The sequence below is a fragment of the Niveispirillum sp. FG148 genome, from assembly GCF_057809655.1.
This window is the reverse complement of record NZ_JBMDKJ010000002.1, coordinates 344228-389348: the sequence shown is the minus strand read 5'-3', so window position 1 is coordinate 389348 and position 45121 is coordinate 344228. Positions and strand designations below refer to the sequence as shown.

Genomic DNA, 45121 nt, shown 5'->3' with positions numbered 1-45121 from the left:
CGGTCGCTATCACCGCTTCGCCGCCCGACACGTCGGCGTTGGAAATGATCAGGCCGGAGTTGGTGATGCTGTTGCCCTGGTTGTGGATGGTCACGTTGCTTCCTTCGGAGCCCGTCACAACATTGTTGAGCTGACCGGTCGCTATCACCGCTTCGCCGCCCGACACGTCGGCGTTGGAAATGATCAGGCCCGAGTTGACCACCTCATTGGCCTGGTTGGTGATCTTGACGTCCGCCGCCGCCGGACCGACCGCAGCGACCGCAGCGACCGCAGCGACCGCAGCGACCGCAGCGACCATCGCACCAGCGATGCGCGAATTTACATAGCGAAACATTGCTTGATCCCTTTCGGCTCAAAGCGACATGAGCGTCGCTTATGACCAAAAGGTGCCGGCCTTCCGGGGTTTATACAAATTGTAAAGGAGCCATTTATGTCGAAAGGGAACGTCGGCTGAAGTGTCCGCTTTGTAAAATGGATTACCATCCTATGTATGCGTGATATTTCCTTGGCTTAGTGAGAAAAGCGTCGGCGAGAAAGTTAAGTTAACCATATATAAACCACACAGGGGCACTCTATAGGGCGCTCGGCCTCATGGATACAGCTTACCTGTTGATTTCCACGCGGAACTGACCCGGGATTTCCATCGAGAAATGACCCACCACTGAGTTATGAGGCGGATTTCATAATTGGGTCAAGGCATGTGGATTTGCCTTTCTCTTGCGGGATGTGATGGCAGTGTTGGTGAACTGGCCCCCGTTTAGACCGGACATTCAGGCCTAGCCAGGGAGGCTTGGGGATATCCCTGAGCATGTGCTTATGCCTGAGATCGAGATCATCACGGATGGCGGTCGCCGTCGCCGCTGGACGGCATCGGAGAGAGCTGGTCCCCTGTGATCGGACAGTTTTTGCTCGGCGTTAAGCTTGGTCCTGTTCAGTTTACGCCGCCAAGCACAGTCTTTCCGCCCCTCGCCTGTACGCCTCGTCGGGTGTTTGTCCTGCGAGCGCGAAATGAGGGCGTTGGGTATTGTAGTAATCGATCCAGCGTCCGATCCCGGCCCCGGCCTGGCTGCCGGTCTCGAAAGCGTGGAGATAGACGCATTCGTATTTCAGGGAGCGCCAGAGCCGTTCGATGAACACATTGTCCATCCAGCGGCCCCTTCCATCCATGGAAACCTTGATACCGGCATCGGTCAAGATGCCGGTGAACCTCGGGCTGGTGAATTGGCCACCCTGGTCGGTGTTGAAGATTTCGGGCTTGCCGTGGCGGGCCATGGCATCCTGCAGGGCCTCCAGGCAGAAATCGATATCCATGCAATTGGACAGTTTCCAGGCCAGCACCTTACGCGATGCCCAGTCCATCACGGCGATCAGGTACAGGAAGCCCCGTCGCATGGGAATGTAGGTGATGTCCGTACACCAGACATGGTCCGGCCTGTTGATGGTCAGGTCCCGCAGCAGGTAGGGCCAGATCTTGTGCTCGGGATGGGGAACGCTGGTCTTCGGCCGCTGATAGATGGCGGCCAACCCCATCCGGCCCATCAACCGGCGCACCCGCTTGCGATTGACGACATGACCCTGGCGCCGCAGATGGTGGGTCATCTGCCGACTGCCGTACCAGGGCGTCTCCAGGAACTGGGCGTCGATCACCCGCATCAGCGCCAGGTTCTCCGCGCTCTCGCCCCGTACCGGCCCGTAATAATGTGACCGGCTGATCGACAGCAGCGCGCATTGCCGGACAACCGACAAGCTGGGATGGGATCGATCCACCATCTCCCGCCTCTGACCGGCGCTCATCGACCGGAGGCCTTGCGCAAAAAATCCCGCTCAACCACCAACTGCCCGATCTTGGCGTGCAGCCGGTCGATCTCGGCGCCATCAACCAGCGGCGCAGCCTCGGCCTTGCCGGAAAACGAGGCGGCCATTCCCTTGTATGTCGGATGGTGCTGAACCGTGCGATGGTTTGGCTTTCGGCGGGTGAGCCTGCAATTCCCTTTTTCCTCTGAGTTCGGGACTGAGATGAGGCCCCCGCCGACTTTGCCGCGTGGAGACCGTACGGTATCGGAGGCCCCTTTGCCGGTGAGCCTGGATGCACAAGGATGGTCGTCGAACGCGGCGCATCTGTTGAGCGGCGGAGGGGACAATGGCGGGTTTCCTGGGTATCGATATTGCCAAATACGAGTTTGATGCGGTGCTGCTGACGGGTTCGGGTAAGCGGCACCGGGTGTTCGACAACACGGAAAGCGGGTTTGCGTCTCTGGTGGTCTGGCTGGGCGAGGACGCATCTGGTGTTCATGCCTGCATGGAGGCGACGGACGGGTTTGGTGACGAACTGGCGCTGTTCCTGCCCGCGCGGGGCATCGCGGTCAGCATTGTCAATCCGTTGCAGATCAAGGCCTTTGGCCAGAGCGAGCTGGTGCGGACCAAGACCGACAAGGTGGATGCGGGTGTCATCGCCCGCTTCTGCCGTAGCCAGGGTCCTGCCCATTGGCAGCCCCCATCGGCCCGCGCCCGGGGACTATCGGGAATTCCGTGGTCGGCTGGGCGGTTTGAAATCAGGCGTTCATCGCCTTTGTGAACCTGTCGCCGAACAGGACGGCCATCTGAGCCTTGGCCGCCGTCCATTCACGTGCGGGCATTTTCCACTCTTTCTCGGCCCTGTTCAAGACCAGGAACAGCAGTTTCAGCGCGGCTTCGTCATTGGGGAAATGCCCCCTTGCCCGGACGGCGCGGCGGAGCTTTGAATTCAGGGCCTCGATGGCATTTGTTGTATAGAGTATGCGTCTGACCTCGCGGGGAAAGGCAAAGAACGGGATGACTTCCTGCCAGGCCCGGCGCCAGGCCTTGCCGATGGCCTCATATTTCTGGCCCCAGGGGCCTTGCTCGAATGCCGTCAGGGCCTTCTCCGCCTCCTTGTCGTCCAGGGCGTCGTAAACCTGCTTGAGCGCGGCGGCGACCGGTTTGCGGTCCTTCCAGGACGCGAATTCCATGCTGTGGCGCAGGAGATGGACGATGCAAGTCTGTACGCTCGTTTCCGGAAAGGCGGCGGCGATGGCTTCCGGAAAGCCCTTCAGCCCATCGACCACGGCCAGCAGGATGTCCTCAACGCCTCGGTTCTTCAACTCGTTCAGAACCCGCAGCCAGAATTTTGCCCCCTCATTCTGTTCGATCCATAGGCCCAGCACCTCCTTGGTGCCGTCCACCCGCACGCCGATGGCGATGTGGATCGCCTTGTTCCGGACCAGGCTCTCGTCCCGGATCTTGACCCGCAGCGCGTCCAGGAAAACCAGCGGATAGACGGCCTCCAAGGGCCGGGTCTGCCAGGCCGCCACCTCGTCCAGCACTGCGTCCGTCACCGCCGAGATCAGGTCCGCCGACACCTCGATCCCGTACAGTTCCCGCAGGTGGCCGGTGATTTCCCGCGTCGACATGCCCCGCGCATACATCGAGATAATCTTCTCGTCGAACCCGGGGAACCGCCGCTGGTACTTGCCGATCAGCTGCGGATCAAACGTTGAGGCCCGGTCGCGCGGGATCGACAGTTCCACCGACCCCGTATCCGTCAGCACCGTCTTGCGGCCATAGCCGTTGCGCCGGTTGCCACTCTCATCGCCGGCAAGATGGTGATCCATCTCCGCCTTCAATACCCGCTCGGCCAGCGCCTTCTTCAACTGATCAAGCAGGCCATTCTGGTCAAAGGCCGCTTTCGCGTCCCCGCCAGCCAGCAGCTGGTCCAGAAGCGCATCGGGGATAATCGGGTCCTTGCGTCGTGCCATCGTGAAGCTCCTTTCCCATCACTATGGCCCAGCCGAGCACGAAATTCCCGATAGTCCCGGCCGTGGCCCGTGGCCCCTATTGCGCCTGCCGCGTCACGAAATCGAACACGGCCTTGTTGAAGGCGTCATTGGCATCGCCGGCGACCATATGGTGGGCGTCGGCGATGTCCACATGTTCGGCCTGCGGGACCAGGGCCAGGAATTCCCGCGCCCCTTCGTCCGACACGATGCGGCTGCGTCCGCCGCGCAGCAGCAGGGTGGGGACGGTCAGCGCGCGGGCGGCGGCCTCCAGCCGGGCCGGGGCGTCCTTTCGCTGTTGCGCATTCTCCCCCATTTTCATGAAGGCGGGGTCCCAGTGCCAGTAATAGCGGCCATTGCGCAGCCGCAGGTTCCGCTCCAGGCCCCGCGTGTCCTTGGGCCGTTCGCGGTGCGGCAGATAGGCGGCGACGGCATCCGCTACCGCGTCCAGGCTGGCGAAACCATCCAGGCCGCTGCCCATGAAATCCATCACCTCTCGTGTGCCGTCGAATTCGATGCGTGACGTGATATCGACCAGCACCAGGGCCCGCAGCAGGTCCGGCGTGCGGGCCGCCGTCAGCATGCCCGCAAGCCCGCCCAACGATGCGCCAACCACGACGGGCGCCGCCGCAAAACCGCGCAGCACTGCGGCCAGATCGTCGGCGAACAGGCCCAGCTCATAATGGCCATCGGGTGACCATTCGCTGTCGCCATGCCCGCGCAGGTCCATGGCGATGGTCCGGAACCCCTGCCGTGCGCCCTCATTCAGGGCCTTGCCCCAGCTTTGCCGCGTCTGGCCGCTGCCATGCAGGAACAGGATGGGCAGGCCGTTTTCCGGTCCGGAAATATCGGCGGCCAGTGTCACGCCGGCGCCCTGAAAATGGGTCCGTTGGCTCGCGGACATGGTTGGAACCCCTGCGCTGTAAATGATGCGGATCAAGCAATAGGCAGGGTGGGGCCCCTCGTAAAGCGGCGGCGCCAAAACCCCGCCGCAGCGATATCGGCGTTGGCGTGCCGCCGCTTGCTTTCCATCGGCGGGCCCCCGGCCTAGGTTTCAGCAACCCCCGGACATGCTGGAACGGAGCCGTCTCCATGAATGAAATCAGCAAGGTCAGCCGCGCCCTCAGTGAACGCCCGACCATCATCGATATTGCCGCCTATACCTGCCCCGACTATGCCAAGGCGGAGGACGGAAAGCTGTGGGCCAAGGTCTGGCAGGTCGCCTGCCGGGCGGAGGAACTCGCCAAGGTCGGCGACTATGTCACCTACGACATTCTGGATGAAAGCATCATTGTCGCGCGCGTGGCGGAAGATCGCATCGCCGCCTATTACAATGTCTGCCTGCATCGCGGCCGCCGTCTGACGGAAGGCTGCGGCCATACCAAGCGCTTCTTCTGCAAGTTCCATGGCTGGAAATGGGATCTGGAAGGGCGCAATGTCGATTGTCTGTCGCGCGACGATTGGGAAGGCGCGCTGACGGACGAGAACCTGACCATGAAGCAGGTCAAGGTCGACACCTGGGGTGGCTGGGTCTTCATCAATATGGACCCCGACGCCGAACCGCTGCGCCAGTATCTGGGTGTGGCGGCCGACATGCTGGAACCGTTCGAACTGGACAAGATGCGCTATCGCTGGCGCCAGTGGCTGACCTTCCCCTGCAACTGGAAGGTCGCCATCGAGGCGTTCATTGAGGGCTATCACGTCCCCGGCACTCATCCGCAGCTGACCAAATACGGCGCCAAATCCACCTGGAGCCAGGCGCATGGTCGCCACAGCGTCTTTGGTCCCGCCGCGCAGAAGGGCTTTGGCGGGGCGTCCGGGGGTGTGTCGGGCGATATCGACATGCGCGTGGCCCTGGCCGATGTGATCGGCCAATTGTGGGAGGAGGTGAACGCCACCACCACCCAGACCATCGTCAATGCCGCTAGGCGATTGGTGGACGAACTGCCGCCGGAAACGCCGCCCATGCAGGTGCAGGCGCATCTGATGATGCAGGCGGCCAAGGATGATGCGGCGCGCGGTGTGCAGTGGCCCCGCATCGACCCGGCCCATTTCGCCAAGGCCGGCACTGTCTGGCACCTGTTCCCCAATACCATCATCATCCAGGGCCCGACCTTCGCGCTCTGCTACCGCGCACGGCCCAACGGCTTTGATCCCAACAGCTGCATCTTTGAAGTCTATGTGATCGAACGGTTCCCGGAAGGGCAGGAGCCCAAGCCCGAAAACCTGTTCAAGCCGACGCAGGACGAGGCGACATGGCGCAAGGTTCTGTGCCAGGACTTCGCCAATATGGGGGAGGTGCAGAAGGGCATGAAATCCCGGGGTTTCCCGGGCTCGCGCCCCAATCCGGTGCAGGAACGCACCGTGACCAACTTCCATCGCGTGCTGGCGGACTATATGGGCACGGGCGCGCCGGTCCCGCTCGACTGACGGGACGGGGGATGAAGCATCGCCCGCGCGATGCCCTTGCCCCTTGCGGTTTTGCCCCCGAACCGTGCAGCCTGAACGCAAAAAATGACTATGTGAAATGGGGAGTTGAGATGGCCAAGACCATTGTGATCACGGGCGCCGGCAGCGGGCTGGGCCGCGAGGTGGCGCGCGAACTGGCTGCCGACGGGCATGTGCTGGTGCTGCTGGGCCGCACATTGGCCAAGCTGGACAAGGTGGTGGCGGAAATCGGCAAGGGTGCCTATGCGCTGGCCTGCGATGTCGGCGAGGCCGGGTCCGTGCGGGAGGCCTTTGCCCAGATCGCCCAACGGTCGGGCCGGGTCGACGTGCTGATCAACAATGCCGCTGTCTATCAGCCCTTCCTGGTGAAGGATGCCACCGACGACCAGATCCTGTCGGCCGTGCAGACCAACTATATCGGCCCCATCTTCTGTGCCCGGTCGGCCATCCCGCTGATGGGCAAGGGCGGGCACATCGTCAACGTATCCAGTGAATCCGTCGGCCTGCCATTCCCGATGTTCTCGCTTTATCAAAGCAGTAAGGCGGCCCTGGAGCGGTTTTCCCAGGCGCTGTCGGCCGAACTGGCGGCCGATGGCATCCGGGTGACGACGGTCCGGGCCGGACAGATGATGGGCGAGGACATGACCTGGAACATATCGCCGGAAGTGGCGGCGAAGTTCGGGGCGGCCTGCATGAAGGCGGGTCTGGACCTGCGGTCGCGGCCGATTTCGCACTTCTCCTCGCCCGCGAAAATCTTCCGCACCCTGATCAATCTGCCCGACGATCTGAACATCGAACATCTGGATCTGCAGGCACGGCACCGCTGACGGGGCCGAAATCCATACAATCGGATCCATACACTCTCCATACAATCCCCGATCGGGGGTCCATACAAGGAACAGATCCCGTGTCCATGCTGCCGGAAGCCAAGCTCTATATTGACGGTGTCGTGCGCGCCGCCGAGGGGAACAGGACCTTCGACGTGATCAATCCCTGGACGGGGGCCGTCGCCGGCCAGGCGGCCGACGCCTCGGCTGCCGATGTGGATGCCGCCATCGCCGCCGCCCGCCGCGCCTTTGACACCACCGACTGGTCGACCAACCCTGCCAAACGCCTGGAACTGGTGACGAAGCTGCGCGCCCTGTTCCAGGAAAACCGCGACCGTCTGGTGGCGCTGGCCCGTTTTGAGGCGGGATCGGCCCTGGGTGCGGTGGACAAGGCCCAGGTGGGCACGGCCCTGTCCGGCTGGGACGACCTGCTGCGCGTCTTCCCGCAGGTGAAATGGGAAAAGGATTATGGCGAGGCGCAGGGCTTCGGCTTCACCTCCCGGCGCAAGGTCGTCTATGACGCGGCCGGCGTGGTGGGGGCGATCACGCCCTGGAACGTGCCGCTGTATGTCAATGTCGGCAAGGTGGTCTCCGCCCTGCTGGCCGGCTGCACAATCGTGCTGAAGCCGGCCCCCGATACGCCGGGCATGGGCGCAATTTTCGGGGAGTTGGCGGCCCAGGCCGGGTTCCCGCCGGGTGTGCTGAACGTGGTGACGGGCAGCGATCCGGTCCTGGCCGGGGAGATGCTGGTCACCGACCCGCGCGTCGATGTCATCAGCTTCACCGGTTCCACCGGTGTGGGCAAGCGCATCATGGAAAAGGGGGCGGCCACGCTGAAGCGCCTGTTCCTGGAACTGGGCGGCAAGTCGGCCAAGATCGTCCTGGACGACGCGCCCAACTTCGCCATGGAAGTGATGATGTCGCTGCTGGTCTTCCATGCCGGCCAGGGCTGCGCGGTGCAATCGCGCCTGCTGGTGCCGAAAAGCCGGTATGAGGAGGCGGTGGGCGCCCTGAAGATGGCCTATGCCGGGTTCGCCGCCAAATGGGGCGATCCGGAGGACCCGGCGCAGGTCATGGGGCCCGTCGTGTCGAAGAAGCAGTTCGACCGTGTTCTGTCCTATGTCGAACTGGGCAAGCAGGAGGGTGCGACCCTGTTGGCCGGCGGCAATGCGCGGCCCGACAAGGGCGACGGCTTCTTCATCGAGCCCACCTGCTTCGTGAATGTCACCAACGACATGCGCATCGCGCGGGAGGAGATTTTCGGCCCCGTGCTGGTCGTCATCGCCTATGAGGATGACGAGGATGCCATCCGCATTGCCAATGACAGCGAATATGGCTTATCTGGCGGCGTCGCCGGTTCGGAAGAACGCGCGATGCGTGTCGCGCGCCGTATCCGCACCGGGTCCGTCAGTGTCAATGGTGGCCTGTGCATCGCCGGCGATCTGCCGTTCGGTGGTTACAAGTCCAGCGGCGTCGGCCGTGAATGGGGTGTCGAAGGCATCGAGGAATTCCTGGAATCGAAGGTCATTGCGATCCGGGCGTAATCCACGGAGTTGAAGGTCAGGGGCATGGGGACTGAACAGCAACGACCGGCCGATGGCGATGGGGTACCCAGGCGGCGGGGGCGCAAGCCCGCCGCCGCGCCGGTCATCACCGCCACGGGGGATGAGGACAGTTTCAACCTGAACGGCCAGCGGCTTGGCCGCAAGGGGCGGGAGACGCGGGAGCGGATCATCGCGGCCGCGCAGAAACTTCTGGCCGGCCCCCCATCCACCCCGATCAGCCTGAGCGCGGTTGCGCGTGAAGCTGACCTGAAAATGACGACGCTCTATCTCTACTTCAAGGATCTGACGGAACTGCTGCTGGCCACGCTGGAACCGGTGATGGAGACGGCGGAGGACGCCTATATGGCGCTGGCGCGGGATCGGTGGCCCGATGAGGATCTGAACGGCTGCTGCCTGCGGTTCGTGAATGCCTATCTGGCCTTCTGGCGCAAACATTCCTTCCTGCTGCACCTTCGTAACAGCATGGCCGACCAGCATGATGAACGCATGATGGTCCACCGCGTCCATTCCGCCCGGCCGATGATCAGCATGCTGGTGCGGCAGATGGATTGCGCATCACCCGCACCGGACAGCCCGGCACTCAGCATGGCGACCGTGCTGCTGACCGGCGTGGAGCGTGTCGTCACCATCGTGACCGATACGATCCTGGTGAATTTCTTCGGCGCCTCGATGAGCGAGCAGATGACGCTCCGCCGTATCGAGGCGGAGGCCAAGCTGATGGAGTTGGGCATCGCCGAGATCAGGCGGCAGATGCGGGCAGGTTAGGGAAAGCGGGAGGCATCAACCTCCCTTTCCCACCTTCGCGATATAGGCTTCCAGCTTGTCCAGATAGGCCGGGTTCAGCATCAAGGCGCTGTTGGCCAGACGCTCGACCTGGCGCGCCTGGTCGCGGCCAACCTCATAGGCCAGTTCGATGGCGATCTTGGCCGCACCCATCTGTTCGGCATTCTGTTTGGCCAGATGGCGACAGAAATCCAGCGCGGCGAGGTCCAGCCCGTCATCGGGATGAACCTCGTGGACCAGTCCCATCATCAGGGCGCGCTGGGCATCCGCCGGCTTGTTGGCCATGATCAGATAACGCGCCCAGTGCGGACCGCAGAGCCGGGTCAGGCGGCTGACGCCATTGGAGGCCGGCAGCACGCCCATCAATCCCTCCGGAAAGGCGAAAGACGCACCGACGGCGGCCAGCCGGAAGTCACAGGACAACGCCATTTCCAGTCCACCGCCCACACAGGGGCCCTGGATGGCCGCGACGATGGGCTTTTCCACATGCTCCATCTCGTCATAGATCCGCTGCATGCCGTGCAGGCGCAGGCGGTGGTTCTCCCGGATGGCGGTGGCGGAACGCAGGGGGGCGGGCGGGCTGTCGCTGCGATCGCGCAGATCGGCGCCGGCGCAGAAATAGCGACCGGTGGCACGGATCAGCATGACCCGCAAAGAAGGATCATCCCGGAATCGGTGCAGTGCCTGTTCAAACAGGCGCATGGTCTGGCCCGACAGGGCGTTCAACTTCTCCGGGCGGTTCAGGGTGGCCACCAGGATGCCGTCGACATCCTCTGTCAGCAGGTGGGGGGCTTCATCGGACATGTTTTCCCCCTCAGGCGCGGGTGCGCGGCAGGCCCAGACCGCGCTCGGCGATCAAGGAACGGTGGATTTCGCTGGTGCCGCCATAGATCGTGGTGCCCTGGGCGTGGCGATAGCCCTGATTGATCAGGGCTGCCGCCCCCGGCCGCTTTGACAGGGACAGTGGTGCCGTCAGATCCAGAAGGTCGCGTGCGTCGGACAGGAATTTTTCGGACGAAAACATCTTGGCCATGGGGCCATAGGCCAGGTTCGGCTTCTTTTCGACGCTGGCCCACAGCGACCGCCAGGTCAGCAGATCGGAGACCATGACATTGGCGGCGGTGCGGGCCAGCCGCATCTGTGCCTGGCTCTGTGCGATCAGCGGACGGCCGTCCTGCATAATCTCCCGTGCCAGAGTCTCGGCCGCGTGCAGCAAGGCGCGCTGCACCTTGGCAAAGCCACCGCCATGTTCCAGTTCCAGCCCGACACTCATGGTGCGCACGCCACCGTCGACATCACCCAGCCGATAGCTGTCGGGAATGCGGACCCCGTCATAGAAGGTGATATTGGTCCGTTCATCCTGGAACGTATAGACCGGCTGTACCGTCACGCCCGGCGTCTTCAGCGGCACGATGAACATGGTCAGGCCCTTGTGCTTGGGCACATCGGGATTGGTGCGCGTCAGCATCAGCACGTAATCGGTCAGGTTGGCGCCCGATGTGAACATCTTGGTGCCGTCAATGCGCCAGCCATCACCATCACGCACGGCCTTGCACTGGGCCGCGAACACGTCGGAGCCCGATTGCGGTTCTGAATAGCCCAGCGAGGCGATGGCTTCGCCCGCCAGGATCGGTTCCAGCACCTCGCGCTTGACCTCCGGACTGCCGAACCGATGGATCATGGCACCGACCAGACCCGCGACATTGGCCACGGGATTGTTCCAGCCATGATGTTCGAAAGCCTCCATCGCGGCGTTGCGGGCATAGGCGGAGAAGCCGCGCCCGCCCATATCCTTGGACCAGCCCAGGAACAGCAGGCCGGCATCGGCCAGCTTTTTGTGAAAGGCGGGGTTGTGGCCTTCCCAGGAATAATGGGCGTTGGCCCGGATCTCCGGTGTCATGTTCTGTTCGAAGAAGGCATCGATTTCCGCCACCAGGGCGCGGGCTTCCTCGCCATGGTCGAAATCAATCGGCACCTCGCCCACCGGGGGCAGGCTTGTCCCCTCACCCCCATAAAGACGGCGGCCGGCTTCTTCCAGCCACAGGCGCGGATCCCCGAAGACCAGCGGCCAGGCCTTGGCCCGCAGATTATAGAGGTGGATGTCATATTCGGTGGTCAGGCCGTAGCCGCCGAACGTGTGCAGGGCCTGCGCCACCGTGCGGGCGGCGGCATCGGCATTCCACCAGGCGGCAATGGCGATGGCGGCGCCGGCATCGGGCGCACCATCGGCGATATCGCGCAGGGCCTTCCAGATCAGGAACTTGCCGCCATCGACATCGCACAGAAGGTCGGCCAGCGGATGCGATATGGCCTGATAGGCGCCGATCAACTGATCGAATTGCTTGCGCTCACAGGCATAAGCGGCGGCCAGCGACAGCGCCTGCCGCGACAGGCCGGCCAGGCCGGCGGCGATCAGCAGCTTCCATTCCTCCACGCCGGCCTGAAAGGTGGCGATAGCGTCCGGGCCGCTGGCGATGATGGTGCCGGGCAGGGCCGCAAAGTCGATTTCCGCCAGCGGCGTGGCGGCCAGCGTGGGCTCTGCCCTGGCCGGTTGGGCGGACAGGTCGAACAGCAGCACATCCGATCCGCGACGTGCCAGGATGGCCTGCGCCACGCTGCCACCCGCCACCCATTGCCGGGGCTGGATCGCCAGATCATGCAGGGCCAGCGTCGCCACCACCGCGCCGGTGGTCACATCCGCCAGCAAGGACGGGTCCCATTCGGCCAGCAGGCGGGCAGCAACCAGCGCTTCGGCCAGCGGACCGGACACCAGCGTGCGGCCGGCCTCCTCTATCAGCATGGTGGCGACGATCAGCCCCAGGCCCAACCCGTCCTTTTCCTCCGGCACGCGGATGGAGAAAGCGCCCAGTTCCGCCAGCCCGTGCCAGAGATCGGCATCGAAGCCCGTCGCCTGGGCGGCGCGCACGCGCTCCATGCTGCTGTGCTTGTCCAGGAAGCGCGCGAACTGGTCGCGCATCATTTCCTGATCTTCGGTCAGATCGAAATTCATGGGCTGGCCCTGCATAAGGCAAAGAAATGGCGTGGCCGTCCGCAAGGGCGGGATGGCTGATCTTCCAATTCATCACCATCCAGGCCTTCGCCCGAATGGTGATGAAACCACAGCGTTGACCTGGGCGGCGCTTATCCCGCCCGGCGCATCATGGCCGACATGTCGACCTGGCCCGTGGCCACACCGCCCATGAAGCCGCCATCGACCGGCAGGACCACGCCATTGATGAAGCCGGCCAGGTCGCTGTTCAGCAGCACCAGGGCCGCGGCCTGTTCCGCCGGGGTGGAGCGGCGGCCGATGGGCTGGGTTGCGGCCTCCAGCACCTCCGCCGGGGTCGCCGCCTCGAACGCCGCCATCATCGGGGTCTGGGTGGGGCTGGGCATGGTGGCGTTGATGCGGATGCCCTTCTTGATCAGGTGCGCACCGGACAGCATGGTCCAGACATTCACGGCTTCCTTGGAGAAAGCGTAACCCTCCGCCACCGTCTCCTTGTTGGCTTCCGCCCAGTCGATGGCGGCCTGGTAGCCGCGCGTGGCGATGATGCCCATGATGACGGGCACGCGCCGGCTCCACCCCATGCCGCCGATGGAGGAGATATTGGCGATGGCACCGCCGGCCGCCATCAGGGGCAGCACCTGTTCCGTCAGGTGGCGGGTGCCGATGAAGTTCACCTTCATCACATCCATGGGCGGCGCTGTCTGCGGCAGGCCGGCGCAATTGAACAGCGCATCCACCTTGCCGCCGATGGCCGCCACGCCCGCCTCGATCGAGGTGGGGTCGCGCAGGTCCACCTTGTTGAAGGAAGCCAGCGGCAGGGTGCTGTCCTTGAAATCCAGGCCGTGCACGTCCGCGCCCAGGTCCAGCAGCAGCCTGGCCGTCGCCTCCCCCATGCCGGAGAAACAGCCGCTGACGATGACGCGCTTGCCTTTATAGCCGAGATTGTCTGACATTTTGTTTTCTACTCGTTGGCGGTGGGGAAGGGTGTGGCGGGCGTCCGCCGGTCAGGCCTTGTCGTCTTCGATGATGGTGATGATGCGTTCCGGGCAGGCCCGCGCGCCGCGCCGGGCCAGTTGTTCCATGCCCGGCGGCACCACCACCTCGTCGGTGGCGATGTACCCTTCATCATCCAGCTTGAACAGCACCTCCGATACCGCCGCGCAGCGGGCATTGCCCACGCAGGCGGACTTCTGGATGCGGATTTTCATCGGATACGCTCCTGTCAAAACGGGCGTCCGGAACAATGTTCGACGCCCGGCCGCAGCCCAATAAACATGACCGCGCAGGGCCGATCAACCGGCGCCGAACCTTGATCGCGGGGGCGATGCCGGCCCCGCCACCGTCAATCGCCGCCGCGATATGTCGGGCCATTGCCGGTCCCCGCGTTGCCTTCCCCTGGGGCGGACGACAACATGATTTCCAAATCTCACCGCCTTCATCGGAGAACTGGACATGACGCCGGACCAATCGGGGCCCCGCGGGAGCCGCAGGCCATGACCGTACCACGGCCGCGTCCACGGCTGGACGCCGACAATCGTGCATTCTGGATCGGCGGATCGGAAGGCCGCCTCAACATCACCTGCTGCGCCGACTGTGGCGGATACAGCCATCCGCCGCGTTCCGTCTGCCGTCACTGCCGGTCGGAAGCCGTGGCGCCGACGGCTGTGGCCGGTACCGGCATCATCGACAGCTTCACCATCAACCACCAGCCCTGGATGCCGGGCCTGGAAGTGCCGTTCGTCATCGCCCGCGTCGCCCTGGATGACGCGCCCGGTGTCTATCTGACCACCAACATCGTGGGCTGCCCGGTCGAGGATGTCGATATCGGCGACCGGGTGCGGGTGCGGTTCGAGGAACAGGACGGCGTCTGGTTTCCCCTGTTCGAGAAGGCGATATGAGCATGGCCAAGGGTGAAGCCTATATCACCGGGATCGGCCTGTCGGAGGTGGGTGTGCGGCTGGCGCGCCCCCCCCTGGGCCTGACCCTCGATGCCGTGCGGGCAGCGCTGGCCGATGCGGGCCTGGGTTTTGACCAGATCGATGGCGTCGCGACATATCCGGGCCGAATGCCAACCTTCCTGGGCTTCTCCCCCGTCGGCACGGACGAGGTGATCGACGCGCTGGGCCTGAAGACGCGCTGGCATGCCGGCGGCGGCGAACTGACGGCGCAACTGGGTTCCGTCGCCCTGGCGGCGGCGGCGGTACAGGCGGGGCACGCCCGGCACATCCTCTGCTTCCGCACCGTCTATGAGGCGGCGGCACTGTCGCGGCCAGACGAATTTCCGCCCCTGCGTCGCCGGGAAGTGGACGGAGCGTCGCAATGGACCGCGCCGTTCTTCGCCATCTCGGCCGCCAACTGGACCGCGCAATACGCCACACGGCACATGAAGCGCTACGGCCTGACCCGTGAACAGCTGGCGCAGGTGGCGCTGAACGACCATGCCAATGCCGCGCTGAACCCCAAGGCGCTGGTGAAGAAGCCGCTGACCATGGACGAGTACATGGCGGCGCGCATGATCTCCACGCCCTTCTGCCTTTATGACTGTGACCGCTTCACCGATGCCTCCACCGTGCTGATCGTGTCGGCCGGCGATGCGCTGGACGAGGTGGCATCAACGCCTGTGCGCATCGCGGCCACGGCCGGGTCGGTCGACCGCTATAGCTGGGATCAGGCGGAATGGGCCGGGGCCTATGCCACGGGGCGCGACCTGTGGCGCCACACCGATTACCGGCCCGGCGATGTCGATCTGGTGCAGTTCTACGACGGCTTCGCCTTCCAGCCCATCACCTGGCTGGAAGGGCTGGGCTTCTGTGACATTGGCGAGGGTGGCCGCTTCCTGGAAGGGGGACGGCGCATCGCCCGGGATGGCGAGCTTCCCATGAATACCGGCGGCGGCCAGTTGGGCGCCGGGCGGCTGCACGGCTTCGGCATGGCGCACGAAGCCGTGGTGCAACTGCGCGGGCAGGGCGGGGATCGCCAGGTGCCCGGAACGCCGCGCGTGGCCATTGCCACGTCGGGCGGCGGTCCCATGGCGGCGGCACTTCTGCTCGCCAGGGACTGACAGATACTATACAAGGTTAGTAAAATCAGAGGAGACGCACGATGCAAATGAACGACATGATCCTGATCAGTGTCGACGACCATATCAGCGAACCGCCCGATATGTTCGAACGGCACCTGAAGGGTGACGCGCTGGCCAGCGCGCCGAAATTCTGCGTGGCCGACAATGGCACCAGCTATTGGGCCTATCAGGGAATGTATCTGCCCTCGGTGGGGCTGAACGCTGTCGTCGGCCGGCCGCTGGAGGAATATGGCATGGAGCCGACCTCGCTGGAGCAGCTGCGCGCCGGCTGTTACGACGTGCATGCCCGCATCGACGACATGAATGTCAACGGCATTGCCGCCTCGCTGAATTTCGGCTCCTGCGTCGGGTTTGACGGCAACCGCTTCCACAAGGCGGCGGACAAGGAGGCGGCCCTGCTGCATCTGCGGGCCTATAATGACTGGCACATCCTGGACTGGTGCGGTGCCTATCCCGGCCGTTTCATCCCCTGCGGCCTGCTGCCGACCTGGAACATGGATGCCACGGTGGCGGAGATCAGCCGTATTGCCGCCATGGGCTGTACCGCCGTGTCGATCAGCGACAACCCTACCTCCCAGGGGCTGCCCAGCATCCATAACGACTATTGGGCGCCGTTCTGGAAGGCCATCGTCGAGCACGACATCACCATCTGCACCCATATCGGCGCCGGCAACCCGGCGCCGCATGCCTCCATGGAAACCCCCATCGAGGCGTGGATCACCACCATGCCCATGTCGATTTCCACGGGGGCGGCCGACTGGCTGCAGCTGAAGGCGCTGCATGATTATCCAACCCTGCGCGTGGCGCTGTCGGAAGGCGGGATCGGCTGGGTGCCCTATTTCATGGAACGGGCCGATTTCTCCAACTGGCGTCACCGCGCCTGGACCAATTCGGTGTACCAGGGGCAGATGAAGCCCAGCGACATCTTCAAGCGCCACTTCCTGAACTGCTTCATTGATGACCGTTTCGGGCTGAAGAACCTGGACGCCATCGGCGAGGACAATGTGGCCTATGAATGCGACTATCCGCATTCCGACAGCCTGTGGCCGGAAGTGCCGGAGCATCTGTGGGACAGCATCAAGCACCTGACCCCGGCGCAGATCGACAAGGTCACCTATCAGAACGCCGCCCGCTTCTTCCGCTTCGATCCCTTCAAGCATCACAAGCGCGAGGATCTGACCGTCGGTGCCCTGCGCGCGGCCGCTGCCGCCAAGGGTGTGGATGTCACCCCGCGGTCGTCCGGCGGCGCCAAGCCGGTGGATGATGGCGTCAGCCGGCCCATCACATCGGGCGACCTGATGAAGATGTTCAAGCATCACGCGACCAAGCAGACGGCGGCCTGACCGGTCACAGTTAAAGGCCCCCGTCCATACCGGGCGGGGGCTTTTTCAGGGGAAATGCGATTGGCGCAACAGGTCAAAAAAAATGACGGGCGATCCGAAGACCGCCCGTCAGTGCTTGCCATCCGCCCCGTGATGGGGCGGCGACGACACATGGGATCACACCGCCATCCGTTCAGGTTCGGCGGCAAGACCCATGCGGGAGGTCCGTACGAAGGAAAGCGGGGCCGGGGTATTGTCCAGTTCGACATGGGCCGTGATGGCGTCGCGCAGGCACCGCAGCAGGCTTGCCTCCTCAATCGCGGCGCTGGCGTCGTAGACGAAGCCGATGGCGAGCGGGCGGCCTTCCGGCTGGCCCGGCAGCAGCACGGCGGTCACCTGCGCGTTGGAGCCACAGCCGACAGGGCCCGTGGCGTGTCCACGATCACGGCAGGCGCCGATGCGGCCCGACATGTCGGCGAAACTGGGCTTGGTCTCCTCCTGCATGTCCGCCAGCAGGCGACGGACCATGCCGTCGCGGCGCGGCTGGGCAATGGTCGACAGCAGCAGCCAGCCGGCAGCGGAATCCGTCAGCCGTTCCTGCACACCGCCGTAAAGCGATGCCGGGCCGGACATCTGTCCCGCCACACCGGTGCGCCAGGAGAAGATCTGCGAACGCACGCCGACAATGCCGAAGGTCGCCACGTTCAGACCCGTCTGCACCACCAGCCGGTCGATCATATGGGTCAGCCGGCCGTCACGGACGATGGCGGGCTGACAGCCCGACCCCAGCATGGCAGCACGCTGCGACAGGGTATAGGTACGGGAGAACGGGTTTTTGTAAAGAAGGCCAAGGTCAACCAAGCTGGCGAGAAGTTCTGATGTCGATGATTGCGGCCAGTCGTAACGGCGCACAATATCCATCACGGTGACTTCCCGATTTTCTTCGTCGATGAATTCGAAAATTTCGACAACGCGTTTGGCGATTTTTGCCTTGTTACTGCTCTGGGCGCTAGACATCGTGAACTCCTCCCATGCTTTTTCTGGATATTCGTCTGGTTTCGGATAGCTGTCAATAAAAAATGATACACTCTCATTTTTTGGTGCGACGCAAAAAAAGCCGACCGACGGGTGCGTGAAAGCCGGATGGGCGGGACGGGTTTGCAAATGGCTGGCGCCAAACGATTATTCTTCGCTGCCGCTCAGAATGCGCCGCACGCAAGCGCGGTCGATTTTGTGCGACACGGTGTGCGGCAAGGCGGGGCGGAACCGCCAGACAGCGGGCAGATGGGTGGCGGGCAGCAGCTGCCGCAGGTGGGATTCGAGTGCGGATACCTCAGGCAGCATCTGGCCGTCGCGCACGACCAGAAGCGCGCCCGGCACTTCCCCCAGCCTTTGATCGGGCATGCCGATCACGGCCGCCTCTTTAATCAAGGGATGGCGCAGCAGGGCGTCTTCGATGGTTTCGGGCAGCAGTTTGAAGCCACCCCGCATGATGGCCCCGTCGGCGCGGCCGCGATGGAACAGGAACCCGTCGCCATCGATCACCGCCAGATCCGAAGTCCGCAGCCAGTCCGGTCCGATGCGCGGCGACATCACTTCCAGCAGGCCTTCCGTATCGGGCGGCTGTTCCACCCCCGTCACGGCGTCCACGATGCGCAGGCGCACACCGGGTAGGGGACGGCCGACGCTGCCGAACTTGCGCTGGCCCCATTCGTGGTGCAGGTCCAGGGTCATGGCCGTGACCGGCCCCCCGAATTCCGTCGCGCCATAGGACAGCAGGATGGGGATGCCATAGCGTTCTTCGAACCGCCGATGGATATCCGCAGGCAGGGGCGCCGCACCCGTACCCAGCGCCCGCAGGGATGACAGGTCGGCCCGGTCGATATTCGCGTCCAGCAGCATGCGCACGCCGGCGGCGGGCATGCCGGCCATGGCAGGCCGATGGCGAACGACATAATCACGCCAGGCTGAAATCGTGAACCGTTCCAGCAGCACGACCCTCTGCCCGAACAGCAATGGCGGCAGGGTGGAATAAAGACCGGAGATATTGCCGATCGGAAAGAACAACAGGGCGGGCGGCAGGGCCGCCACCGCGGCTGGCGCCATGGCGGCCAGCGGGCTGCCGGCCACCAGATGACCGGCCAGCATGGACTGGGCCACGATGAAGGGCTTCGGCGGGCCGGTGGTGCCGCTGGTCTGGATTTCGATCCGGGGCTGATCGTCGGGCGATGCCGGGTTGCGGCAGGGCAGCCGATGCACCGGTCCGTCGATCAGGTCCGCGATGGTGACAAGCCCGATACCGGCATTGGCCAGGGTATCGACGATCGCCGCCGTCCCGTCACTGTCGTCCAGAACCACGAAAGCCGGGGGCGACCGCAGGATGTCGCGCAGGATGCCGGCCGGCGACTGGAACGGATAGCCCATGCGGATCGTGCGCCGCTGGCGCAACAGGGCCAGAAGGGTTGCCAGCGATGCCGGGTGGTTGCGGGGAAAGAAGCAGACCGGTGCCTGCGATGGAAAGCCGGCAACCGCCGCATCGAACCGGGCAGCGAATTGCCGAATGTCCGACCAGTCGGCCCAGCGTCCGTTGAAGGCCACGGCCGGACCCTGGTTGAGCGCGAGGGAGCGGTCAGCCCAGGCTGACAGCGACAGGTCGGAACTGCTGCTTGTGGTCACGCGCCGGCCCTTCTTCGCTTTTATCTCACCCCTTGAAAAGGGTCTTCACTTCCCGGCGCAGCAGCTTACCCATCTCATTATACGGCAATGCCGGCACCTGAAGGATGCGCTCCGGCACGCGGGAAGACCGCAGGCGCGCGCGGATCAGGTCGCACAAGGCGGCATCGGGCGGCGGCTCCTGCCCCGCGCGGATGGTGATGGCCAGTCCGACGGCTTCCCCCCATTCGACCGACGGGATGGCGACGGCGCAGGCATCGGCGACGGCGGGATGTTCCATCACCACATCCTCGATCTCCCCCGGCGACATGTTCTCGCCGCCGCGCACGATCACATCATCGGCGCGCCCGGCCAGGAACAGATAGCCATCGGCGTCCAGCCAGCCGGCGTCCCGGGTGGGAAACCAGCCCTTTGCATCCAGGGCCGACCGTTCGCGGTATTCGCCCGACACCTGCTCGCCCCGGACATAGATCTCGCCCCGCTCGCCAACGGGCAGGACGTGGCCCTCCTCGTCCCGGATCTCAATCTCCACGGTCGGCAGGGGCCGACCCACGGAGCCCAGCCGGCCACGCACCACCGGGTCGTCGGACCCGTGGGCGGCACGGTGGTCGTCGGGCCCCAGAATGGCGATGGTGGAACTGGTCTCCGTCAGGCCATAGGCATTGGTGAAGCCGGTCTGCGGGAACAGGTCCAGCGCGCGGTGGATCAGTTCCAGCGGCATGCGTCCGCCACCATAGGCGATGGCCTTCAGACTGGGCACGCCCGCCTGTCCGGTCTTGTCCATATGGTCGATGATGCGGGCCAGCATGGTGGGTACCACGAAGGCGTTGCTGGCCTGTTCCGCCGTCGCCAGGGTCAGCCAGGCAGCGGGATCGAAGGCGGGCAGCAGCAGGATGCGCCGCTGGGCATAGATGGAACTGAGCAGAGCCGCGATGCCCGCGATGTGATAGGGCGGCACGCTGACCAGTGCCGCCTCCGCCTCCCCGGCGGACGCGAATTCCACGGTGCCCAGGATATAGGACAGCAGATTGGAATGGCGCAGGATGGCCGCCTTCGGGGCGGCCGTGGTGCCGCTGGTGAAAAGCTGGATGGCGATGGCCTCGCCCTCCGGTCCTTCGAATTCCCCGCTGCCCGGTCCGCGCGCCAGCGTATCGGCCACAAAATCGAAGCGCGACATCAGGATATTGTCGGTCCGCGTGGCGGCGGCGGCGGCACGGGCACCGTCACCGATCAGCAGGGCCGGCGCGATGCGGTCGACCAGAGGCCCGAGGTTCGCGTCGGCCAGCCGGTAATTCAGCGGCACATAGGGAACGCCCGCCATGGCGGAGCCGAACAGCGCGATGACCGCCGCCTCACTGCTTTCATCCAGCAGGGCCACATGCGATGCGCCACTAGCCTTGATCAGGTCGGCGGCCCCGCGCGCGGCCAGCAGAAGCTCAGCATAGGTCCAGCGCTTGCCACCACAGACCAGCCCGACACGGTCGGGTGCCGCGTCGGCCGCCATCTGCAGGATCAGGGAGATGTTCATCGCCGCACCGTCAATCCGACGCGGGCAGGGGCTTGGCATCCTTCACCGCCAGCACGGTGCCGTTGATGCTGAGCGAGCCCTTGCCCGGCTTCACGCACAGAAGTTCAAAGCCGCCGCCGGCATCGACATAGCGCTTGCCCATCAGGGTGCCGCCCGAAAGGGCCGGGTCCAGCGGGGCGGGGCTGCCGGGTTTGTCGGTTCCCATCGGGGCACCGCCGCATTCCACGCTGCCCTGGCCGCACTTGATCACCATCACTTCGGTGTCGCAGGCGGCGCTTTTCAGTTTCATGCCCGGTTTCATGTCGTCATTCCCGTCACCGGGGCGTCAGGCGATGGCGCCGACGCCCTTCAGTTTTTCGATCTGTTCCCATTCCATGCCGATCTCCATCAGCACGGTTTCGGTATGTTCAGACGCTTCCGGCGCGCGCGTGGTCGCCACCGGCGCGCCGTTGAACTGCACGGGCCCCCGCACCAGCCGCAGCGGCTTGCCGCCATCAGCGGCCTCCACCTCGAACAGCATGTCGTTGGCCAGCGCTTGTTCATCACCGGTCAGGTCCAGCAGGCTCTGGATCGGTGCCCATTGGCCGGAATAGGTCTTCAGATGCTGGCGCCAATAGTCGAACGGCCTGGCAGCGAAGGCTTCCACCAGGATGGCGCTGGCCGCCGCCCAGTTCTCCATCAGGGCATGGGCGCTGCTGAAGCGCGGGTCGTCGGCCAGTTCGGGCCGGCCGATATGGCTGAACAGGCTTTTTGCATGCGGGCCCGGCTGCAGGGTGCAGAGATTGATGGTGCCGCCATCCTGGGTGCGGAAATTGCCCATGAAGGGATTGCCTACACCGGCACCCGATCGCGGCATGCGGTTGCGCATGACCGTGCCGGATTCCAGCGCGATATCGATGGCCGTGCCCGATGCCCACCAGGCGGTGGACAACAGCGACACGTCGATTTCCAGCGCTTCACCCGTGCGGTCGCGGTGGAACAGGGCGGCGGCGATGCCGCCCGCGATGTTCATGCCGCCGATGCTGTCGCCAAAGGCCGGGATGCCCTGTTGCAGGGGGCCGTCCAGTTCCGCCGGCGACATGTTGTGGGCGATGCCGCTGCGCGACCAGAAGGCGGTGCCGTCGAAACCGCCGACATCGCGCTCCGGCCCCTTGTCGCCATAGGCGCTGCCGCGCGCATAGATGATCTTCGGGTTGGCGGCGCGGATATGCTCCACATCGATCCGCAGCTTCTGCCGGGCGCCGGGCAGGTAGTTGGTCAGGAAGACATCGGCAGTCTTCGCCAGTTCATAAATCACCTGCTGGCCTTCCGGCGTGCCGACATCCACGCCCACGCTCCGCTTGCCGCGATTGGGATGTTCGATCATGGCGTTGCGCTTCGGGTCGATCCTGACGCCGCCCAGATTGATGAAGCCGCGCTGGGCATCGCCGCGTTCGGGATGTTCGACCTTGATCACATCGGCGCCCCAGTCGGCCAATATGGCTCCGGCGGCGGGTACGAAGGTGAACTGTGCCACCTCCAGAACCCTGATCCCCTTCATCACCTGTGTCATCGGCGTTTATTTCCCCGAAATCTTGCCCTTGCGTAGCGGATTGGATATCGCCACGTCCCCGGAAGTCGTCGGAAAATGGTCGCACGAAACATTCATTTGCAAGCACGTTGGCGCCATTTCCGGTCGCGGCGACCGACCTAACGCCACGGCGATATTCAGGTAACCCAACGCATTGCGCAGTTGAGCGAAACCGGTAACCGGGCGAATGCTCTGAACCGGGAAGGGCAGCGGCGCCGTCTATGAACGCGCATGCTCTCTTACTATTTCTACATCTGCGAGAGAGTGCCATGAAGATCGACAGCGCCGTTTCGGCGGTGGTGACGGGCGGTGCATCCGGGCTTGGGCTTGCCACCGTCCAGGCGCTGCGTGCAGCGGGCGCCAAGGTTGCCATTTTCGACATGAATGAAGAGGTGGGCGCCAGGGCGGCGGCGGATACGGGGGCCCTGTTTGTCAAATGCGACGTGCTGTCGGATGCTTCCGTCGATGCCGCGTTTGCCGCCGCGCGTGACGTCAACGGCCAGGAACGGGTGCTGGTCTGCTGTGCCGGCGGTGGCAATGCCATCCCGACCGTGCGCCGGGACAAGGCGACGGGCGAGATCAGGATGTTCCCGTCCGATCAGTTCGAATGGGTGCTGAGGCTGAATACGGTCGGCACCTTCCGCTGCATCACGCGGGCGGCGGCGGGCATGATGGGGCTGGACCCTGTCAATGGCGAACGCGGCGTGCTGATCAACACCGCGTCGGCCGCCGCGACTGAGGGACAGATCGGCCAGGCCGCCTATTCTGCCGCCAAGGCCGGAATCGTGGGCATGACCCTGACCATTGCCCGCGATCTGGCCCGTGAAGGCATCCGCTGCTGCACCATACAGCCCGGCATCTTCGATACGCCGGCCATGGCCCGGGTCCCGGCGGAGATGAAGCAGGCGCTGGGGGCGATGGTGCCATTCCCATCCCGGCTGGGCGATGCAGAGGAATATGCCGGCCTGGCACTGGAAATCGTGCGCAATTCCTACCTGAACGGCACGACCATCCGTCTGGACGGCGCCATCCGCATGCAGCCGCGCTGAACGGGTGGCCCCTGGGGCCGCGGGGCTGGTTCAGACTTCCAGCTCCGCCGGCCAGGGTTCCGACACATTGTCGGCGATCTTGCCCAGCAGGGCGAAGAGCTGTTCCAGCTCCGTCTCCGTCAGGCCGTGGAAGCTTTCATTTTCAAGCTGTTCGGCAATGACGCCCAACTGGGCCAGCAGCGGGCCCGCGCGGTCCGTGACCTCCACATTATAGGCGCGGCGGTCATCGTCGCGTGGGGTTCGGCGCAGCATGCCGTCCTGGCACAGCCGGTCGATCAGGCGGCCCGCCGATGCCTCGGTGATTTCCAGCGTTTCGGCGATGGTCCGCTGGGTCATGCCGGGAAAGCGGGCGATGGCGGCGATCATGGTCCATTGCGCGCGCGTCACGCCCAGGGCGGCGACACGCTGGTCGAACCGTTTGCGCAAGGTGCGTGCGGTGGCAATGATCTTCAGCGACAGGTCGCGACGAATGCCGGCCCCACTGCCACCAGTCCCTTGTTTCATCATGCCTCATCCTCCCCCGGCGACACCATAGCCGCCGGGCGCGCAAAAGGAAGCCGCAAGTGATGGGGCCTCACAGGCGTTCGATGATGATGGCGGGGGCCATGCCGCCGGCCGCGCACATGGTGATCAGGCCATAGCGGCCGCCCGTGCGCTCCAGTTCGTCCAGCGCGGTGCCGATCAGCACGGCACCGGTGGCCCCGATGGGATGGCCCAACGCGATGGCGCCGCCATTGGGGTTGACCTTGCCCCGGTCCAGGCAAAGGTCGCGGATGAATTTCTCCACCACCACGGCGAACGCCTCGTTCACCTCCCAATGATCGATGTCGGCGATGGAAAGGCCGGCTTTCGCCAGCACCTTGCGCGCCGCCGCCACGGGGGCGTTCAGCATCAAGGTGGGACATCCCCCCATATTGGCCGTGGCGACGACGCGGGCGCGCGGCTTCAGGCCCGTGCGCGCTACCGCCGCAGCGGAGGCCAGCAGCAGGGCGGCGGCCCCATCGACATTGCCCGAGGAGGTGCCGGCATGGTGCAGCGGCACGATGTCGAGCGTGGGATATTTCAGGTTGATCAATTGCTTGAATGTCTTGCCATCGGCCTGGGCCGGCATGTCCGCGATGGCGGCGAAGGAGGGGGCGAGGGCTGCCAGCTGTTCCACGGTCGTGCCGGGGCGGGGATGTTCGTCCCGGTCCAGGATCAAGGCGCCGTCATCGCCCAGCACGGGCACCAGGGAACGGGCAAAGCGCCCCTCAGCGATGGCGATGGCGGCGCGGCGCTGGCTTTCGGCACCAAAGGCGTCCAGCGCGTCGCGGCCGATGCCCTCCAGGGCGGCGATGGCATCGGCGCAGACGCCCTGATTGGATTGCGGGTGCTTGGCCGCCAGCCGCTTGTTGCCGCTGCCCAGCCCGCCCGGCGATTTCACGCCCGCCGCGCGCAGATCCTGACCATATTGGGTGACATAGGACATCATCTCCGTCCCGCCGGCGATGACCATCTCTTCCATCCCGGCCATGATCTGGGCGGCGGCCAGGCTGGTGGCGGTCAGGCCGCTGCCGCAGAACCGGTCCAGCGTCACGCCGCTGACAGAGACATCGAAGCCGGCATCCAGGGCGGCCATGCGCCCCATGTCGCCACCCTGCAGGCCCATCTGGGCACTGGTGCCCCAGATCACATCGTCAATGCCGGCCGGGTCCAGGTCGTTGCGGGTGCGCAGCGCCGACAGGACGGTGGCTGCCAGATGCTGGGGGTGCAGAGGCGACAATGCGCCCTTGCCCATCTTGCCGATCCCGCGCGGCGTGCGCACGGCGTCGATGATGAATGCTTCGGCCATCGGCCAATCTCCCCGCCTGGTGTCAAGTTTCCGGGATATCGCATGCGGTCCGGCAAACCACCAATCGCCCCGGCGATTGATGCGGTGGCTGTGCCCCCGTATGTGTGGTGGACCGTGGCGCGGCGATTAGAGTGAGGGTCCTGACAAATCATGGGGACCGGGCGGTGCGTGTTGAAAATTCCAATTCTGGAAAGCCTGTCGGTATCCTGGCGCCATTAACGGTCTCCACCTTCAGGCGTGTCTGGCTGGCCAGCCTTCTGTCCAATTTCGGGCAATTGATCCTGGGGGTCGGTGCCGCCTGGGAAATGACGCGCATCAGCCCGTCGGCGACCATGGTGGCGCTGGTCCAGTCGGCGCTGATGCTGCCGATGATGCTGATCGCGCTGCCGGCGGGCGCCATCGCCGACATGTTCGACCGGCGACGGGTGGCGCTGACCGGCCTGGGCTTTGCCATCTGCGCGTCCGCCCTTTTGACCAGCCTGTCGCTGCTGGGCATGACCACGCCCTGGATGCTGCTGGGGTTCAGCAGCCTGATCGGGGCCGGCGTGGCGCTTTACGCACCCGCCTGGCAATCGACCCTGCCCGAATTGGTCGATCCGCCGCGGCTGCCGGCGGCCGTGGCCCTGGGCACCATCAGCTACAATATCGCCCGCAGCGTCGGCCCGGCCATTGGCGGCATGATTGTCATGGCGCTGGGGGCGGGGGCGGCCTTCGCGCTGAACATGGTCTGTTACCTGCCGCTGTTCCTGGCCTTCCTGTTCTGGCGGCGACCGGCGGTTGCATCCGCCCTGCCGCCAGAGCGGCTGGACCGGGCCGTGCTGTCGGGCATCCGCTACGCGCTTTATTCACGCCCGATCCGCCGCGTCTATGGCCGCGCGCTGCTGTTCGGCGTGGCCGGTGCGTCGGCGCTGGCGCTGGGGCCGCTGGTGGCGCGCGATCTGCTGGCCGGCGATGCGTCCGCCTATGGCTTGCTGCTGGGCGCCAGCGGCATCGGGGCTGTCGCCGGCGCCATGGCGGTCGGGCGGATCGAACGGCATATGTCGGTGGAAATGGCGGTCAGCCTGTGCGCCCTGCTGTCCATGGCGGCACTGGCCCTGCTGGGCATCAGCCGGCACCTGCTTCTGTCCTGCCTGGCCCTGGCGATGGTGGGGGCAGGAAACATTCTGACCGTCGCCCTGCTGAATGTGACGGTGCAGTTCGCGGCGCCGCGCTGGGTCACCGGGCGGGCGCTGTCACTGTTTCAGTGCGCGCTGACGGGCGGCATCGCTCTGGGCGCTGGTCTGTGGGGTGCGGTGGCCGCGCGCTGGGGCGTGGATATCGCCCTTTACGCCTCTGCCGCCATCATGGGCGTGCTGCCCCTGCCGGGACGGTTCTTCCCCCTGATCCGCAACAGCTTTGCCGACCTGGCCCCGGCGGTGATCCGCAGTGAGCCGGAGGTGGCGCTGGATCTGACCCTGCGGTCCGGGCCCGTGGTGGTGGAGATTGATTACCGCGTGCCGGCAGAGGTCACGGCCGATTTCTATGCCGCGATGCTGAAGCTGGCCCATATCCGGTTACGCAATGGCGGCTTCGACTGGTCGCTGGCGCGTGACATCGGTGCGCCGGACATCTGGACAGAGCGATATCATTGCCCCACTTGGGGGGATTATCTGCGCCTGCGGGCCCGTTTCACCCAGGCCGACATCGAAGCGCAGAAGCAGGCGGACGCCTTCACCCTGCCGCTCGACCGGCCGCGTGTCCGACGGCGGCTGGAACAGCCCTTCGGTTCCATCCGCCGCCATCCGGCGCCAGCGCCGATGGACACGCCCATCCCGTAAAATCAGATCAGCGGGCGTCCTGACTTGCCCCAGCGTGCCCAACAGCCCTTGCGCCGTTGCCGCGGCCGTTTCCTGCCCGAATAGTGGGGGGCAACCCGCGACAGGCGGTAAAGAACAGGATAGGGGAGGCAGCGTGGACAGTCGCATTGCGCAGACATCGGTGACCACAGCGGTGGACCAGATTTCGGCCGCCAAACGGTGGTACATGCTGATCGTGCTGGCCCTGGTCGGCAGTGTCAGCATCATCGACCGGCAGATCATCAATATCCTGATCGAATCCATCCGCCGCGACCTGTCCCTGACCGACAGCCAGATCGGCTTCGTCACCGGATTGTCCTTCGCGGCCACCTATATGGTGATGTGCATTCCCGCCGCCCGCCTGGCCGACCGCTGGTCACGTCCGCGCGTCATCGCCATCGCCGTATCCATCTGGAGCGTCATGACGGTGCTGTGCGGCACTGCGCAGAATTTCATGCAGATCTTCCTGGCCCGTGTTGGCGTCGGCTTTGGTGAAGCCGGTGGCAACGCGCCGTCGCAGGCCATTGTCGGTGACATCTTTCCCCGTCAGCAGCGGGCGACTGCCATGTCGATCCTGCTGCTGGCGTCGCCCATCGGGATCGGGGTGGGCCTGCTGTTCGGTGGCTGGGCGGTGCAGGAATTCGGCTGGCGGGTCACCTTCGTGCTGGCCGGACTGCCGGGGCTGATCCTGGGGCCGCTGGTTTTCCTGACCTTTCCCAATATCCGCAAGGGCATGGCCGACGGGTTGCGTGCCGACCTGCCACCTTTGTCCTTCTTCGCGACGGTGCGCATGCTGTTCACCATCCGCACCATCCCCTATCTGACCCTGGCGGGCACGCTGACGGCCTTGCTCAGCATGGGGATTTCCAGTTGGGTGCCGGCCTTCCTGCTGCGCTCACACGGGCTCAGCCAGTCGGAAATCGGGTCGTCTTTGGGCCTGGCCCTGGGGACCGGTTCGCTGCTGGGGCATATCATCGGCGGACCGGCACTGGACATGATGGGCAAGCGCGACCTGCGCTGGCATTTCTGGATACCGATGGTCACGGTGCCAACCGCCGGCCTGTTCGCGGCCGCCGCCTTCCTGGCGCCCATCGGACAGGTCTTCTGGCTGCTGGCCGGTCAGGTGATGCTGGCCGGGCTGGTCGCCGGCCCGATGGTGGCCATTGTCATGACGCTGGCCCCCGTCCAGGCGCGGGCCACCGCGTCGGCCTGCATCTTTCTGATTATCAGCTCGCTGGGTGTCGGCCTGGGACCGCAGTTCATCGGCATTGTCAGCGACCTGCTGCGCCCGAGCCAGGGCGAGGAATCGCTGCGCTGGGCGCTGTTGTCGGCCACGCTGCTGGCGGTGCCGGCCTTCCTGTCCTATCTGATGGCCAGCCGCCATTACCGGGCCGACATCGCCGCCGCGCAGCAGCGCAACATGGCGGGTTGAAGGGGGGAATTCCCCCTTCAATTGCCCCGCGCATGCAGGGCCGCGACATAGCCCCAGGTGAAGGAAGGGCCGATGCTGGACCCGGCACCGGGATAGGCCCGTCCCATGACCGACGCGGTGGAGACACCCGTCGCATAAAGCCCGTCGATCACCGTCCCGTCGCCACGCAGGACGCGGCCGTGGATATCGGTGACCACCCCGCCATAGGTGCCGACATCACCGGGCACCACGGGCACGGCATAGAAGGGGCCCTTGTCGATACGGCCCAGCGACTTTGACGGGGCATGGAACGGGTCGCCCAGCCAGTCGTCATAGGCCCGTTCGCCCCGGTGGAAATCCTCGTCCCGCCCCTGATCAACGAAGCTGTTGAACCGGTCCACGGTGGCCCGCAGCACCGGCGGCGGCACGCCGATCAGGGCGGCCAGGTCGCCGATGCTGTCGGCCCGATGCAGATAGTTCTTCTCGGTCCAGGCGGCCGGCTTCTTGCGTCCCGGCATCGTCCCGGCCAGCATGTATTTGGCGATATACTGGCTGTCGAAGATGGCCCAGCTGGGCACGGCCGGGACTGTCCGGTTCCTTGCCAGCATGTTGCGGCAATAGGCCATGTAGGACCCGCCTTCATTCTGGTAGCGCACACCCGACTGGTCGACCAGGATCGCGTGCGGTTTGGCGGTCAGGCTCTGGGCCGGGGGCTTGATGGCGGCGTCTTCCTGCCCCGGCGGGATGGTGGTCTGATAGCCCACCATCTCTTCCATCTGGGCGATGGCGGCGCCATGGCGCATCATTTCCAGGATCATCTGGCCGTTGTCATTGTCGATGGCGTTGGACCAGGCTGCGCGCGTTCCCGGCTGGTACCGGTCCCGCATTTCCTGGTTCTTGGCAAAGCCGCCGGCATTGATCAGGACGCCCCGGCGGGCACCAACATTCCACGGCCGGCCATCCTTGGTGGTGACCACGCCGACCGCGCGCTCCTGATCGACCAGCAGTTCCGTCACCGGGCTTTCGGTCCGGATATCCACGCCCGCCTTCAATGCCGCCTGCAACATGCGGCCCTGCAAGGCCGCGCCGGCCGACACATAATGCTTGCCAGTCAACTTTGCAGCGATGGCGCGCAGGACGATGCGGGCGATGGTCTTTCGTGCCGCCCAGCTTCGCCGCATGTAGGGGATCTGGAACGCCTCCTCCAGCGTTGCCGGAACAGGCATGAAGCCCGGCCGCAGCTTGTCCTTCCAGGCGCCCAGCTCATTGATGTTGAACAGTTCGGCAATGACCGTGCGGCCCTGCCTCAGCCCGCCGGGAAGCTCGTCATAATAATCCGGCCAATGCCCGACACGGGTCAGGCGGATGCCCTTGGCCAGCAGGAAATCCACCATGCGCGGGGCGTTGCGGACATAGGCTTCGCGCCGGGAACGGGTGGCGCCCGGCGTGTCGGAGGCATCGCCGACGACATGGTCCAGATAGGTCATGGCCTGTTCGGCGCGGTCGCGGATGCCGTCGCGCTTCAGGAACGGATTGTCCGGAATCCACATGACGCCCCCCGATTTGGCGGTGGTGCCACCCACCATGGGCGATGCTTCCAGGATCAGGACGGAATTTCCGGCATCGCGCATGACCAGCCCGGCGCACATGGAGCCGCCGCCGCTGCCCACCACCAGGAAATCCACGACCTCGTCAAATCCGTTCATGGCGTTCATCCCTCCTTTGTTGCGCGCCATGTTTTTAGGCATCGGACCTTCCTGGCAATGCGCCTTGGGGGATCGGGTCGATCATATCGCCGGGGCGTCGTGCTGCGGGCTGTTGCGGGGCGGGCGGGCGGGATAGGCTGGACCGATGATCGCGACCGACCCCCTGGATATCGCGGATTACTCCGCCCTGGGTTCCACGCCCTGCCTGATCGTGGAGGCGGGGTCCTTTCGGCGCGGGGCGGTTCCCATCCAGTCGGTGGTGATCGGTATCGACCCGGACGGGCGCCTGCCCACCGTTGATCCGGGGGATTTCGACCTGCTGCTGACCGACAGGTGCGATCCGCCGGCCCCGTGGGTCGGGGTGATATCCTGTGCGCAGTCGGCATGGGCATTGATGGCCCGTATCAAGGCCGCACCGCAGGCGTCCACCATCCTGTGCCAGACCTTGCGGCTGGTGGAGCAATTGCCGTTTGATCAGGGGCTGCTGGTGGAATCGCTGGCCTATTCCACCTTGCTGGGCGGGGCGGAATTCGCCTCCTGGCGGGCGAAGCCGCGGCCGGCGGCGACACCCGCATCGCCGTCCGGCGAACTGGTGCGGGTTGAGCGCGCGGGGGATATGTTGACGCTGATCCTGGACAATCCCGGTGGACGCAATGCCATGACGGCCGCGATGCGGGATGCGCTCTACACTGCGCTGGCCAATGCACTGGCTGACCCCAGCCGGCCGCAGGTGCGCCTGATCGGGGCGGGTCGATGTTTTTCGACCGGCGGCGATCTGGCGGAATTCGGTACGGCGCGCGATCTTGCCACCGCCCATATCGTGCGGACCTTGCATGCCAATGCGCGGCTGTGCCGGGATCTGGGCGACAGGCTGGAGGTGGTTTTTCATGGTGCTGTCATCGGTTCCGGGCTGGAGGTGCCGGCGGCAGCCCACTGTCGGTCGGCGCGGCAGGGCACCTGGTTTCAGTTGCCGGAGCTGTCCATGGGCCTGATACCCGGTGCCGGCGGCACGGTCACCCTGTCCGATGCCATCGGCCGGCATCGGACAGCCTGGATGGTGCTTTCCGGTGCGCGCGTGGCGCTGGACCGGGCGCTGTCCTGGGGTCTGGTGCAGCGGGTGCTGCCGGCATGAACGGGGCATTGCATCCGGTGCTGCGGGGGTTGACGGGGCGGCTGTCCATGTTCGGCGTCCCCGACATCGACCCGGAAAGCCATTTACGGCGGGACGCGGCGCTGGGCTTGCACCCGCCCGGCCGCCAATCGCCCAACGGTCATTGCCGACTGGTCAGGGCCGGCGATGGCTGGATGGCGGTGAACCTGGCCCGGCCGGAGGATCGGGAGACGGTTCCCGCCTGGCTGGAAAGGGAGCCGGATACCGATCCCTGGCGGATGGTGGAAGAGACGCTGTCAGTCCGGAGCGCCCATGAATTGGCGGTGCGCGCGGCGCTGTTGAACCTTCCCGTGGCAAGGGTCGGGGAACGGGGTGCGGCCTGGCCCGTCCTGCGGGGGGGCAGGCCGGGCAGGAGGCGCCTGCGCCAGGTGGTCGATCTGTCGGCGCTGTGGGCGGGACCGCTGGCCGGCGGTCTGCTGGCGGCGGCGGGGGCAGCGGTGGTGAAGGTGGAAAGCCCGGCACGGCCCGACCCCACGCCGCTGCGGACGCCGCAGCTTGACCAGCGCGTGAACGGGGCGAAAGCCAGGATGGTCCTGTCGCTGGACGATCCGCGACTGCTGGCCATGATCGCCCAGGCCGACCTGCTGATCACCTCGGCCCGTCCCCAGGCGCTGTCCCGCTGGGGGCTGACCGAAGGGGCCCTGTTCGCGCTGAACCCGGACCTGCTGTGGGTCGCCGTCACGGCCCATGGCTGGACCGGCGACGCCGCCCTGCGGGTGGGGTTCGGGGATGATTGCGCGGCGGCCGGCGGCCTGCTGGCCTGGGAAGGGGACGAGCCCTGCTTTCGGGGCGATGCGCTGGCCGATCCCTGCACCGGGCTGATCGCGGCCGTGGCCGCCCTGGAAGCGGTGAGGGACGGTCAGGTCGGCCTGCTGGATGTCAGTCTTGCCGGCAGCGCCGCCTGGATCGCCGGTCAGTTGGCAGGTCCGGCATGAACCGCGCCGATCTGGTCATCCGCAACGCTACCGACATCGACGGGCAGCCCCTTGCGGTCGCCATCCGGGCCGGAAAGGTCGTGGAATGGGGGGCGGCGGCGGACTGGACGGGACCGGAGATTGATGCCGAAGGCGGCCTGCTGCTGCCGGGCTTCCACGATCACCATATCCATCTGCTGGCCACGGCGGCGCGTCTGCAATCGGTCGACCTGTCGGGCCTTGTCAGCGAGGATGATGTGGTGAGGACCATCCGGGCCGGTGTTGATCGGGTCGGATCGGGGGAATGGCTGCGGGCGGTGGGATATGACGAACGGGCGGCCGGACTGCCCGATGCGCAGCGTCTGACGCAATGGCTGGCCGACCGGCCTATACGCCTGCAGGACCGGACAGGGGCCCTGTGGGTGCTGAACCAGGCGGGCCTGGACCGGCTGGGACCAGGCCCCTTTCCCGCGGGCGTTGAGTTGGACGCGCAAGGTCGGCCGACGGGCCGCATCTGGCGGGAGGATGCGTGGTTGCGCAGCCGGATCGGGGTGCTGACCCCCGACCTTGCCGCCCTGGGTCGCGCCATGCTGCGGGCCGGCGTCACCGGCGTGACCGATGCGGGCGCCGGCAATGGCATGGCGGAGGCGGCCCTGCTGGCGGGAGCGGGGTTGCCGCAACGCCTGACCCTGATGGGTGGGCCTGAGTTGGTGCCGGGAAAGGGCTACAAGGTCGGTGCCGTCAAGATCGCCTTTGATGAGCGCGACCTGCCATCGGTGGATCAGGTCGCGGGCCATATCGCCGCCGCACGGGCGGTGGGGCGACCCGTGGCGGCCCATTGCGTGACGCTGGCGGAACTGGCGGTCTATCTGACGGCCCTGGATCAGGCCGGTGGTGCGGCACAAGGTGACCGGATCGAACATGGCGGCATCATTCCGGCTGGCCTGATCGCGGCGATCGCGGCACGCGGCCTGACGGTTGTGACGCAGCCCGCCTTCATTCACGACCGGGGCGACCGCTACCGGCGTACCGTCGATCCGGATGAGATGGACGATCTCTATCGGTTGCGCAGCCTGGCGGATGCCGGTATTGCCCTGGCCGCCGGATCGGATGCGCCCTATGGTTCGCTGGAACCGCTGGTCGCCGTGCGGGCGGCCATGACACGCCGGACGCGGACGGGAAGCATTATCGGCGGTGCAGAAGCCCTTGGGCAGCGTGCCGCCCTGGGCCTTTACCTTGGAACGCCGGATAATCCCGGCCGTCCATCCTGGCGGGTGCCGGTTGGTCAGGATGCGGATCTCTGTCTGCTGTCCGGGTCTGCGCCGGAGATGCAGGTATCGGCCACCCTGGTCGGTGGTCATCTGCACTGGCACCAGGACTGATTGTCTGAACGGGGTTACCCGCATGCCGCTGCCGGCATCCGGTCAGCCATCGCAGCCGCGATAGTCACAGTGGGCTGACGGTCCCAGCCTTGGCAGGGGGCTGGCCCTGACCTTTCCAATTGAACCGCGCTGGCGAAGATCGGGCGCTTTGTCCGTTGGGGGGCTGGTTTACATGGCAGATTGGGGACTTGTCCGTTGGATTGCCGGCAGGTTGTTCCAACTGCCACCGCGACAGTCAAGAAAGGTCGGTGTGGAGCGGGACCTGCCGGTGGTCATGCCGGACGGGGCCGTTCTGCTGGCCGATCGGCACTTCCCCAAGGATCGGCTACCCCGGGGTACCGTGCTGATGCGCAGCCCCTATGGCAAGGCCACCTTGTTCGGATTGATGGCGGGCCTGTTTGCCGAGCGGGGCTTCACAACGGTCGTGCAATGCGTTCGCGGAACCATGGGTTCCGGGGGCATTTTCGACCCGCTGCGCCAGGAATATGCCGATGGTGCGGCCACTGTCGGCTGGCTGTGCGCCCAATCCTGGTTCAAGGGGCCCTTGTTCACGTTCGGCCCCAGCTATCTGGGCACCGTGCAATGGGCCCTGGCCGCAGCGGCGGGGCACAGGCTGGACGGGATGGGCACCTTGATGACCCTGTCCAATTTCCGCGACCATATCCTGCACGGTGGTGGCTTTTCCCAGGCGGGTACGCTGGGTTGGGCGGAACTGATGCAGCAGATGATCCATTATGTGCCCGGCCGGCGGATGCGCCGGCCCAAGGCAGGCAGCCTGGATCATGTCCATGATCTGCTGCCGGTCAGCGCCTTGGACCAGGCCGCCTTCGACAGGCCGGTTCCCTGGTGGCGCGACTGGGTCCACCACCAAAGGCCCGACGATCCCTGGTGGAATTCGATCGATTATTCCACGGCGGTAACGGCGCTGGACGCACCGGTAACCATGGTCGGCGGTTGGCAGGACATATTCCTTCCCCATCAGGTTCGAGAGTTCCAGGCGCGGCAAGCGGCCGGAAAGCCGGCCTTTCTGACCATCGGACCCTGGGTACATGCCTCTATGAAGGGCATGTTTGAAGGGCTTCGGCTGTCATTGGAGATGTTCACGCATCTGGCACACGCAGATCGATGCAATGGCGGGCGGCCTGCCGTGCGCCTTTTTCTGCAAGGGGCCGGCGAATGGCGGGATTACCCGTCCTGGCCGCCTCCGGATGCGGAAACCCACGATTATTTCCTGCGGTCCGATGGCCGGCTGGCACGCGGGCGTCCATCCGATGACGAGGGGGCGGACAGTTTCGTTTACGATCCCGCCGATCCCACGCCGGACGTCCATGGCCCCACCACCATGTCCGGCAATCGCCGCCGCCTTATGACGGCATTGGAGCGGCGAGGGGATGTGCTGATCTATTCCAGCCCGCCTCTGTCCCGGGAGATGGATGTCATTGGTCCTGTCGAGGTGGAACTTCATGTGCGCACTGACAGGGAGCAGGCGGATTTCTTTGCGTGCCTGTGTGACGTCGACGAAAAAGGCCGGTCGATCCAGGTGTCCGATGGCTATCTGCGTTCGCGTCCGGGCCAGCCCACGGCAGACGGAGCGGGGATCAAACAGATCAAAATTGCCTGCTGGCCCACAGCTTGGCGGTTCCGGCGCGGACATTGTCTACGGTTGATCGTGGCCGGTGGTGCCCACCCGCGTTTTGCCCGCAACACGGGAACCGGGGAGCCATTGGCTAGCGCCACAACCCTGGTGCCGACGCGGCAGGAAATCATCCACAGCAATAACCATGCGTCTTTCCTGCGCCTGGCCGTTGTCGGCAATCACGGGATGGCCGCCGGCGCTTCCACGGAGATTTAAGATGATCAAGACCAGATTGACGGAACTTCTGGGCATTGAACGGCCCATCGTGCAGGGCGGCATGCAGAATGTCGGCTACGCCGAACTGGCGTCCGCTGTTTCCAATGCCGGCGGCCTGGGCATCCTGACAGCCTTGACCCAGCCGTCACCGGAAGCCCTGTCGGCGGAGATCGCGCGCTGCCGTGCGATGACGGACAAGCCCTTCGGCGTGAACATGACCGTGTTCCCGACCACGCGGTCGCCGGACTACAAGGCCTATGCACAGGCCATCATTGATAGCGGCGTCAAGGTGGTGGAGACCGCCGGAACGTCGGCCGTTGTCGAAATCTGGGAGATGCTGAAGGCCAGGGGCATCAAGATCCTGCACAAATGCACATCGGTCCGTCACGCCTTGTCCGCGGAACGCAAGGGCGTGGATGCCATCTCCATCGACGGGTTCGAATGTGCCGGCCATCCCGGAGAGGACGACATCCCCGGTCTGATCCTGATCCCGGCGGCGGCTGACAAGGTCCGCATCCCCCTCATCGCGTCCGGCGGATTTGCCGATGGGCGTGGGCTGGTGGCAGCCCTGGCCCTGGGAGCGGATGGCATCAATATGGGCACCCGCTTCTGCGCGACGGTGGAGGCGCCGATCCATCCGGCGGTGAAGCAAGCCTATCTGGACAATGACGAGCGCGGCACCAACCTGATCTTCCGCAAGTTTCACAATACGGCCCGTGTCGGCAAGAATACGGTTTCCGACGAGGTGGTCCGCCGCCTGTCATCACCCGATGCGGTGTTCGAGGATGTGGCCGATCTGGTCAGCGGCGCCAAGGGGCGGGAACTGTTGAGGTCCGGTGACCTGTCGCAAGGCATTTTCTGGGCGGGTATGGTGCAGGGCCTGATCCATGACATTCCAACGGTCGGTGACCTGATGGAACGTATCATCGCGGAAGCGGAAGCGATCATTGACGAACGGCTGACACGACAGATGCGGCGATGAGTTGTCAAAGCGTGGATTATATCTGAAATCTGATCACGTCCCGGGTCGTTGTGCAGGGGCGCCATGGTGCCGCCGCTCCGGCACCACCGACAGGGACGTGATCATTGCGCGTGAAATTGCGCCTTCACGACATTCGCAAATTCGCAGGATCATCTCGGCAAATCTTCACCACTTCAGCCATTCACCAAACGGGGTTGTCTCCCGATGATGCGCCCATCAGTGAAGGGCGGGGAATATCCGTTCTGTCACGAGAGCAGGTACATCACGATCAGGAAACACCCCCATGAGCGCAGCAGCGTCCGAGACCGTGTCCTCCTTCAAGCCCAAGAAGTCGGTGGCCCTCTCGGGCGTCACCGCCGGCAATACTGCCCTTTGCACCGTTGGCAAATCCGGCAATGATCTGCACTACCGCGGGTATGACATCCTGGACATCGCTGAACGTTGCGAATTTGAGGAAGTGGCCCATCTGCTGGTCCATGGCAAGTTGCCCACCGGTGCCGAACTGCGGGCCTACAAAGCCAAACTGAAGGCGATGCGCGGCCTGCCCACCAATGTCAAACAGGCGCTGGAGTGTCTTCCGGCTTCAGGCCATCCGATGGACGTGATGCGCACCGGCGTGTCAGCGCTCGGCTGCGCCCTGCCGGAGAAGGACGACCACAACATCCCCGGTGCCCGCGACATCGCCGACCGGCTGATGGCTTCGCTGGGATCGATGCTGCTCTACTGGTATCACTGGTCCACCAATGGCAAGCGCATCGATGTCGATACCGACGATGACAGCATCGGCGCGCATTTCCTGCATCTGTTGCATGGCCGCAAGCCGTCGGCCGTCTGGGAACGGGCGATGCAGACCTCACTGATCCTCTATGCCGAACATGAGTTCAATGCCTCCACCTTCACCGGCAGGGTCATCGCCGGTACAGGCTCGGACATGTATTCCGCCGTAACCGGTGCCATCGGTGCGCTCCGCGGCCCCAAGCACGGCGGTGCCAACGAGGTCGCGTTCGAAATCCAGAAGCGCTACGATAATCCGGACGAGGCGGAGGCCGATATCCGGGCGCGGGTGGAGCGCAAGGAGGTGGTGATCGGCTTCGGCCATCCCGTCTACACCGTGTCGGACCCGCGCAACGAGGTGATCAAGCGCGTGGCCCACCAACTGTCGCTGGAGGCCGGTTCCACCAAGATGTTCGACATCGCGGCCCGACTGGAGGCGGTGATGTGGGATGTGAAGCGGATGTTCCCGAACCTCGACTGGTTCAGCGCTGTCTCCTACCATATGATGGGCGTGCCTACGGCGATGTTCACGCCGCTGTTCGTGATCGCCCGCACTTCGGGTTGGGCTGCGCATGTCATCGAACAGCGCATTGACAACAAGATCATCCGGCCCAGCGCCAATTATGTCGGCCCGGAAGACCGCGCCTTCGTCGTTATCGACCAGCGTCAGTGAGGGCGTGGCCATGAAAGCCTATCGCAAATCGCTGCCCGGCACGTCGCTGGACTATTTCGACGCCGCCGCCGCCGTTGACGCTATCCGTCCCGATGCCTGGGCCGGTCTGCCCTACGTATCGCGCGTGCTGGCTGAACAGCTTGTCCGCCGCTGCGATCCGGCCCTGCTGCCCGAAGCGCTGCGCCAACTGGTGGAACGCCGCCGCGACCTGGATTTCCCCTGGTATCCGGCCCGTGTGGTCTGCCACGACATCCTGGGCCAGACGGCTTTGGTCGATCTGGCGGGGCTGCGCGACGCCATATCCCTCCAGGGTGGCGATCCGGCCAAGATCAACCCGGTCGTGCCGACGCAATTGATCGTCGATCACTCCTTGGCCGTGGAACATGGCGGCTTCGACCCGGACGCCTTCGCCAAGAACCGTGCCATCGAGGACCGCCGTAACGAGGACCGGTTCCATTTCATTGAATGGAGCAAGCGGGCCTTCGAGAATGTCGACGTGATCCCGGCCGGCAATGGCATCATGCACCAGATCAACCTGGAGAAGATGTCGCCGGTCATCCAGGTGCGCGATGGTGTGGCCTTCCCCGACACCTGTGTCGGCACTGACAGCCACACCCCGCATGTCGATGCGCTGGGCGTCATCGCCATCGGCGTCGGCGGGCTGGAGGCGGAGACGGTGATGCTGGGCCGGGCATCAATGATGCGCCTACCCGACATTGTCGGCGTCCGCCTGACCGGCCGGCCGCAAGCCGGCATCACCGCCACCGACATCGTGCTGGCCCTGACCGAGTTCCTGCGCAAGGAACGGGTGGTCGGCGCTTGGATCGAGTTCTTCGGGGAGGGGGCGGCTATCCTGTCCATCGGCGACCGGGCCACCATCTCCAACATGTGCCCGGAATACGGCGCGACCGCCGCCATGTTCCATATCGACCAGCAGACCATCGAATATCTGCGCCTGACGGGCCGCGAACCGGCGCAGGTGGTGCTGGTCGAGCATTACGCCAAGACCCTGGGCCTGTGGGCCGACGCGCTGAAGACCGCCGAGTATGAGCGGGTGCTGGAATTCGACCTGTCCGGTGTCGTGCGCAACATGGCCGGCCCGTCCAACCCGCACAAGCGCCTGCCGACCTCTGCCCTGGCCGAACGCGGCATCGCCGTCGATCTGGACAAGGCGCAGGCGGAGGAACGCGATGGCCTGCTACCCGATGGTGCAGTGATCATCGCCGCAATCACCAGCTGCACCAACACCTCCAACCCCCGCAATGTGGTGGCCGCCGGCCTGCTGGCCAAGAAGGCCAATGCCTTGGGCCTGGGCGCCAAGCCCTGGGTCAAAACCTCCTTCGCGCCGGGGTCCAAGGTGGCGCGGCTTTATCTGGAAGAAGCCGGCCTGCTGGCGGAACTGGAAAAGCTGGGCTTCGGCATCGTCGCCTATGCCTGCACCACCTGCAACGGCATGTCCGGCGCCCTCGACCCGGCCATCCAGCGGGAAATCATCGACCGCGACCTGCACACGACGGCGGTGCTGTCCGGCAACCGTAATTTCGACGGCCGCATCCACCCCTATGCGAAACAGGCCTTTCTGGCCTCGCCGCCGCTGGTGGTCGCCTATGCCATTGCCGGCACGATCCGGTTTGATATCGAACACGACGTGCTGGGTACCGATCCGCGGGGAAACCCCATCACTCTGAAGGACCTGTGGCCCACGGATGCGGAGATCGACGCCATCGTGGCCGCCAGCGTCAAGCCCGAGCAGTTCCGCCAGGTCTATGAGCCGATGTTTGGTGCTGGCCGGGCCAGGGCCGAGAAGGTTAGCCCGCTCTATGACTGGCGCCCGACCTCCACCTATATCCGGCGCCCCCCTTATTGGGATACCGAAGGGGTGGGTGCCTTGGCCGCGTTCCCGAGAACACTAAAGGACATGCGACCGCTGGCCATTCTGCCCGACAACATCACTACCGACCATCTGTCGCCGTCCAACGCCATCCTGGCCCATTCGGCGGCGGGCGAGTACCTGACGCGCATGGGGCTGCCGGAAGAGGATTTTAACTCCTACGCCACCCATCGAGGCGACCATCTGACGGCCATGCGTGCCACCTTCGCCAACCCGCAGCTGGTCAATGAAATGGCCGTGGTCGACGGGGCGGTGAAAAAGGGATCGCTGACCCGCCTGGAACCCGACGGCAAGGTGATGCGCATGTGGGAAGCCATCGAAACCTATCTGAACCGTCGCCGTCCCCTGATCATCATTGCCGGTGCCGATTACGGCCAGGGGTCCAGCCGCGACTGGGCCGCCAAGGGCGTGCGGCTGGCGGGCGTGGAAGCCATCGTGGCCGAGGGGTTCGAGCGTATCCACCGTACCAACCTGATCGGCATGGGCGTGTTGCCGCTGGAGTTCAAGCCGGGCACGACGCGCCTGACTCTGGAACTGGACGGTACGGAGACCTTTGACGTGACAGGCGAGCGCAAACCGCGCGCCGACCTGACCCTCCTCATCCGCCGCCGCAATGGCGAGCGGGTGGAGGTGCCCGTCACCTGCCGCCTGGATACGGCCGAGGAAGTGTCAATTTATGAGGCGGGCGGCGTACTGCAGCGCTTTGCCCAGGATTTCCTGGCCAGTGAAGGCCCGAAGAGGGAGGCCGTCTGATGGCGTCCGCTCCCCAAATCCGCATTCCCGCCACCTATATGCGTGGCGGTACCAGCAAGGGCGTGTTCTTCCGGCTGGAGGATTTGCCCGAACGCTGCCAGGTGCCGGGCGAGGCGCGTGACCTTCTGTTCCTGCGCACCATCGGCAGCCCCGATCCCTATGCCAAGCACACCGATGGCATGGGCGGAGCCACCTCCAGCACCTCCAAATGCGTGATCCTGTCGAAGAGCAACCGGCCCGGTCATGATGTGGATTACCTCTATGGCCAGGTGTCTATCGACAGCGCCTTTGTCGACTGGTCGGGTAATTGCGGCAACCTGTCCACCGCCGCCGGGGCCTTCGCCATTCATGCCGGACTGATCAATCCCGCCCGCGTGCCAACGGACGGCATCTGCACGGTGCGCATATGGCAGGCCAACATCGGCAAGACCATCGTCGCTCATGTCCCCGTCACGGGTGGTCAAGTGCAGGAGACCGGTGATTTCGACCTGGATGGTGTCACCTTCCCGGCCGCCGAAATCGTGCTGGAATTCCTTGATCCCGCCGATGAGGGGGAGGATGGCGGCACCATGTTCCCCACCGGGAACCTGGTCGATGAGCTTGAGGTACCCGAAAGCATCGCCCCCAGTGGCAAGCTAAGGGCAACGATGATCAATGCCGGCATCCCGACCATCTTCGTGGATGCCGCCGATATCGGCTATCGCGGCACGGAGCAGCAGGGCGACGTCAACGACGACAAGGCAGCACTCACCCGGTTCGAGTTGCTGCGGGCCATCGGTGCCGTCCGCATGGGGCTGATCACGGACATTGCCGACGCGCCCAAGCGTCAGCACACGCCAAAGATCGCCTTCGTGGCCCCGCCCTCGGACCATACCGTTTCCAGCGGTAAACGGATTGCCGCCGGGGATATCGATCTTCTCGTCCGTGCCCTGTCCATGGGCAAGCTGCACCATGCCATGATGGGCACGGCGTCGGTCGCCATCGCCACGGCGGCGGCCATTCCCGGTACATTGGTCAATCTTGCGGCTGGCGGCGGTGAACGCAACGCGGTGCGTTTCGGACACCCCTCCGGCACGCTGCGCGTGGGCGCGGAAGCCAAGCTGGCCAATGGAAAATGGCAGGTCACGAAGGCCGTGATGAGCCGCAGCGCCCGCATCCTGATGGAAGGCTGGGTCCGCGTGCCCGCCGATACGTTCTGACATTCTCCAAGGAACCGACATGTCTACCCGCAAGCAACTGAAGGCCCTGGTGGAAGCCCGCCGCGGCATCATCGTTCCCGGCGCGTTCAACGCGTTGTCCGCCAAGGTGGTGGAGGATCTGGGCTTCGAAGCCATCTATGTCACCGGCGCCGGTGTCACCAACATGTGGTTCGGCATGCCGGACCAGGGCTTCATGGGCCTGGCCGAAATCGCCGACCACACGGCCCGCATCCGCGATACGGTCAGTGTTCCGCTGCTGGTCGATGCCGATACCGGCTTCGGCAATGCGCTGAATGTCTATCACACTGTCCGCACGCTGGAGCGGGCCGGGGCCGACTGCATCCAGTTGGAAGACCAGGTGGCACCCAAGCGCTGTGGCCATTTCAATGGCAAGGACGTCATCTCCACCGAGGAAGCGGTGTCGAAGATCAAGGCCGCCGTCGATGCCCGCCGCGACCCGGACCTGCTGATCATGGCCCGTACCGATGCCGCCGCCGTGCATGGGTTCGAGGCCGCTGTGGAACGTGCCCAGAAATTCGCCGAGGCCGGGGCGGACATCCTGTTCGTGGAGGCAGTGACCAAGGCAGAAGAGGTCCGCGCCCTGCCGCAGCGGCTGGAACGGCCGCAATTGATGAATATGGTCATCGGCGGCAAGACACCGATCTTCAACGCCACCGAACTGGCCGGTCTGGGCTATGGCATCGTGCTCTACGCCAATGCCGCCTTGCAGGGGGCGGTTATGGGCATGCAGAAGGCGCTGAAGGTCCTGCGTGACGAAAAGGAGGTGAGGGAGGATAGCGGCCTCGTCACCCTCTTCGCCGAACGTCAGCGTCTGGTGGGGAAGCCCGAGTGGGACGCGCTGGACAAACGCTATAGCTGACGCGGCCGGGTGATCCGCACCGACACGCCGTCGATGATGGCGGGCACCGGTGCGGATGGCTTGTCCACCTGGACACTGACTGCCTGGATGGCGGGGAAGCCGTCCAGCAGGTCGGCGGCCACGGCCTCCGCCACGCCCTCGATAGTGCGGAAGCGGCGGGCCGTGGCTACGCGGGTCGCGGCCGCCGTCAGCTTGGCGTAGCAGACGGACAGGTCCCAATCATCCGCCTTTCCCGCCGCTGACAGGTCCAGCGTGCAATCCAGGGAGATGAAGAAGCGCTGGCCCAGCTTCGCCTCCTCCGCCGTCAGCCCGTGATGGGCATAAACGGCAATGCGGTGAACCAGGATATGGTCGGTCATGATGTCTCCATAGGGCGGGGGGCAGACAAGGCTTCACCGAGGGTAGACCCCGGCGGCGATCAGGCCGGCATGATGCGCCATATCCACCATGATCAGGGCGCTGCGCCGCCGCCCTGCAGTTTTGGCCGATGCTCGCGTGCCTTCTGTGCCAGGGCGTCGTAATCGATATCCTCATCTTCGTTCAGGCCGTCGCTGACGGCGTTGAACCATTTGCCGCTCATGTCCAGCGCCATGCCATGGGTCAGGTGCCCACCTTCGGCCAGGTTCATGCCCATGATGGTGTCGCCGGGCTTCAGCATGGCGAAGAATACGGCCTGGTTGGCCTGGCCGCCGGAGTTGGGCTGGACGTTGGCGGCCTGCGCCCCATATAGGGCCTTGACGCGATCGACGGCCAGTTGCCCGACCACGTCCACATGCTCGCAACCGCCATAATAGCGCTTGCCGCGATAACCCTCGGCGTACTTGTTGGTAAGCTGCGAGACCTGTGCCAGCGTCACCGCCGGTGAGGTATAGTGCTCCTCTCGTCCGCGATGACGGATGCGATTTCGGGATCGATCGGGTCGATCGTGCAGCGGGCGCGTTCAAACATGCCACTCTCCTGAAGTGAAAAAGGCCGGGGAGCAGGCCGCCCCGCTGCCCGGCCGTTCCTGGTATCAAGGCCGCGTCACGCCGCCGCGGCGCGCAGGGTCCTGGCGGCGCTGACCATGCTGGTCAGCGCCGGAATCACCTCGTTCCACTGGCGGGTCTTCAGGCCGCAATCGGGATTGACCCAGAGACGCTCGGCCGGGATGCGCTCCGCGGCCTTCTTCATCAGGTCGACGATATGCGCCTCGGTCGGGATATTCGGCGAATGGATGTCATAGACGCCGGGGCCGATCTGGTTGGGGTAGTTGAAGTGGTCGAACGCTTCCAGCAACTCCATGTCCGACCGGGAGGTCTCGATGGTGATGACGTCGGCATCCATGTCGGCGATGGACGCGATGATGTCGTTGAACTCCGAGTAGCACATGTGGGTGTGGATCTGGGTCTCGTCGGCCACGCCATTTGCCGTGATGCGGAAGCTCTCCACCGCCCAGTCCAAATATTCCTTCCACTGTGCCCGGCGCAGGGGCAGGCCTTCGCGCAGCGCCGCCTCGTCAATCTGGATGACGCGGACACCCACCTTTTCCAGGTCCAGCACCTCCTCGCGGATGGCCAGCGCCAACTGATAGCAGGAGACGGAGCGCGGCTGGTCGTCGCGCACAAAGGACCAGTTCAAGATGGTGACCGGGCCGGTCAGCATGCCCTTCATGGGCTTGTCCGTCAGCGACTGGGCGTAGGTGATCCAGTCGACCGTCATCGCCTTGGGCCGGCTGATATCGCCGAACAGGATCGGCGGCTTCACACAGCGCGAGCCGTAGGACTGCACCCAGCCGCCCTGACTGAAGGCGTAGCCGTCCAGCTGCTCACCGAAATATTCGACCATGTCGTTACGCTCGGCCTCGCCATGCACCAGCACGTCCAGGCCCAGGGCCTCCTGCTCGCGCACCGACCGTTCGATCTCCTGGCGCATCGCCTGGTTATAGGCGGTCAGGTCCAGGTTCCCGGCCTTGAAGGCACTGCGCACCAGGCGGATTTCCCTTGTCTGCGGGAAGGAGCCGATGGTGGTGGTGGGGTACAGGGGCAGGTTCAGATGCGCCTGTTGCCTGGCGGCACGGTCGGCGAAGGTGCCCTTGCGGCGACCGAGGGTGGCATCGATACGGCCGATTGCGGCCTTCACGGCCGGGTTGTTGACGCGAGGGGAATTGCGGCGGGCGGCGATGGCGGCTTCGTTGGCCGCCAGCTCATCGGCGACAGCGTTGCGCCCCTGGGCCAAGGCCGTGG

At 65.1% G+C, this 45121-nt stretch carries 37 protein-coding genes and 2 pseudogenes (1 of these 39 only partly in view); 20 read left to right on the top strand and 19 right to left on the bottom strand.

Going from position 1 to position 45121, the window contains the following annotated elements; genetic code table 11:
• The coding region (locus tag ACODTW_RS03555; protein WP_488944517.1) for a hypothetical protein at positions 1 to 334 on the bottom strand (334 nt) is incomplete at its 3' end.
• A 602-nt stretch (positions 335 to 936) separates the two neighbouring features.
• Positions 937 to 1928 (bottom strand): annotated as a pseudogene (locus ACODTW_RS03550) (IS3 family transposase); the annotation flags it as partial.
• 212 nt (positions 1929 to 2140) lie between these two features.
• Here ACODTW_RS03550 and ACODTW_RS03545 point away from each other — a divergent pair.
• Positions 2141 to 2575 (top strand): IS110 family transposase, encoded by a 435-nt coding sequence (locus ACODTW_RS03545; protein ID WP_488944515.1) that lies wholly within the window; start codon positions 2141 to 2143, stop codon positions 2573 to 2575.
• Here the strand turns inward: ACODTW_RS03545 and ACODTW_RS03540 are convergent.
• Both ACODTW_RS03540 and ACODTW_RS03535 read right to left on the bottom strand, forming a co-directional pair.
• Complete coding sequence (locus ACODTW_RS03540; protein ID WP_488944514.1) at positions 2553 to 3773, bottom strand: IS256 family transposase; 1221 nt, start codon at positions 3771 to 3773, stop codon at positions 2553 to 2555. The genes ACODTW_RS03545 and ACODTW_RS03540 overlap by 23 nt on opposite strands.
• Positions 3774 to 3849: 76 nt before the next feature.
• The gene (locus ACODTW_RS03535) at positions 3850 to 4695 is read right to left on the bottom strand and encodes an alpha/beta fold hydrolase (RefSeq protein ID WP_488944512.1); all 846 of its coding nucleotides are present in this window, start codon (positions 4693 to 4695) and stop codon (positions 3850 to 3852) included.
• 188 nt (positions 4696 to 4883) lie between these two features.
• On the opposite strand from ACODTW_RS03535, the gene ACODTW_RS03530 reads away from it, so the two are divergent.
• The 4 genes from ACODTW_RS03530 to ACODTW_RS03515 all read left to right on the top strand — a co-directional run bounded on the left by ACODTW_RS03530 (position 4884) and on the right by ACODTW_RS03515 (position 9396).
• Complete coding sequence (locus tag ACODTW_RS03530; RefSeq protein ID WP_488944511.1) at positions 4884 to 6221, top strand: aromatic ring-hydroxylating oxygenase subunit alpha; 1338 nt, start codon at positions 4884 to 4886, stop codon at positions 6219 to 6221.
• Positions 6222 to 6331: 110 nt separating this feature from the next.
• Entirely contained in the window at positions 6332 to 7066 is a 735-nt protein-coding gene (locus ACODTW_RS03525; protein WP_488944510.1) for an SDR family oxidoreductase, read from the top strand.
• Positions 7067 to 7152: 86 nt separating this feature from the next.
• Positions 7153 to 8610 carry an aldehyde dehydrogenase family protein gene (locus tag ACODTW_RS03520; RefSeq protein ID WP_488944523.1) on the top strand — a complete coding sequence of 486 codons (1458 nt, stop codon included), beginning with the start codon at positions 7153 to 7155 and terminating at the stop codon, positions 8608 to 8610.
• Between the two features lie 24 nt (positions 8611 to 8634).
• Positions 8635 to 9396: a TetR/AcrR family transcriptional regulator gene (locus tag ACODTW_RS03515; RefSeq protein ID WP_488944509.1), complete on the top strand. Its 762-nt coding sequence runs from the start codon at positions 8635 to 8637 to the stop codon at positions 9394 to 9396.
• Between the two features lie 15 nt (positions 9397 to 9411).
• Here the strand turns inward: ACODTW_RS03515 and ACODTW_RS03510 are convergent, their stop codons facing one another.
• The 4 genes from ACODTW_RS03510 to ACODTW_RS03495 form a co-directional block, all read right to left on the bottom strand.
• On the bottom strand, positions 9412 to 10218 hold the full coding sequence (locus ACODTW_RS03510) for an enoyl-CoA hydratase/isomerase family protein (protein WP_488944508.1): 807 nt from the start codon (positions 10216 to 10218) through the stop codon (positions 9412 to 9414).
• Positions 10219 to 10228: 10 nt separating this feature from the next.
• Entirely contained in the window at positions 10229 to 12424 is a 2196-nt protein-coding gene (locus ACODTW_RS03505) for an acyl-CoA dehydrogenase family protein (RefSeq protein WP_488944507.1), read from the bottom strand.
• A gap of 131 nt (positions 12425 to 12555) precedes the next feature.
• Positions 12556 to 13374 (bottom strand): coniferyl-alcohol dehydrogenase, encoded by an 819-nt coding sequence (locus tag ACODTW_RS03500; RefSeq protein WP_488944506.1) that lies wholly within the window; start codon positions 13372 to 13374, stop codon positions 12556 to 12558.
• Between the two features lie 51 nt (positions 13375 to 13425).
• Positions 13426 to 13629: a ferredoxin gene (locus ACODTW_RS03495; protein WP_488944505.1), complete on the bottom strand. Its 204-nt coding sequence runs from the start codon at positions 13627 to 13629 to the stop codon at positions 13426 to 13428.
• Between the two features lie 285 nt (positions 13630 to 13914).
• Between ACODTW_RS03495 and ACODTW_RS03490 the strand changes: the two genes are divergently transcribed.
• Genes ACODTW_RS03490 through ACODTW_RS03480 form a run of 3 tightly spaced genes read left to right on the top strand, consistent with a single transcriptional unit; the run spans position 13915 to position 16846 of the window.
• Complete coding sequence (locus ACODTW_RS03490) at positions 13915 to 14319, top strand: Zn-ribbon domain-containing OB-fold protein (RefSeq protein ID WP_488944504.1); 405 nt, start codon at positions 13915 to 13917, stop codon at positions 14317 to 14319.
• The gene (locus ACODTW_RS03485) at positions 14316 to 15482 is read left to right on the top strand and encodes a thiolase family protein (RefSeq protein ID WP_488944503.1); all 1167 of its coding nucleotides are present in this window, start codon (positions 14316 to 14318) and stop codon (positions 15480 to 15482) included. The genes ACODTW_RS03490 and ACODTW_RS03485 overlap by 4 nt, the downstream gene beginning before the upstream one ends.
• Positions 15483 to 15523: 41 nt before the next feature.
• Positions 15524 to 16846, top strand: a complete 1323-nt coding sequence (locus ACODTW_RS03480; RefSeq protein WP_488944501.1) for an amidohydrolase family protein — start codon at positions 15524 to 15526, stop codon at positions 16844 to 16846.
• A 156-nt stretch (positions 16847 to 17002) separates the two neighbouring features.
• Here the strand turns inward: ACODTW_RS03480 and ACODTW_RS03475 are convergent, their stop codons facing one another.
• From ACODTW_RS03475 to ACODTW_RS03455, 5 genes are all read right to left on the bottom strand, one after another.
• A complete protein-coding gene (locus ACODTW_RS03475; protein WP_488944500.1) occupies positions 17003 to 17842 on the bottom strand; it encodes a helix-turn-helix domain-containing protein in 840 nt (279 codons plus the stop codon).
• A 165-nt stretch (positions 17843 to 18007) separates the two neighbouring features.
• A complete protein-coding gene (locus ACODTW_RS03470) occupies positions 18008 to 19501 on the bottom strand; it encodes a class I adenylate-forming enzyme family protein (RefSeq protein ID WP_488944499.1) in 1494 nt (497 codons plus the stop codon).
• Between the two features lie 25 nt (positions 19502 to 19526).
• Positions 19527 to 21026 carry a class I adenylate-forming enzyme family protein gene (locus tag ACODTW_RS03465; protein ID WP_488944498.1) on the bottom strand — a complete coding sequence of 500 codons (1500 nt, stop codon included), beginning with the start codon at positions 21024 to 21026 and terminating at the stop codon, positions 19527 to 19529.
• Between the two features lie 10 nt (positions 21027 to 21036).
• Positions 21037 to 21315: a hypothetical protein gene (locus tag ACODTW_RS03460; protein WP_488944497.1), complete on the bottom strand. Its 279-nt coding sequence runs from the start codon at positions 21313 to 21315 to the stop codon at positions 21037 to 21039.
• A gap of 36 nt (positions 21316 to 21351) precedes the next feature.
• Positions 21352 to 22578 carry a CaiB/BaiF CoA transferase family protein gene (locus ACODTW_RS03455; protein WP_488944496.1) on the bottom strand — a complete coding sequence of 409 codons (1227 nt, stop codon included), beginning with the start codon at positions 22576 to 22578 and terminating at the stop codon, positions 21352 to 21354.
• 287 nt (positions 22579 to 22865) lie between these two features.
• Between ACODTW_RS03455 and ACODTW_RS03450 the strand changes: the two genes are divergently transcribed.
• Positions 22866 to 23645, top strand: a complete 780-nt coding sequence (locus tag ACODTW_RS03450; protein WP_488944495.1) for an SDR family NAD(P)-dependent oxidoreductase — start codon at positions 22866 to 22868, stop codon at positions 23643 to 23645.
• A gap of 30 nt (positions 23646 to 23675) precedes the next feature.
• Here ACODTW_RS03450 and ACODTW_RS03445 read toward each other — a convergent pair whose 3' ends face one another.
• Positions 23676 to 24152 (bottom strand): MarR family winged helix-turn-helix transcriptional regulator, encoded by a 477-nt coding sequence (locus ACODTW_RS03445; RefSeq protein WP_488944494.1) that lies wholly within the window; start codon positions 24150 to 24152, stop codon positions 23676 to 23678.
• Between the two features lie 67 nt (positions 24153 to 24219).
• Entirely contained in the window at positions 24220 to 25476 is a 1257-nt protein-coding gene (locus tag ACODTW_RS03440; RefSeq protein WP_488944493.1) for an acetyl-CoA C-acetyltransferase, read from the bottom strand.
• A gap of 164 nt (positions 25477 to 25640) precedes the next feature.
• Here ACODTW_RS03440 and ACODTW_RS03435 point away from each other — a divergent pair, with 164 nt between their 5' ends.
• Together ACODTW_RS03435 and ACODTW_RS03430 are read left to right on the top strand one after the other, a co-directional pair.
• A complete protein-coding gene (locus tag ACODTW_RS03435; protein ID WP_488944492.1) occupies positions 25641 to 27293 on the top strand; it encodes an MFS transporter in 1653 nt (550 codons plus the stop codon).
• A 133-nt stretch (positions 27294 to 27426) separates the two neighbouring features.
• Entirely contained in the window at positions 27427 to 28743 is a 1317-nt protein-coding gene (locus ACODTW_RS03430) for a spinster family MFS transporter (RefSeq protein ID WP_488944491.1), read from the top strand.
• Positions 28744 to 28760: 17 nt separating this feature from the next.
• Here the strand turns inward: ACODTW_RS03430 and ACODTW_RS03425 are convergent, their stop codons facing one another.
• Entirely contained in the window at positions 28761 to 30428 is a 1668-nt protein-coding gene (locus tag ACODTW_RS03425) for an FAD-dependent oxidoreductase (protein WP_488944490.1), read from the bottom strand.
• Positions 30429 to 30573: 145 nt separating this feature from the next.
• On the opposite strand from ACODTW_RS03425, the gene ACODTW_RS03420 reads away from it, so the two are divergent.
• The 9 genes from ACODTW_RS03420 (at position 30574) to ACODTW_RS03380 (ending at position 42899) form a co-directional block, all read left to right on the top strand.
• Entirely contained in the window at positions 30574 to 31560 is a 987-nt protein-coding gene (locus ACODTW_RS03420; RefSeq protein ID WP_488944489.1) for an enoyl-CoA hydratase/isomerase family protein, read from the top strand.
• Positions 31557 to 32534 (top strand): CoA transferase, encoded by a 978-nt coding sequence (locus tag ACODTW_RS03415; protein ID WP_488944488.1) that lies wholly within the window; start codon positions 31557 to 31559, stop codon positions 32532 to 32534. Before ACODTW_RS03420 ends, ACODTW_RS03415 begins: the two co-directional genes overlap by 4 nt.
• Positions 32531 to 33895, top strand: coding sequence for an amidohydrolase family protein (locus ACODTW_RS03410; RefSeq protein WP_488944487.1), 1365 nt, complete (start codon positions 32531 to 32533; stop codon positions 33893 to 33895). The genes ACODTW_RS03415 and ACODTW_RS03410 overlap by 4 nt, the downstream gene beginning before the upstream one ends.
• A gap of 250 nt (positions 33896 to 34145) precedes the next feature.
• Positions 34146 to 35747, top strand: coding sequence for a CocE/NonD family hydrolase (locus ACODTW_RS03405; RefSeq protein ID WP_488944486.1), 1602 nt, complete (start codon positions 34146 to 34148; stop codon positions 35745 to 35747).
• Between the two features lies 1 nt (position 35748).
• A complete protein-coding gene (locus tag ACODTW_RS03400; protein ID WP_488944485.1) occupies positions 35749 to 36729 on the top strand; it encodes an NAD(P)H-dependent flavin oxidoreductase in 981 nt (326 codons plus the stop codon).
• Positions 36730 to 37012: 283 nt separating this feature from the next.
• The gene (gene prpC, locus ACODTW_RS03395) at positions 37013 to 38176 is read left to right on the top strand and encodes a bifunctional 2-methylcitrate synthase/citrate synthase (RefSeq protein ID WP_488944484.1); all 1164 of its coding nucleotides are present in this window, start codon (positions 37013 to 37015) and stop codon (positions 38174 to 38176) included.
• Positions 38177 to 38186: 10 nt separating this feature from the next.
• Positions 38187 to 40820 (top strand): Fe/S-dependent 2-methylisocitrate dehydratase AcnD, encoded by a 2634-nt coding sequence (gene acnD / locus ACODTW_RS03390; protein WP_488944483.1) that lies wholly within the window; start codon positions 38187 to 38189, stop codon positions 40818 to 40820.
• The gene (gene prpF, locus ACODTW_RS03385; RefSeq protein WP_488944482.1) at positions 40820 to 42019 is read left to right on the top strand and encodes a 2-methylaconitate cis-trans isomerase PrpF; all 1200 of its coding nucleotides are present in this window, start codon (positions 40820 to 40822) and stop codon (positions 42017 to 42019) included. The genes acnD and prpF overlap by 1 nt, the downstream gene beginning before the upstream one ends.
• 19 nt (positions 42020 to 42038) lie before the next feature.
• A complete protein-coding gene (locus ACODTW_RS03380; RefSeq protein WP_488944481.1) occupies positions 42039 to 42899 on the top strand; it encodes an isocitrate lyase/PEP mutase family protein in 861 nt (286 codons plus the stop codon).
• On the opposite strand, the gene folB is transcribed toward ACODTW_RS03380, so the two are convergent.
• The 3 genes and pseudogenes from folB to metE form a co-directional block, all read right to left on the bottom strand.
• On the bottom strand, positions 42890 to 43258 hold the full coding sequence (gene folB / locus ACODTW_RS03375; protein ID WP_488944480.1) for a dihydroneopterin aldolase: 369 nt from the start codon (positions 43256 to 43258) through the stop codon (positions 42890 to 42892). The two genes, ACODTW_RS03380 and folB, sit on opposite strands and share 10 nt — an antisense overlap.
• Positions 43259 to 43297: 39 nt before the next feature.
• Positions 43298 to 43776 (bottom strand): annotated as a pseudogene (locus ACODTW_RS03370) (PLP-dependent aminotransferase family protein); the annotation flags it as partial.
• A 146-nt stretch (positions 43777 to 43922) separates the two neighbouring features.
• A protein-coding gene (metE, locus tag ACODTW_RS03365) for a 5-methyltetrahydropteroyltriglutamate--homocysteine S-methyltransferase (RefSeq protein WP_488944479.1) crosses the window boundary here: on the bottom strand, positions 43923 to 45121 show its 3' portion. The gene runs 1096 nt beyond the window's last position; the window shows 1199 of its 2295 coding nt (coding positions 1097-2295); its start codon lies beyond the right edge, outside the window; it ends in the stop codon at positions 43923 to 43925.

Excerpts from the sequence above, each read along its gene's own strand:
- ACODTW_RS03545 (WP_488944515.1), top strand. The coding sequence starts at position 2,141 with ATGGCGGGTTTCCTGGGTATCGATATTGCCAAATACGAGTTTGATGCG.
- ACODTW_RS03540 (WP_488944514.1), bottom strand. The coding sequence starts at position 3,773 with ATGGCACGACGCAAGGACCCGATTATCCCCGATGCGCTTCTGGACCAG.
- ACODTW_RS03535 (WP_488944512.1), bottom strand. The coding sequence starts at position 4,695 with ATGTCCGCGAGCCAACGGACCCATTTTCAGGGCGCCGGCGTGACACTG.
- ACODTW_RS03530 (WP_488944511.1), top strand. The coding sequence starts at position 4,884 with ATGAATGAAATCAGCAAGGTCAGCCGCGCCCTCAGTGAACGCCCGACC.
- ACODTW_RS03525 (WP_488944510.1), top strand. The coding sequence starts at position 6,332 with ATGGCCAAGACCATTGTGATCACGGGCGCCGGCAGCGGGCTGGGCCGC.
- ACODTW_RS03520 (WP_488944523.1), top strand. The coding sequence starts at position 7,153 with ATGCTGCCGGAAGCCAAGCTCTATATTGACGGTGTCGTGCGCGCCGCC.
- ACODTW_RS03515 (WP_488944509.1), top strand. The coding sequence starts at position 8,635 with ATGGGGACTGAACAGCAACGACCGGCCGATGGCGATGGGGTACCCAGG.
- ACODTW_RS03510 (WP_488944508.1), bottom strand. The coding sequence starts at position 10,218 with ATGTCCGATGAAGCCCCCCACCTGCTGACAGAGGATGTCGACGGCATC.
- ACODTW_RS03505 (WP_488944507.1), bottom strand. The coding sequence starts at position 12,424 with ATGAATTTCGATCTGACCGAAGATCAGGAAATGATGCGCGACCAGTTC.
- ACODTW_RS03500 (WP_488944506.1), bottom strand. The coding sequence starts at position 13,374 with ATGTCAGACAATCTCGGCTATAAAGGCAAGCGCGTCATCGTCAGCGGC.
- ACODTW_RS03495 (WP_488944505.1), bottom strand. The coding sequence starts at position 13,629 with ATGAAAATCCGCATCCAGAAGTCCGCCTGCGTGGGCAATGCCCGCTGC.
- ACODTW_RS03490 (WP_488944504.1), top strand. The coding sequence starts at position 13,915 with ATGACCGTACCACGGCCGCGTCCACGGCTGGACGCCGACAATCGTGCA.
- ACODTW_RS03485 (WP_488944503.1), top strand. The coding sequence starts at position 14,316 with ATGAGCATGGCCAAGGGTGAAGCCTATATCACCGGGATCGGCCTGTCG.
- ACODTW_RS03480 (WP_488944501.1), top strand. The coding sequence starts at position 15,524 with ATGCAAATGAACGACATGATCCTGATCAGTGTCGACGACCATATCAGC.
- ACODTW_RS03475 (WP_488944500.1), bottom strand. The coding sequence starts at position 17,842 with ATGTCTAGCGCCCAGAGCAGTAACAAGGCAAAAATCGCCAAACGCGTT.
- ACODTW_RS03465 (WP_488944498.1), bottom strand. The coding sequence starts at position 21,026 with ATGAACATCTCCCTGATCCTGCAGATGGCGGCCGACGCGGCACCCGAC.
- ACODTW_RS03460 (WP_488944497.1), bottom strand. The coding sequence starts at position 21,315 with ATGAAACTGAAAAGCGCCGCCTGCGACACCGAAGTGATGGTGATCAAG.
- ACODTW_RS03455 (WP_488944496.1), bottom strand. The coding sequence starts at position 22,578 with ATGACACAGGTGATGAAGGGGATCAGGGTTCTGGAGGTGGCACAGTTC.
- ACODTW_RS03450 (WP_488944495.1), top strand. The coding sequence starts at position 22,866 with ATGAAGATCGACAGCGCCGTTTCGGCGGTGGTGACGGGCGGTGCATCC.
- ACODTW_RS03445 (WP_488944494.1), bottom strand. The coding sequence starts at position 24,152 with ATGATGAAACAAGGGACTGGTGGCAGTGGGGCCGGCATTCGTCGCGAC.
- ACODTW_RS03440 (WP_488944493.1), bottom strand. The coding sequence starts at position 25,476 with ATGGCCGAAGCATTCATCATCGACGCCGTGCGCACGCCGCGCGGGATC.
- ACODTW_RS03425 (WP_488944490.1), bottom strand. The coding sequence starts at position 30,428 with ATGAACGGATTTGACGAGGTCGTGGATTTCCTGGTGGTGGGCAGCGGC.
- ACODTW_RS03420 (WP_488944489.1), top strand. The coding sequence starts at position 30,574 with ATGATCGCGACCGACCCCCTGGATATCGCGGATTACTCCGCCCTGGGT.
- ACODTW_RS03415 (WP_488944488.1), top strand. The coding sequence starts at position 31,557 with ATGAACGGGGCATTGCATCCGGTGCTGCGGGGGTTGACGGGGCGGCTG.
- ACODTW_RS03410 (WP_488944487.1), top strand. The coding sequence starts at position 32,531 with ATGAACCGCGCCGATCTGGTCATCCGCAACGCTACCGACATCGACGGG.
- ACODTW_RS03400 (WP_488944485.1), top strand. The coding sequence starts at position 35,749 with ATGATCAAGACCAGATTGACGGAACTTCTGGGCATTGAACGGCCCATC.
- prpC (WP_488944484.1), top strand. The coding sequence starts at position 37,013 with ATGAGCGCAGCAGCGTCCGAGACCGTGTCCTCCTTCAAGCCCAAGAAG.
- acnD (WP_488944483.1), top strand. The coding sequence starts at position 38,187 with ATGAAAGCCTATCGCAAATCGCTGCCCGGCACGTCGCTGGACTATTTC.
- prpF (WP_488944482.1), top strand. The coding sequence starts at position 40,820 with ATGGCGTCCGCTCCCCAAATCCGCATTCCCGCCACCTATATGCGTGGC.
- ACODTW_RS03380 (WP_488944481.1), top strand. The coding sequence starts at position 42,039 with ATGTCTACCCGCAAGCAACTGAAGGCCCTGGTGGAAGCCCGCCGCGGC.
- folB (WP_488944480.1), bottom strand. The coding sequence starts at position 43,258 with ATGACCGACCATATCCTGGTTCACCGCATTGCCGTTTATGCCCATCAC.